Source organism: Rhizobium sp. UFLA01-1127, from assembly GCF_059803845.1.
Genome location: NZ_JAUQTZ010000014.1, coordinates 1 through 55483, shown reverse-complemented (window position 1 = coordinate 55483; position 55483 = coordinate 1). Strand labels below are relative to the sequence as shown.

General features: G+C 60.9%; 55 protein-coding genes and 1 tRNA gene (1 of these 56 cut by a window edge). 30 read left to right on the top strand and 26 right to left on the bottom strand.

From position 1 onward, the window contains the following. Positions 1 to 517, bottom strand: the 5' portion of a protein-coding gene (locus Q4Q11_RS05630) for a glycosyltransferase family 25 protein (RefSeq protein ID WP_498568883.1). Its footprint begins 359 nt before the window's first position; only the first 517 of its 876 coding nucleotides appear in the window; the start codon lies at positions 515 to 517; its stop codon lies off the left edge, out of view. Positions 518 to 774: 257 nt separating this feature from the next. Here Q4Q11_RS05630 and Q4Q11_RS05625 point away from each other — a divergent pair, with 257 nt between their 5' ends. The 6 genes from Q4Q11_RS05625 to Q4Q11_RS05600 all read left to right on the top strand — a co-directional run bounded on the left by Q4Q11_RS05625 (position 775) and on the right by Q4Q11_RS05600 (position 6798). Then, entirely contained in the window at positions 775 to 1107 is a 333-nt protein-coding gene (locus tag Q4Q11_RS05625; RefSeq protein ID WP_113215179.1) for a hypothetical protein, read from the top strand. A gap of 194 nt (positions 1108 to 1301) precedes the next feature. Next, complete coding sequence (locus Q4Q11_RS05620) at positions 1302 to 2459, top strand: Gfo/Idh/MocA family protein (RefSeq protein WP_113222217.1); 1158 nt, start codon at positions 1302 to 1304, stop codon at positions 2457 to 2459. A gap of 13 nt (positions 2460 to 2472) precedes the next feature. Continuing rightward, positions 2473 to 3360, top strand: a complete 888-nt coding sequence (locus tag Q4Q11_RS05615) for a carbohydrate ABC transporter permease (RefSeq protein ID WP_112508944.1) — start codon at positions 2473 to 2475, stop codon at positions 3358 to 3360. Beyond that, on the top strand, positions 3357 to 4214 hold the full coding sequence (locus Q4Q11_RS05610; protein WP_113215181.1) for a carbohydrate ABC transporter permease: 858 nt from the start codon (positions 3357 to 3359) through the stop codon (positions 4212 to 4214). Before Q4Q11_RS05615 ends, Q4Q11_RS05610 begins: the two co-directional genes overlap by 4 nt. Positions 4215 to 4250: 36 nt before the next feature. Then, complete coding sequence (locus Q4Q11_RS05605; RefSeq protein ID WP_113215182.1) at positions 4251 to 5480, top strand: extracellular solute-binding protein; 1230 nt, start codon at positions 4251 to 4253, stop codon at positions 5478 to 5480. 184 nt (positions 5481 to 5664) lie between these two features. Beyond that, positions 5665 to 6798, top strand: coding sequence for a sn-glycerol-3-phosphate ABC transporter ATP-binding protein UgpC (locus tag Q4Q11_RS05600; RefSeq protein ID WP_113215183.1), 1134 nt, complete (start codon positions 5665 to 5667; stop codon positions 6796 to 6798). A gap of 172 nt (positions 6799 to 6970) precedes the next feature. On the opposite strand, the gene Q4Q11_RS05595 is transcribed toward Q4Q11_RS05600, so the two are convergent. The 3 genes from Q4Q11_RS05595 to Q4Q11_RS05585 are packed head-to-tail and all read right to left on the bottom strand — an operon-like array spanning position 6971 to position 10060. Further along, positions 6971 to 8086, bottom strand: coding sequence for a D-TA family PLP-dependent enzyme (locus tag Q4Q11_RS05595; RefSeq protein ID WP_498568882.1), 1116 nt, complete (start codon positions 8084 to 8086; stop codon positions 6971 to 6973). Position 8087: 1 nt separating this feature from the next. Then, positions 8088 to 9563, bottom strand: coding sequence for a M81 family metallopeptidase (locus Q4Q11_RS05590; RefSeq protein ID WP_498568881.1), 1476 nt, complete (start codon positions 9561 to 9563; stop codon positions 8088 to 8090). A gap of 11 nt (positions 9564 to 9574) precedes the next feature. Then, entirely contained in the window at positions 9575 to 10060 is a 486-nt protein-coding gene (locus Q4Q11_RS05585) for a hypothetical protein (protein WP_113215185.1), read from the bottom strand. A gap of 274 nt (positions 10061 to 10334) precedes the next feature. Between Q4Q11_RS05585 and Q4Q11_RS05580 the strand changes: the two genes are divergently transcribed. The 4 genes from Q4Q11_RS05580 to Q4Q11_RS05565 all read left to right on the top strand — a co-directional run bounded on the left by Q4Q11_RS05580 (position 10335) and on the right by Q4Q11_RS05565 (position 14581). Beyond that, positions 10335 to 11198 (top strand): MurR/RpiR family transcriptional regulator, encoded by an 864-nt coding sequence (locus tag Q4Q11_RS05580; protein ID WP_112508954.1) that lies wholly within the window; start codon positions 10335 to 10337, stop codon positions 11196 to 11198. Between the two features lie 28 nt (positions 11199 to 11226). Beyond that, positions 11227 to 12003 (top strand): SDR family oxidoreductase, encoded by a 777-nt coding sequence (locus Q4Q11_RS05575; RefSeq protein ID WP_113222212.1) that lies wholly within the window; start codon positions 11227 to 11229, stop codon positions 12001 to 12003. Between the two features lie 24 nt (positions 12004 to 12027). Continuing rightward, positions 12028 to 13947: a beta-N-acetylhexosaminidase gene (locus tag Q4Q11_RS05570; RefSeq protein ID WP_498568880.1), complete on the top strand. Its 1920-nt coding sequence runs from the start codon at positions 12028 to 12030 to the stop codon at positions 13945 to 13947. A 370-nt stretch (positions 13948 to 14317) separates the two neighbouring features. After that, on the top strand, positions 14318 to 14581 hold the full coding sequence (locus tag Q4Q11_RS05565; RefSeq protein WP_113222210.1) for a DUF982 domain-containing protein: 264 nt from the start codon (positions 14318 to 14320) through the stop codon (positions 14579 to 14581). Between the two features lie 65 nt (positions 14582 to 14646). On the opposite strand, the gene Q4Q11_RS05560 is transcribed toward Q4Q11_RS05565, so the two are convergent. The 3 genes from Q4Q11_RS05560 to Q4Q11_RS05550 form a co-directional block, all read right to left on the bottom strand. Continuing rightward, entirely contained in the window at positions 14647 to 14775 is a 129-nt protein-coding gene (locus Q4Q11_RS05560; protein WP_498568879.1) for a hypothetical protein, read from the bottom strand. Between the two features lie 252 nt (positions 14776 to 15027). Then, positions 15028 to 15112, bottom strand: a tRNA-Leu gene (locus Q4Q11_RS05555). 92 nt (positions 15113 to 15204) lie between these two features. Continuing rightward, complete coding sequence (locus Q4Q11_RS05550) at positions 15205 to 16674, bottom strand: phosphomannomutase (protein WP_498568878.1); 1470 nt, start codon at positions 16672 to 16674, stop codon at positions 15205 to 15207. A 137-nt stretch (positions 16675 to 16811) separates the two neighbouring features. Here Q4Q11_RS05550 and Q4Q11_RS05545 point away from each other — a divergent pair, with 137 nt between their 5' ends. Further along, positions 16812 to 17240 carry a BA14K family protein gene (locus Q4Q11_RS05545; RefSeq protein ID WP_113215272.1) on the top strand — a complete coding sequence of 143 codons (429 nt, stop codon included), beginning with the start codon at positions 16812 to 16814 and terminating at the stop codon, positions 17238 to 17240. Positions 17241 to 17261: 21 nt separating this feature from the next. On the opposite strand, the gene Q4Q11_RS05540 is transcribed toward Q4Q11_RS05545, so the two are convergent. Then, on the bottom strand, positions 17262 to 17555 hold the full coding sequence (locus Q4Q11_RS05540; protein WP_112509076.1) for an Rdx family protein: 294 nt from the start codon (positions 17553 to 17555) through the stop codon (positions 17262 to 17264). Positions 17556 to 17772: 217 nt separating this feature from the next. Between Q4Q11_RS05540 and Q4Q11_RS05535 the strand changes: the two genes are divergently transcribed. Continuing rightward, complete coding sequence (locus Q4Q11_RS05535; protein WP_498568877.1) at positions 17773 to 18507, top strand: type 1 glutamine amidotransferase; 735 nt, start codon at positions 17773 to 17775, stop codon at positions 18505 to 18507. 95 nt (positions 18508 to 18602) lie between these two features. Next, the gene (locus Q4Q11_RS05530; RefSeq protein ID WP_112508966.1) at positions 18603 to 19058 is read left to right on the top strand and encodes a GFA family protein; all 456 of its coding nucleotides are present in this window, start codon (positions 18603 to 18605) and stop codon (positions 19056 to 19058) included. Between the two features lie 2 nt (positions 19059 to 19060). On the opposite strand, the gene Q4Q11_RS05525 is transcribed toward Q4Q11_RS05530, so the two are convergent. From Q4Q11_RS05525 to lepA, 3 genes are read right to left on the bottom strand one after another with little or no spacing between them, the layout of a single operon-like run. After that, a complete protein-coding gene (locus Q4Q11_RS05525; protein ID WP_498568876.1) occupies positions 19061 to 19360 on the bottom strand; it encodes a CcdB family protein in 300 nt (99 codons plus the stop codon). Next, positions 19360 to 19590, bottom strand: coding sequence for a type II toxin-antitoxin system CcdA family antitoxin (locus tag Q4Q11_RS05520; RefSeq protein WP_112508970.1), 231 nt, complete (start codon positions 19588 to 19590; stop codon positions 19360 to 19362). Before Q4Q11_RS05520 ends, Q4Q11_RS05525 begins: the two co-directional genes overlap by 1 nt. A 59-nt stretch (positions 19591 to 19649) precedes the next feature. Next, the gene (gene lepA / locus Q4Q11_RS05515) at positions 19650 to 21482 is read right to left on the bottom strand and encodes a translation elongation factor 4 (protein ID WP_112446975.1); all 1833 of its coding nucleotides are present in this window, start codon (positions 21480 to 21482) and stop codon (positions 19650 to 19652) included. Positions 21483 to 21652: 170 nt separating this feature from the next. On the opposite strand from lepA, the gene Q4Q11_RS05510 reads away from it, so the two are divergent. Continuing rightward, entirely contained in the window at positions 21653 to 22225 is a 573-nt protein-coding gene (locus Q4Q11_RS05510; RefSeq protein WP_113215192.1) for an XRE family transcriptional regulator, read from the top strand. Positions 22226 to 22242: 17 nt separating this feature from the next. Continuing rightward, on the top strand, positions 22243 to 22764 hold the full coding sequence (locus Q4Q11_RS05505; RefSeq protein ID WP_112508975.1) for a GNAT family N-acetyltransferase: 522 nt from the start codon (positions 22243 to 22245) through the stop codon (positions 22762 to 22764). 10 nt (positions 22765 to 22774) lie between these two features. Here Q4Q11_RS05505 and Q4Q11_RS05500 read toward each other — a convergent pair whose 3' ends face one another. Beyond that, a complete protein-coding gene (locus Q4Q11_RS05500) occupies positions 22775 to 23380 on the bottom strand; it encodes an HAD-IA family hydrolase (RefSeq protein ID WP_498568875.1) in 606 nt (201 codons plus the stop codon). Positions 23381 to 23529: 149 nt separating this feature from the next. Here Q4Q11_RS05500 and Q4Q11_RS05495 point away from each other — a divergent pair, with 149 nt between their 5' ends. Together Q4Q11_RS05495 and Q4Q11_RS05490 are read left to right on the top strand one after the other, a co-directional pair. Beyond that, the gene (locus Q4Q11_RS05495; protein ID WP_498568874.1) at positions 23530 to 24555 is read left to right on the top strand and encodes a histone deacetylase family protein; all 1026 of its coding nucleotides are present in this window, start codon (positions 23530 to 23532) and stop codon (positions 24553 to 24555) included. 98 nt (positions 24556 to 24653) lie between these two features. Beyond that, the gene (locus tag Q4Q11_RS05490; protein ID WP_113215193.1) at positions 24654 to 25568 is read left to right on the top strand and encodes an EamA family transporter; all 915 of its coding nucleotides are present in this window, start codon (positions 24654 to 24656) and stop codon (positions 25566 to 25568) included. 135 nt (positions 25569 to 25703) lie between these two features. Here the strand turns inward: Q4Q11_RS05490 and Q4Q11_RS05485 are convergent, their stop codons facing one another. After that, the gene (locus tag Q4Q11_RS05485; RefSeq protein ID WP_498568873.1) at positions 25704 to 26171 is read right to left on the bottom strand and encodes a group III truncated hemoglobin; all 468 of its coding nucleotides are present in this window, start codon (positions 26169 to 26171) and stop codon (positions 25704 to 25706) included. A gap of 258 nt (positions 26172 to 26429) precedes the next feature. On the opposite strand from Q4Q11_RS05485, the gene mbfA reads away from it, so the two are divergent. Together mbfA and Q4Q11_RS05475 are read left to right on the top strand one after the other, a co-directional pair. Then, a complete protein-coding gene (gene mbfA, locus Q4Q11_RS05480) occupies positions 26430 to 27413 on the top strand; it encodes an iron exporter MbfA (RefSeq protein ID WP_112508982.1) in 984 nt (327 codons plus the stop codon). A 206-nt stretch (positions 27414 to 27619) separates the two neighbouring features. Further along, entirely contained in the window at positions 27620 to 27808 is a 189-nt protein-coding gene (locus tag Q4Q11_RS05475) for a hypothetical protein (RefSeq protein WP_112508985.1), read from the top strand. 120 nt (positions 27809 to 27928) lie between these two features. Here the strand turns inward: Q4Q11_RS05475 and Q4Q11_RS05470 are convergent, their stop codons facing one another. Both Q4Q11_RS05470 and Q4Q11_RS05465 read right to left on the bottom strand, forming a co-directional pair. Beyond that, positions 27929 to 28528, bottom strand: a complete 600-nt coding sequence (locus Q4Q11_RS05470; protein WP_498568872.1) for a transglutaminase-like cysteine peptidase — start codon at positions 28526 to 28528, stop codon at positions 27929 to 27931. A 234-nt stretch (positions 28529 to 28762) separates the two neighbouring features. After that, positions 28763 to 29575 (bottom strand): alpha/beta hydrolase, encoded by an 813-nt coding sequence (locus tag Q4Q11_RS05465; protein WP_498568871.1) that lies wholly within the window; start codon positions 29573 to 29575, stop codon positions 28763 to 28765. A gap of 277 nt (positions 29576 to 29852) precedes the next feature. Between Q4Q11_RS05465 and infC the strand changes: the two genes are divergently transcribed. The 7 genes from infC (at position 29853) to pheT (ending at position 35698) form a co-directional block, all read left to right on the top strand. Beyond that, positions 29853 to 30389, top strand: coding sequence for a translation initiation factor IF-3 (gene infC / locus Q4Q11_RS05460; protein WP_498568887.1), 537 nt, complete (start codon positions 29853 to 29855; stop codon positions 30387 to 30389). 315 nt (positions 30390 to 30704) lie between these two features. Next, a complete protein-coding gene (gene rpmI, locus Q4Q11_RS05455; protein ID WP_003544621.1) occupies positions 30705 to 30908 on the top strand; it encodes a 50S ribosomal protein L35 in 204 nt (67 codons plus the stop codon). A gap of 37 nt (positions 30909 to 30945) precedes the next feature. Continuing rightward, complete coding sequence (gene rplT, locus Q4Q11_RS05450; protein ID WP_112508993.1) at positions 30946 to 31350, top strand: 50S ribosomal protein L20; 405 nt, start codon at positions 30946 to 30948, stop codon at positions 31348 to 31350. A gap of 327 nt (positions 31351 to 31677) precedes the next feature. Beyond that, entirely contained in the window at positions 31678 to 32760 is a 1083-nt protein-coding gene (gene pheS, locus Q4Q11_RS05445; RefSeq protein ID WP_113215195.1) for a phenylalanine--tRNA ligase subunit alpha, read from the top strand. A gap of 2 nt (positions 32761 to 32762) precedes the next feature. Next, on the top strand, positions 32763 to 32984 hold the full coding sequence (locus Q4Q11_RS05440) for a DUF4160 domain-containing protein (protein WP_498568870.1): 222 nt from the start codon (positions 32763 to 32765) through the stop codon (positions 32982 to 32984). Continuing rightward, positions 32981 to 33253 (top strand): DUF2442 domain-containing protein, encoded by a 273-nt coding sequence (locus Q4Q11_RS05435; RefSeq protein ID WP_498568869.1) that lies wholly within the window; start codon positions 32981 to 32983, stop codon positions 33251 to 33253. The genes Q4Q11_RS05440 and Q4Q11_RS05435 overlap by 4 nt, the downstream gene beginning before the upstream one ends. A gap of 21 nt (positions 33254 to 33274) precedes the next feature. Next, the gene (pheT, locus tag Q4Q11_RS05430) at positions 33275 to 35698 is read left to right on the top strand and encodes a phenylalanine--tRNA ligase subunit beta (RefSeq protein ID WP_498568868.1); all 2424 of its coding nucleotides are present in this window, start codon (positions 33275 to 33277) and stop codon (positions 35696 to 35698) included. 272 nt (positions 35699 to 35970) lie between these two features. Here the strand turns inward: pheT and Q4Q11_RS05425 are convergent, their stop codons facing one another. The 4 genes from Q4Q11_RS05425 to Q4Q11_RS05410 form a co-directional block, all read right to left on the bottom strand. After that, positions 35971 to 36330, bottom strand: a complete 360-nt coding sequence (locus tag Q4Q11_RS05425) for a nuclear transport factor 2 family protein (protein WP_112509006.1) — start codon at positions 36328 to 36330, stop codon at positions 35971 to 35973. Between the two features lie 91 nt (positions 36331 to 36421). Beyond that, complete coding sequence (gene pbpC, locus Q4Q11_RS05420) at positions 36422 to 38509, bottom strand: penicillin-binding protein 1C (RefSeq protein ID WP_498568867.1); 2088 nt, start codon at positions 38507 to 38509, stop codon at positions 36422 to 36424. Between the two features lie 9 nt (positions 38510 to 38518). After that, a complete protein-coding gene (locus Q4Q11_RS05415; RefSeq protein WP_498568866.1) occupies positions 38519 to 44035 on the bottom strand; it encodes an alpha-2-macroglobulin family protein in 5517 nt (1838 codons plus the stop codon). Positions 44036 to 44290: 255 nt separating this feature from the next. Then, entirely contained in the window at positions 44291 to 45286 is a 996-nt protein-coding gene (locus tag Q4Q11_RS05410; RefSeq protein ID WP_112509014.1) for an aldo/keto reductase, read from the bottom strand. Between the two features lie 129 nt (positions 45287 to 45415). On the opposite strand from Q4Q11_RS05410, the gene Q4Q11_RS05405 reads away from it, so the two are divergent. Continuing rightward, on the top strand, positions 45416 to 46309 hold the full coding sequence (locus Q4Q11_RS05405) for a LysR family transcriptional regulator (RefSeq protein ID WP_498568865.1): 894 nt from the start codon (positions 45416 to 45418) through the stop codon (positions 46307 to 46309). Between the two features lie 114 nt (positions 46310 to 46423). Beyond that, positions 46424 to 47041: a hypothetical protein gene (locus tag Q4Q11_RS05400; RefSeq protein WP_498568864.1), complete on the top strand. Its 618-nt coding sequence runs from the start codon at positions 46424 to 46426 to the stop codon at positions 47039 to 47041. Here the strand turns inward: Q4Q11_RS05400 and Q4Q11_RS05395 are convergent. The 4 genes from Q4Q11_RS05395 to Q4Q11_RS05380 all read right to left on the bottom strand — a co-directional run bounded on the left by Q4Q11_RS05395 (position 47031) and on the right by Q4Q11_RS05380 (position 50107). Further along, a complete protein-coding gene (locus Q4Q11_RS05395) occupies positions 47031 to 47474 on the bottom strand; it encodes a GNAT family N-acetyltransferase (RefSeq protein ID WP_498568863.1) in 444 nt (147 codons plus the stop codon). The two genes, Q4Q11_RS05400 and Q4Q11_RS05395, sit on opposite strands and share 11 nt — an antisense overlap. 12 nt (positions 47475 to 47486) lie before the next feature. Beyond that, entirely contained in the window at positions 47487 to 48437 is a 951-nt protein-coding gene (locus tag Q4Q11_RS05390) for an aldo/keto reductase (RefSeq protein WP_113222196.1), read from the bottom strand. Between the two features lie 105 nt (positions 48438 to 48542). Next, entirely contained in the window at positions 48543 to 49541 is a 999-nt protein-coding gene (locus Q4Q11_RS05385; protein ID WP_113222195.1) for a helix-turn-helix domain-containing protein, read from the bottom strand. Then, the gene (locus Q4Q11_RS05380; RefSeq protein ID WP_112509028.1) at positions 49538 to 50107 is read right to left on the bottom strand and encodes an isochorismatase family protein; all 570 of its coding nucleotides are present in this window, start codon (positions 50105 to 50107) and stop codon (positions 49538 to 49540) included. Before Q4Q11_RS05380 ends, Q4Q11_RS05385 begins: the two co-directional genes overlap by 4 nt. 318 nt (positions 50108 to 50425) lie before the next feature. On the opposite strand from Q4Q11_RS05380, the gene Q4Q11_RS05375 reads away from it, so the two are divergent. Then, the gene (locus tag Q4Q11_RS05375; RefSeq protein ID WP_498568862.1) at positions 50426 to 51412 is read left to right on the top strand and encodes a Gfo/Idh/MocA family protein; all 987 of its coding nucleotides are present in this window, start codon (positions 50426 to 50428) and stop codon (positions 51410 to 51412) included. Between the two features lie 63 nt (positions 51413 to 51475). Here Q4Q11_RS05375 and Q4Q11_RS05370 read toward each other — a convergent pair whose 3' ends face one another. Both Q4Q11_RS05370 and Q4Q11_RS05365 read right to left on the bottom strand, forming a co-directional pair. Next, positions 51476 to 51862 (bottom strand): GtrA family protein, encoded by a 387-nt coding sequence (locus Q4Q11_RS05370; RefSeq protein WP_112509033.1) that lies wholly within the window; start codon positions 51860 to 51862, stop codon positions 51476 to 51478. Then, positions 51859 to 52872, bottom strand: coding sequence for a glycosyltransferase (locus tag Q4Q11_RS05365; RefSeq protein ID WP_113215207.1), 1014 nt, complete (start codon positions 52870 to 52872; stop codon positions 51859 to 51861). Before Q4Q11_RS05365 ends, Q4Q11_RS05370 begins: the two co-directional genes overlap by 4 nt. A 238-nt stretch (positions 52873 to 53110) precedes the next feature. Between Q4Q11_RS05365 and Q4Q11_RS05360 the strand changes: the two genes are divergently transcribed. Further along, positions 53111 to 54949 (top strand): hypothetical protein, encoded by a 1839-nt coding sequence (locus tag Q4Q11_RS05360; protein WP_498568861.1) that lies wholly within the window; start codon positions 53111 to 53113, stop codon positions 54947 to 54949. Positions 54950 to 55002: 53 nt separating this feature from the next. Here the strand turns inward: Q4Q11_RS05360 and Q4Q11_RS05355 are convergent. After that, positions 55003 to 55483: integrase core domain-containing protein (locus Q4Q11_RS05355; protein WP_498568860.1), on the bottom strand; the 481-nt coding region annotated here is incomplete at its 5' end.

Here is a 55483-nt window from a genome sequence, read left to right as displayed (position 1 = left end):
CGTTTTCAGTCGTCTCGCAGATCGCCTTGAAGCCGACGAGGCGATGGTTGACGAGCTTGACGAGACGTGCGCCCTGGACGCATTCCATCGCGGCAACCGCTCGCGGAATCAGCCTCTCGTTGAGCTCGACGTCGTCTTCCATGATGATGGCCATCCTGTCGCCGCTGGCGACAAATTGCTCAAGCGCGAGCAGATGGCTGCGATAGCATCCGTATTCGCCGGGCAGAAGTTTGCGGCCGTTATGGTAGATGAACGAATGCGGGTGGAAATCGACGCGATCCGCGTCGGCGATGACGCGGCCGTCGATAGCGGGTATGCGCGTAACATTGAGGTCGTACTCCACGGCCTGACTGCACAGATGTTCCCAGCGATCACGCGAGCGGTCGAGATTGATGACATAGATCGAGATCTGCTGAGCGGCATCGTCAGCGACCTCGGGGTCAGTGAAAGGGGGGATACGACTAATCTGTTCGAGAATGACGACTACTCCTGCAAACAGAAATCGCGGCGACGGCAACTAAGATGATAATTTTCATACTATATAACATGCTTATGACTTGTCGCAAACAGGGAGTGCACGCAGATGTTGTGTTTGCAGATAAAAGCATTTTCTTTGGTGTAACGTAGCGTGAACGCCCTGTCTCCGACCTGGGAACCATCACTTGCGCGCGATTTTGGTAGGCGGCCCGTTGGCGCGGGGCGATAGCACTATTATACCTATAGCATGCGGCGCATGGTCGTTGCGCTCGCATCTGCGAAGGAGCGTAGCAATTTATGTGGACCAGGTCGAAAATCGCCATTGCTGCCCTATCCCTTGCGGTCTTCATGCCGGCGGCTGCGCTTGCCGACAACCCGCTTCTCCCTAAGCCATATGTCGCTCCCGTCTATCCTTACAAGGACCTCCCAGGCGTAACTGCGCCAAAAATGGCGGCTGACGAGAAATTTCAGTGCCGAACCGCCACGGTGTATGCAGACTATTTTCGCGAAGGCCTGTTCTATCGTGGTCTGCCGCGTCTCGGCTACGTGTGCGATCAGAATGGCGTCATTTCCAGCAGCACCAGAAAGCCGAACTACCAGTATTGGCAGTATAGCGGCCCGGACAGATGATGTCTTAGGCACCCTGCCGGATTAAGCGGCAGCGCAATCAAGGCGAGCGTGGATTCATGTTCGGCGTCGCGTAGGTTTGTCCCTGGTCTGAAAATAAATTTCATGTTTTCGGTTAAACGCGCGAACGTCGTTGACGAATGCGAAAATTTGCCCCAAGGTTACGAAAATAAATTACGTAATGGGAACTCAAAAGCATGCGCGTTGGAATCATTGGGCTGGGATTCCGCCTGGGCTATCTGGGCTATGTCTTCAAGGCGATAGACGAAAGCTTCGAGATTGCCGGATATGTCGATCCGGCGCCTGCAGGCCTGCCCGGTCTGGCCGAACGCGGCATACCGGCCGGAAAGGCCTATGCGACGCCTCAGGAGCTGATTGCCAGCGAAAAGATCGATCTCCTGATGATCGGCTCTCCGAACCACATGCATCTCGATCACATTCGCATCGGCCTCGAAGCCGGTCTCAAGATCTTCTGCGAAAAGCCGATCGTCACGACGATCAAGGACAGCATCGAGCTGGCCCGCCTGATGGCGAAGTTCGGTCACGAGCGCCTGAATGTCGGTCTGGTGCTGCGCTATTCGCCGATGTACCGCGATCTCTTGGCCGCCCAGGCTGAGGGGAAACTCGGCCATGTCGTTTCCATCGAGGCGGCCGAGCATATCGAGCCCTATCACGGCGCCTTCTTCATGCGCGACTGGCGCCGCTACGAACATTATTCCGGCAGCTTCATGCTGGAGAAATGCTGCCACGACCTCGATCTCTACAATGGCGTGGTCGGTGCGCGGCCGGAGAGGGTGGCAAGCTTCGGCGGCCGCAAGAGCTTCATTCCGGAAAACGATCCGGCAAGGGAAGGCATCAACGATCTCGAGCTCTTCCATCGCAAGCCGAGCGGCTGGATGGGGTCGGACAAGGTTTTCGACAGCGACGGCGATATCATCGATTACCAGGTGGCGATCGTCGAATATGCCAATGGTGTCGGCATGAACTTCCACACCAACCTAAACGTGCCGGATCAGTTCCGCCGCTTTGCCATCATGGGCTCGCGCGGGATGGCCGAGGGCGATTTCATTCGCGGCTATCTCAATGTCCACGAGATGCTGACCGGCAACAAGGTGATCGAAAACACTTACGCCGCCACCACGCTTTCTCAGCATTATGGCGCCGACGAGCAGATGGCCGCCGATATCATCGCGCACGTCAAATCCGGATTGCACCTGCCGGTCTCGACCCAGAATGCGCTGGAAGCCGGCATTCTGGCGCTCTCAATGGACGAGGCGCGCATGAAGAGGGCCGTCGTCGATCTCCGACCGATATGGGACGAGTTCGACGAAGCGCTTCATTCAAGAGCCGCCTAGGGAGGGGCGTAAGATGGGTGTTCAACGCAGCACGGTCATCTTCGCCTGGCTCCTGCTTTTTCCGGCTCTTCTCTACGTCACCGTCATCGTTGCCTATCCGCTGGTCGATACGATCATCCTCTCCTTCACCGATGCATCGCTGAAGAAGGTGACGAATTGGGTCGGTTTCGAGAATTACGCGAAGATCTTCAACGACACTTTTGCAGGCGTCATCGTCCGTACCTTCATCTGGACGTTCTTTTCCGTGTCGATCAAGATGATCATCGGCACGTTGGGGGCGGCACTCCTGAATTCGGCCGTTCCGGGCCGTGCGCTCTTTCGTGTCTTGACCATGCCGCCCTGGGTCGTGCCGATGGCGATCGGCATCTTCATGTGGGGCTGGATGTACAATGGCCAGTTCGGCATGATTTCCGGCCTGCTCCAGCGTTTCGGCATCGTTGACAGCCCGGTCGCATTCCTTGCCTACGGTAGCTCAGCCTTCTGGGCGACGATCGTCACCGACGTCTGGATCGGCGTGCCGATGGTCACTCTTTATATGCTGGCGGCGATGCAGGCGATCCCGCACGATCTCTACGAAGCCGCCTGGACGGACGGCGCCGGGCGTTTCTATCGCTTCCGCCGTATCACCCTGCCGCTTTTGGTGCCTTCGCTGGTCACCATGTCGATGCTCTCCTTGATCTCGACCTTCAATTCCTTCGACATCATCTGGATTTTGACTCGCGGCGGCCCGAATGGCGAAACCACGACGATGATCATCGACACCTATCGCACCGCGATCGGCTCCTACAAATATGGCGAGGGTGCAGCGCGAGCGGTGCTGATCTGCATCTTCCTGTCGCTCTTCTGCCTTGCCTATTTCCGCCTGACGAGCCGCTTTTCCACGGGAGCCAAGCAGCGATGAGCCACCCTTCGATGATCCATCGCTACAAATGGTACGAGCTCATCGGCATCTATGCCGGAATCCTGCTCTTCCTGACCTTTGTGCTGGCGCCCTTCATCGAAGGCTTCCTGGTGTCGCTGAAACCGCTCAGCCAGCTTTTCTCCTCGCCCTACCGGTTCATTCCCGAGAACGGCTCCTTTGCGGCCTATCGGACGATGTGGACCAGCGTACCCGGCTTCGGTTGGTACATCTTCAACTCGTTTCTGATCTCCGGCACGATCACCATCATCGTGCTGGTTCTCGTCGTGCCGGCGGCTTACGCCTTCGCGCGTTTCGAGTTCAAGGGATCCGGCCTGCTGCTCGGTGCTTTTCTCGCCGTCAAGATGTTTTCCGGCGCCGTGCTGCTCATCCCGCTCTTCCGGCTCATGCGCTCCTTTGGCGTGCTGAACACCTATTTCGCCATGATCGTGCCCGGGGTCGCCTTCATCATTCCCACGGGCATCTGGCTGCTGCACACCTATATCAGGCGCATCCCGCGCGAACTCGACGAAGCAGCCTATGTCGATGGCGCGAGCCAATTCTACACGCTGCGCCGGGTTATTCTGCCGATCGCCGTGCCAGGCATCGTCGTGGTGGCGATTTCCTCGTTCATTGAGGCCTACGCGCAGCAGTTCATCTATGCTCTTACCTTCAATTCGAAGACGGAATACATGCCGCTGCCGGTCGGGCTCTTTGCCTATTTCGGCCGGCAGGAGGTCGTCTGGAACGAACTCATGGCCGCAAGTTTCGTCGGCATCGCGCCGGCTCTGGTCGTGATCTTCTTCCTGCAACGGTATCTCGTCAGCGGTCTGACCGCCGGCGCGGTGAAGCAATAAAATCAATCAACCACCAGAGAGAACGGGAGCTTAAACGTGACATTCCATTTCAAGACGGGGCTTCTTGCCCTTGCTTTGCTCGGCTCCACCGTGCTTGGCGCCGTGAACGCCCAGGCGGCCGACAAGGAAATCAGCTGGATCTATTGCGGTGACAGCATCGATCCGATCCATGTGAAATACATCAAGCAGTGGGAAGACAAGAATCCGGGCTGGTCCGTCAAGCCTGAGGTCGTCGGCTGGGAACAGTGCCAGGACAAGGCGACCACGCTTGCCGCCGCCGGCACGCCGGTCGCCATGGCTTATGTCGGCTCGCGCACGCTGAAGCAGTTCGCCGACAACGATCTCATCGTTCCGATCCCGATGACGGACGAGGAGAAGAAGGCTTATTATCCCGGCATCGTTAATACCGTAACGTTCGATGGACAGCAGTGGGGCACGCCGATCGCCTTCTCGACCAAGGCGCTCTACTGGAACAAAGATCTCTTCAAGAAGGCCGGACTTGACCCTGAGAAGCCGCCGACCACCTGGGCCGAAGAAATCGCCGACGCCAAGGCGATCAAGGAAAAGACCGGCGTTCCCGGTTACGGTCTCTCGGCCAAGACCTTCGACAACACTATGCACCAGTTCCTGCATTGGGTTTATACCAACAACGGCAAGGTCATCGATGGCGACAAGATCGTCCTCGACAGCCCCGAAGTGCTGGCCGCCCTCCAGGCCTACAAGGACATCACGCCTTATTCCGTCGAAGGACCTACGGCCTACGAGCAGAACGAAATGCGCGCCATCTTCCTCGATGGCAAGGTTGGCATGCTCCAGGCCGGTTCGGGTGCCGCCGCCCGCCTGAAGGAAACGAAGATCAACTGGGGTGTCGCTCCGCTGCCGCTCGGCCCTTCGGCCAAGGGTCCTGGCACGCTCCTCATCACCGACAGCCTTGCCGTCTTCAAGGGCAGCGGCGTCGAGGAAAAGGCAATCGACCTTGCCAAGTTCATCACGTCTCCCGGCCCGCAGGGCGAATACGAGCTGCAGGGCGGCGCTGGCCTGACGCCGCTGCGCCCGTCTCCGATGGTTGACGAGTTCGTCAAGAAGGACGCTTCCTGGAAGCCGTTCATCGACGGCATCGCTTACGGCGGTCCCGAGCCGCTCTTCAAGGACTACAAGGGCTTCCAGAATGTCATGATTGCGATGGTCCAGTCGGTCGTGACAGGTCAGGCTCAGCCGGCGGACGCCCTGAAGAAGGCCGCTGCCGATCTCGAGCAGTACAAATAAGTCTGCAAGCCACCGGGCCGCGCGCAATGCGCGCGGCCTTTCTAGAGCAATTCCAGGAAAAGTGCGCAGCGGTTTTCCGTCCGGAATTGCGAGAAACAAAGGCTTGAGCGGTTCAGAGATTCCATGAAAAGCTGAAACGCTCTAGCCCTGCCCGCCCTATGGCGGCGCCGCGCGGAGACAGAGTTTGGGAAAGCTGCACCTTAATCAGGTCAAGAAATTCTATGGTCATTTCGAGGTCATCAAGGGCGTCGAGCTCGACGTAAATGACGGTGAATTCATCGTCTTCGTCGGTCCGTCCGGTTGTGGCAAGTCGACCTTGCTGCGCATGATTGCAGGCCTCGACGAGGTGACCAGCGGCGACATCATGATCGATGGCGGTCGCGTCAACGACCTGCCGCCCGTCAAGCGCGGCATCGCCATGGTGTTCCAGTCCTATGCGCTCTACCCGCATATGTCGGTGTTCGAGAACATCGCCTTCCCTCTGCGGGTGGAGAAGATGGCGGAGGACAAGCTCAAAGCCAAGGTCGAGAATGCCGCTCGCATTCTCCATCTCGATCAGCGCCTGCAACAAAAGCCGGGCCAGCTCTCGGGCGGCCAGCGCCAGCGTGTCGCCATCGGCCGCGCCATCGTGCGCGAGCCGAAGATCTTCCTGTTCGACGAGCCGTTGTCCAATCTCGATGCCGCTCTGCGTGCCGACATGCGCATCGAGCTCGCCAAGCTGCATCGCCAATTGCAGGCGACCATGATCTACGTGACGCACGATCAGGTCGAGGCCATGACCATGGCCGACCGCATTGTTGTGTTGAATGCCGGCGAAATATCGCAGGTCGGCGCGCCGCTGGAGCTTTACCACAAGCCGGCAAATACCTTCGTCGCACGCTTCATCGGCAATCCGAAAATGAATTTCCTGCCCGTGACCTGCACTGGCGTCAGCGATGCGGGCGTGGAGGTGGATTACAAGGGCCAGATGGCTCTGCTGCCTGTTACGCCACGCCCCGGCTTTGTCGGCAAACCGCTGACGCTCGGCATCCGCCCGGAACATGTCCAGCTCGGCGACGGCGATCTCACTTTGACCATCGTGCCGACGGTCGTGGAGCGCCTTGGCGCGCAAACGGTCGCCTATGCCACCGCTGACGGAATTGACGAGAATTTCTGCGCGACATTGCCCGGCAGTGCAGCCATCCGCATGGACACCCCGCTCAAGACCGGCATCCGCCTCGGCGATTGCCACCTCTTCGACGAGAACGGCCAGGCCTTCGAGCGTCGGGTGGAGCTGACGGAAATCGACATGGAATTGCTGAACCAGGCCGCTTCCTGACGGGAGGCGGCTGCCGGGGATCCTCGCCCTTCGACAAGCTCAGGGTGAGGATGGAGCGAATCCGGTCCTCGACACGGCTTGCTACTCTTTGGCTACAGCGCAGAGGATCGGCCCTCTTGGTGAGGAGGCCCATTGGGCCGTTTCGAACCACGAGAGCGGGTGAGGGATCGCCCTACCAGACCAAACCGCGAGCTGCCACGTCTTCGACGCGTGTCACGACGCCATCGCGGTGGAACACCATCTGGTCGAAGAGGTTGGACACGACGCAGGTGTGGTTCGGGATGATGCGGATCTTGTCGCCGATCTCAGGGCGAGGACCTGTGCAGTTCGACAGGTCGATGACGCCGTGCTCTTCCGAAAGCCCCTTGATCACCGCTTCCGGATAATCGACCACATGCCCGTAATCCGCAAAGCCGAGAAGATCGGAGGTCAAAGCCTTGGAGCCTGCATCGATGACGGCTCGATCTTCGGTCGGCCGAGAGACGACGGTGGCGAGGATATGCATGGCGCAATCCTCTTCCTTGCAATGGCCGGCACGTACCATCGAGCGGTCATTATAGATGTAGGTTCCGGCGCGATGCTCGGTGGCGGCCGTGACCAGATGCGCCTCGAAAAGGCTTGGCGTGCCGCCATTGCTGACGATCGGGCACTCGATGCCATCGTTCTTCAGCAGCGCTACGGCTTCAACGAGGAACGCCTGTGTCGCAGCCGCATTGTTCGGCTTCGGATAGCTCATCAGACCGCCGAAGACGAGACCCTTCATGCCGGCGATATATTTGCCCAGGGAGGCCGCCTGCTCTGGCGATTGCACGCCGCAGCGCGCGCCGCCCGTGTCGCATTCCACCAGCACGGTTATCGGCTTGCGGGCGGCGAACCAGTCGGAGAGGCCATCCACCGTCACCGAGCTGTCTGCCACGACCATGAGGCCGGCGATGCGGTCGTTCAAAGCCGAGAGCCGCGCAAGCTTTTCAGCCCCAAGGATATTGAAGGTGATCAGGATATCCTCGAAGCCTGCATCGGCGAAGACTTCCGCTTCGGTGATCTTCTGGCAATTGATGCCCTTGGCGCCGGCGGCGACCTGGGCGCGGGCGAGGGCGGGAATCTTGTGCGTCTTGATATGCGGGCGGAAATTCAGGTCGTTCGCATCCATGTAGGACTGCACGCGGGCAATGTTTGCAGCCAGCCGGTCTTCGTCGATGATAGGCCGCGGCGTGGAGAGGCTGTCGATCTTGTCGCCCGGCTTGGGGCCGATTTCCACGGCGATGTCATGCGCGATACTGGGAGCCATGTCAGGCGTCTTTCCGTTCTTCCGCAAAGGGGTCCGCCACCATCGGCCAGATATCCTTCCGCGCGCGGCGATAAGGCGTGCGCGCCGGATTGTTGGGATAAGGCGTTCCCGCGGAGCAGTAAAGGATCTCCGATGCGATCTTCGAGAAGGACGCGTAAAAATGATTGGTCGATTTGATGACCAGGATTTTCTTCGTTGTCGGATCGATGCCCATGACGGAAAACAGGCTCGGATCGAAGCTTTGGGCACGCGTCGAATTCAGAATGATGTCGATGCCATCGAGCTGAATATGCGCGGCATCGCCGAAAGGAGCGAAGCTCTCGCCGAAACGCATTTCGGCATTCGGGACGAGGCGGACGATCTTGACGAGGCCGTCGATTGGATTGCCGGTGCCCGGTGCCGATTTGGCACCGAAGCGCAGCGGAACTTCAGCGCCTTCGCCGGCCGCCATGCAGATCTGAACGGCCATCGGGTCCCAGATCGTACCGATCGCGGTATCGGTAGCGCCGCGGTCGAGCAATTCCTGCAGGATGACCGTTGCGTCGCCTGCCGTGCCGCCGCCGGGATTATCCCAGAGATCGGCGATGACGACCGGACCCGAGGCAGCAGCCAGAGCCTCGCTCACCGCCTGCTTCTCGTCGATCTGCGGCATGATGAAGGTGCCGCGCTTGGAGAAAAGCTCCAGCCCGAGATCACGAGCAATTGCAGAGCCTTTACCCGGCTTATTATCTGTAACGACGAGCAGCTTCGTGCCCATTTCCGGCACGTCACCCGCCATGAAACCATGAATGACTGAAATCGAGAGGATATCCGTATCGGCCTTTTCCATTCCCGTGATCTTGTCGACGAAGGAGCGCATGGGGTCGCGCGAGGTCGGAAAGACATCGATCATGCGGCAGTCGAAGACGGACATGACCGGCTTCACGTGGCCTTCCAGCGTATCGATGGCGATGCGCCAGAGGTCCTCAGCGCGATCGACGAAGTCCGTATGCGGGAATTCCTTGAAATAGACGAGGAAATTCGCGGCTGCGACGCGCTTCGCCGTTAGATGGCTGTGCGGATCGAGTTCGGCGCAGACCAGAATATCCGGCCCCACGATCTCGCGCACCCGTGACAGGAAGTCGCCTTCCGTATCCTCATAACCAGCCGCGACCATGGCGCCGTGCAGACCGAGGACGACGGCATCGACAGGCATCGCCGCCCGCAGTTGCGCAAGAATTTCGTCGCGCAGTTCCTCATAGGTCTGGCGATTCACCAATCCGGCCGGGTCGGCCCAGGTGGCAGTGCCCTCGATCACGTCCCAGCCCTTTTCCGCAGCAATGCGCCGGCCGACGGTAATCGGCGCGGAACATAGGGTCGGCGTCTCGGGGTGCTTGCCGGGCGGTGCATAGAGAGAGGCTTCGAAAGCGCGTCGGTCGATGCAGATGGGGGAGAAGGTATTCGTCTCGGTCGCAAGGGCCGCGGTGAAAATGCGCAATGCTGTCGCCTCTATTCCATGGGGTTCGGCAGATAACCGGTAAAGCCGCAGATCTTCCAGCGTCCCTCATGCAGACGGCAATAATAAAGTGTCTGCCACTTCAGAACGTCGATACCGCCATCCGACTTCTTGAGGCTGCCGTCGAACTTCTTGCGCACCAGCGCCATGTCGCCTTCGATCTCGATGTCTTCGAGCGTCGTGGTGGTGAAAATGGCTGTGCGCGCGTCTTCGGCGAAGGATTGCGTGGCGAAGTCGCGGGCCTGGCGGAGCCACTCGTCGCGATAGGCTGACAGCGTCGGGAAGGCGAGACGCCATTTATCCGGGCTGACCTCGCGCTTGCTGTCGATGCCGATGAAACCTTCCTCGACGAAATCGCCGGCGACCATCGACCAGTCGGCGGCCAGAAAGGCATCGATATCACGCGGAACGAGCATCTCCCAGATCGAATGCCTGGCGGTATCGCTGGCAGGGAAGGGATTCTTGAAAGGATCACGCATGGTAGCTGCCATGATTTAAATTCTTTTCATAATTTGCGATTTTCACTGGTCAAATTCCGCTTTCTGTGGTCATTTGTCAACGTATCAAGAAAATAATTTGCAGGAACCGCATGGTGGCCATCGCATGTCACGGTTCCGGCTGAATGGGAACAAATGACAAGCCGCATCTGCTCGCACGTCTGTCCACAGGCGCTGGCGGGATAGATGAGATTGAGATGGATCGCGTCGCTGACTAAGTGTCAAACGAACCTAAACCAGCGATAAGGGGGGGCTGATGGATATCTTCACGACCATGCAGGAGGAGAGGGGCCGGCTTTCGCAATCGGAAATCCGCATCGCCGATATCGTCCTCAATGATTTCGAATTCGCCGTCAACGCTTCCATTATCGAGCTTGCAGGTAAGGCGGATGTCTCGCCGCCGACGGTGACGCGCTTCTGCCGGCGTCTGGGCTGCGAAAGCTTTTCCGATTTCAAGGTACAGCTTGCGCGCACCGCCTATGTGGGCATGCGCTATCTGAAGCCCGAGCCAAAGAGCATTGCTCCGGCCGATGTCGCCCAGGACATTATTACCAAGGCGCAGAACGCGCTCTTCCTGTTGCATCGCGGTCTGGATGTCGCTGCCATCGAGCGGGCGGCAAACCGGCTTGCCGGCGCTGAGATGATCTATGCCTTCGGTTCCGGCGGCAATTCCTCGATGATCGCCACCGAGCTGCAGAACCGCCTGTTCCGGCTCGGCCTCCGCATTACCGCGAGCTCCGATCACAGCATGCAGCTGATGATGGCGGCCGCCGCCAAGCCGACCGACGTGCTGATCGGCTCGTCCTTCTCCGGCCGCAATGCCGAGCTGGTGCGCGCCTTCGCGCTGGCGCGCGAAGCCAAGGTGCCGACCATTGCGCTGACGCAGAGCGAAAGCCCGGTCGCCCATGCCGCCGAGATCACGCTGCCCGTCGATTTGCCGGAAGGAGACAATATCTATCGGCCGACATCGACCCGCATCGCCTATCTCGCAGTGGTGGATATTCTCGCCAGCCTGGTCGCCTATCGTATCCAGCCGCAGGCCACGGTGACGCTGCGCCGCATCAAGCAGCAGCTCGTCACCCATCGCGACGGCGACGATCGCCAGCTGCTGGGAGACTAGCTTTCAAGACCTGATCGGAGGGAAGCATATGAGCAAATCCGTTGCCATCGTCACAGGGGCCGCCGGCGATATCGGCCGCGCCATCGCAAAGCGCCTGGCCGATGACCACGACATCATCCTGCTGGTCGATATCGACGAGGCCGCCGCGCGGAAGGCGGCGGAGGCGCTGGGTCCGGCGGAGCGTTTCGTGCCGCTCGGGGCTGATATCACCAGCGACGCCGATGTTGCCGCTATGGCGAAGGCGGCATCGGATCTGGGCGGGGTGAAGACGCTCGTCAACAATGCGGGTGCTGCCCGTGCCGTCAGCCTCCACGATACGACGCCGGCAATCTGGCGCGCGGACAATGCCCTCAATCTCGAGGCCGCCTTCCTGTGCTTCCGCGCGGTCGAGGACATGCTGAAGAGTTCTAAGGGCTCCGTGATCAATATCGCTTCCGTCAACGGCATGGCCGTCTTCGGCCATCCCGCCTACAGCGCTGCCAAAGCCGGGCTCCTGCATTTCACCCGGCTGGTCGCGGTCGAATACGGCAAGTTCGGCATCCGCTCGAATGCGGTGGCACCAGGCACCGTGCGTACCCAGGCATGGGAAGCGCGCGCCGCCGCAAACCCGAATGTCTTCGAGGAAGCCAAGCGCTGGTATGCGCTGCGGCGCGTCGTCGATCCGGTCGATGTCGCCAACGCCGTATCCTTTCTCGCAAGCCCGCTTGCCTCGGCGATAACAGGCGTCTGCCTGCCTGTCGATTGCGGCCTGACGGCAGGGCAGGCCGAGCTTGCCCACACTTTCTCACAGTCCGAACACTACTGAAGCTCGCTGCCAAAGGGGAACATCATGCAGCCCTCCTCCTACCATCTCGAAAACACCTGGTCTCCCGAAGGCGGAAAGCACGGCCGGCTAACCCTGACGCTTTTCAATTTCTCGGATGCGCCTCTTACGAATTTCCGTCTCGCCTACACGACGCTGACGCGTCTCGTCGATCCCCAAGCCTGCCACAACGCCGTCTTCGTGCGCCGCAACGCCAATTTTCACGAGTTTGCGCCGCCGGCCGGCCTGTCCGTCGCGCCCGGAGGAAGCTGGACGTTCACGGTCTCCGCTCTTCATCGGATCGCGCGGCATTGCACCGACGGCGCCAAATCCGCCTATGTGACGCTGGAAGACGGCACGCACGTTACGGTCTTCACCTCGGATTTGTTGCTTGCCGATCGTGCCAGCGAGCCGCCGCCTGCGCTGCTGCCGGAAGGCAGGCTGGAGCTTCCCTACGCGATCCAGCCCTGGCCGGCCGAGATCGACGTCAAGCCGGGCGAAGATTTTCCGGTTGCGCTCTATCCGGCCGAAGGCTCCGATGCCGCAAGCGTCAAGGCACTGGCTGCGGCGCAGGCGTTATTCCGGCGGCTCTTTCCGTCCAATCACATTCCCTTCAGCCTCATTGCCGCGCCGCAGGGCAGGGCGCTGCGTTTCGTCGAACGAAAGGCACTTGCGCGCGAAGCCTATGAGCTTTCTTTTTCCGGCGATGAAGTCGTGCTTGCCTTCTCCGCCGAGGCGGGCCGCCTCTATGGCCTGACGACGCTGGCACAGCTTCTCGATGGCGCGCGCCGCGAGCCGGGCAAGTTCCGTTTCCCGGTATCGGGCGTGATCGCCGACCGGCCGCGTTACGGCTGGCGCGGCTGCCATCTCGACGTCTCCCGGCAGTTCACTCCGAAAGACGATGTCCTGCGCCTGCTCGACATTCTCGCCTGGCTGAAGCTCAATATCTTCCATTGGCACCTGACCGATGACGAGGCCTGGCGGCTGGAGATCCGCGCCTATCCGCAGCTGACTAGGACGGGCGTGCTGCGCGGGCCGGACGAGCCGCTGCTGCCGCAGCTCGGCAACGCCGCGGAGCCGGTAGGCGGCTTCTATTCGCAGGATGATGTGCGCGACATCGTCGCCCACGCCACCGCGCTCGGTATCGAGGTCATTCCCGAGATCGATATCCCCGGCCATAGTACGGCCGCCCTCGTTGCCCTGCCTGATCTCACAGATGGGCAGGAGGCGCCGGACAGCTATCATTCCGTGCAGGGCTTCCCGAACAATGCCCTGAACCCGGCGATCGAGCCGACCTACGAGTTCCTCGCCAAGGTCTTCGACGAAATGATCGAACTCTTTCCCTCCGAATATATCCATATCGGCGGAGACGAGGTTGCCGATGGTTCCTGGCTCGCTTCGCCGCTGGCGCGCAAGCTGATGGAGAAGGAGGGCATTTCGGGTACGTTTGCCCTGCAGTCCTATTTCCTGAAACGGATCAAAACCATGCTTACCGAGCGCGGGCGCAAGCTTGCCGGCTGGAACGAAGTCGCCCATGGCGGCGGCGTCGATCCAAAAGGCACGCTGCTGATGGCCTGGGAAAAGCCGGAGGTCGGCATCGATCTGGCGCGCGAGGGCTATGAAGTCGTCATGACCCCGGGCCAGGCCTATTATCTCGACATGGTGCAGGCGGACGCCTGGCAGGAGCCTGGCGCGAGCTGGGCGGGCACGGTGCCTCCGGCCCATACCTATGCCTACGAGGCCGAAGGCGATTTTCCGGATGAGCTGAAGCATCTGATGAAGGGCGTGCAGGCCTGCATCTGGCAGGAGAATTTCATCTCCCGCGACTATTTCAACCGCCTGGTCTTCCCGCGCCTGCCGGCCATTGCCGAAGCGGCCTGGACACCGAAGGCACAGAAGGATTGGCTGCGCTTTGCCGCCATCGTGCCGTTGAGCCCGAAGCTTTAAGGCCATTGCCGGAGGCAGGATCGCTCGCCGATATTCGACCCTCCTCGAGGCCGCCGAACGAGAGTTTCGGCGGCTTTCTTGTGGCGGATATATGAAGTTAACCGGCCCGCGGCGAGGTAGCCATGTCAGCCGGGAAAAGCCTGCCTGCAGCGTCGCGCGTTCCGCATCGCCGGGCGGGATGAAGCCTCAAGAAAAATGTAACGCATGCCCGCAAGCCAGGAACATCTCGTCGCCGCTGCCGTTATTGCCTGATCGTTTGAAGCGAGGAGTTGATATCATGGGCTGTCATAGGACGATGATCGCATGTGTCGGCACCGGATCGTTTCCAGTCGCGGCGTTGACAGCGCTCGATGGTTGAGGAGGTGCGGCTATGGAACACGGTGATTGGAGCGACCCAGTCATAGTCGACCTCGGCATTGGCCACTATGCGATCATAACCAATGCGCTCGACGCGGCGAACTGCATGAGCGGAGAGTGGCCGGTAAACGGCGGGCCTGCGGCGGACGAAGCTGTGCTTGTGTGCCTCGATGCCGTCCTCGGCAAGGCTTCGGCCGAGCAATCGCGCGAGGCTTTCCTGGAGGCGGCACGCGAAGCCGGCCTTTTCATCCAGCCGGACGCTGAAAACCTTCATTAGGGGATTTCCAGGAAAAATGCGTAGCAGTTTCCGTCCGGAATGCGTTGGGAAACAAGCGAATGTGCTCAGATCATCCAGAAGATCAGGGCGAGGATCACGATAACCGCCAGGATGAAAGCCATCATCCTCCCGAGTCCTTCATTGACGTTGCCGTTGCCGACGATCAGCTCGTACCAGTCGCTCTTTTGATTCATCGAAAATCCCTCAAGGTTTCCCCCATTAGGTCGATCTTCCATTCGTCAGTCAATGATTTAGAGAGGTCGGATACCCGGCTTCGAGCAGCCGTTCGAACGATGGTTGTTCCAGGAAGCCAAGGGTGAGTATTTTCATCCCTTCAGCCCGCTTCAAGACAAGCTCATCGAACTTCCGGCTAACCGAAAGCTATATTTCATGAACTCGTAAAGTCTTGAAAAATTTGAGAAATCAATGTTTCTCAAAAAAGGAAATGGTGCCCAGAAGAGGACTCGAACCTCCACGCCTCGCGGCACAGGTACCTGAAACCTGCGCGTCTACCAATTCCGCCATCTGGGCGACGGACACGCATGTAAGGGGGTGGCCGTCCGGTGTCAACAGGGTTTTTGAAGTTTTCGTGGCAATCGCGAAAAAAGCGGTTGAAGCCCGTGTCAAACCCGGCCCGCAGCCCATGCGCTGATCAGGCCAAGTCCCTGTTCCAACAGAGCCTTTGCCTCGCTTTCGCTCGATGCTTCCACATAGCAGCGCATTTCCGGCGCATTGCCGGAAGGGCGGAAATGGATGATTCGGTTATCCACAAGCGTAACCCGCAGCCCGTCGATATCGCTCTTGGAGGCGACGGCGGCGACCGGCTTGAGGAAATCCGAGAGATTGGCGTCGGAGGCGCGCAGATAAGCCATCAGTGCTGCGCTGGTTTCCACGGGGAAATTCTCCAGCCGGTCGGCGGCGGCAAAGGGCAGGCGGTAGCTGCCGGCGAGGGCCGAAAGCGGCTTCTTCGCCTGCGCTGCGGCGTAGAGCGTCGCCAGAATCGGCAGGAAGCTGTCGCGCGTCGGCAGAGGCTCGAAGGCTTTTCCGCCGACGATGAAGCGGCTTGCCGTCAGCGTGCCGCCATTGGCCTCGAAACCCATGACATTGGCCTTGCCGGCGGCAATGGCCTCGTCCATGCCGGCAATCACGTATGGGGAGCCGACGCGGGTACGGGTGACGGTATAGGAGCCGGCGGCTTCGATGCCGGAATTGGAGGTGACCGGCGTCACCACGACTTCGGCGCCGAGGAAGTTTGCGGCGATGAGGCCGAGCAGATCGCCGCGCAGCGGCTCTCCGGTCTCGTTCGCGACCAGCGGCCGGTCGCCATCGCCATCGGCCGAAACGATCGCGTCCAGCCCGTGTTCCGGCGCCCAGCCCTTCATAAGGCGGATGGTCTCGGTCGAGACCGCTTCGGTATCCACAGGAATGAAGCTTTCCGAACGGCCGAGCGGCACCACGCGCGCACCGTAATGGGAAAGCACCTGACCGAAGAGGTCGCGCGCCACCGTGCTGTGCTGATAGACGCCGATCGTCAGGCCAGCGAGGCTGCCGGCCGGCAGCAGACCCTTGTTGCGCTCCAGAAACAGCGCCTCTGTCTCGGCCGTGCGATCCTCGGCATTGCCAGGTGTCTCGTCGATAAGCGTATCGATGATCGCGGTTGCTTCCGCGCTGATCGCCAGTTCGTCCTGCTTGTCGATTTCGCCGTCCGGCCGATAGAATTTGATGCCGTTGCGATCGGCGGGAATATGCGAGCCGGTGATCATCAGCGAAGCGGCCTTCAGCTGCAGCCCGTAAAGCGCCAGCGCCGGCGTCGGCAGCGTGCCGCAATCGATCGGCGTCAGACCCGCCCGCTTCAGCGCGCCGATGCAGGTGGCGGAGATCGCCGGGCTCGACTCGCGAAAGTCGCGGCCGACGAGGACGGGATCGCCGGCTTTGGCATGACCGCTCTTCAGCAGATGATGGGCAAATGCCGTCGCATAGAGGGCGGAGGCTCGCCCGATGAGATCAACGGACAGGCCGCGAAGGCCGCTGGTGCCGAATTTCAAGCTGCTCACTGGCAATCTCCTAGGAACGATTGCGGTGTTATGAAGCATGCCGCCGCAAGGATCAACCGATCGAAAACAGCGGCCATTTCGCGCACTGTGCTGGTTTTGCCCCTTCGCGATCCCACATAAATATGAAACCGTTATGAAAAAGACATCGCCTCATGGTGGCAGGACTGGAGATCGTCATGGCTGTTTTTCATAGGATCGCGCTTGGTTTTGCTCTCGCATTCTCCTTGATGCCGCAGGCGGATTTCGCCGCCGCCGCTTCGAATCCTCCGAAGAATGCCATTCCGCCGAGCAGCACGAATTCCGTCATCTGCGATTCCCGTGGCTGCTTCGGCTTCGGAGAGCGGCAGTTCTACACCCGGCCCGGCCAGCCGCTTCCGATCACGCCGCCCTATACGGGAGGGGTGAATCGTTACGACAGCCCGCGCATTCAGATACCGCCGCGCGAAACCTCTACGCCGCCGACGCCTATCTACCCTTCGGCGGGCCAGCGGCGCATCCAGCACCAGACCTGGTGCGCCGAGCACTATCGGACCTATAATCCCGGCACCGATCGCTATACCACGATCAACCACGGCACTCAGCCGTGCCGTTCGCCTTTCGACTGATGCCTACGAGCAGCGGTGGGCTCAGCTTTCCAGCGAGGCGCGGTCGGTATGGCCGAGATCGCGTTCGGGATCGATGATATCCCGCACCCGCTGCTTGAGCTCCTTCGGTCCCGGGAAGCCGCCATCGCGCTTGCGCTCCCACAGGAGCTCGCCATCGATGCGGATTTCGAACACGCCGCCAGTGCCGGGGATCAGCGCCACTTCGCCGAGACTGTCGGCAAAGGTCTGCAGCAGCTCCTGCGCCATCCAGCCGGAGCGCAATAGCCAATTGCATTGAGTGCAATAGAGAATGGTGATGCGGGGCTTGTCGCTCATCGTCATGGTCCTTGTCGTTTGCTGACATCTATGCTCAGCTTTAACCGGCTGCAAGCTCCAGCAATTTCAGGAAAAGCGCGGTTTTTCGTCCGGAATTGCGCAAAAACAAAAGGATAGTGCGTTTTCGCGATTCGAAGAAAAGCGGAAGGCTCTGCACTCTTGCCTCTCCCGCCGCCGCATGCTCATCTCTCTGCAACATTGTTCGGGGATTATCGCAATGCGTGTCGCCATCATCGAGAATATGAAGAACACTCCGCTCGGCGCTCTCGGCATCGCGCTCGAAGAGGCTGGCGCCGATATCGAATGGTTCCGCCCCTGGGGCGGCGAAGCGCTGCCCAAGGGCACGGTCTCTTACGATGCGCTTGTCGTGCTTGGCGGTGAGCAGAGCGCGCGCGACGATGACACGCATCCCTATCTTCCGGAGCTGGCGCGGTTGATGCGCCGTTTCGAGGGCGAAGACAAGGCCGTGCTCGGCATTTGCCTCGGCAGCCAGATCCTGGCGCGCGCCTACGAGGCGGAAAATCTTCTCGGCGTTGCCCACGAATTCGGCTGGAAAACGATCGGTCTCACCGATGCGGGGAGGCAGGACCCGCTGCTGGCCGATGTCGGCGACGAATTCACCATTTTCCAATGGCATGGCGACACCTTTACCTTGCCGGCCGGTGCCACGCGTCTCGCAGCCAACGGCACAACACCGAACCAGGCCTTCCGCATCGGTCGTGCCACCTACGGCACGCAGTTCCACTTCGAGGCCAATGCCGCCGTGGTCGAGCGCTGGCGCGGCGAGTTCGAGGAAACGATCGGGTGCAGGGAGCCCGGCTGGCTGGAGAATTATCCGCAGCTGGTCGCCAAGCATGCGCCTGCGGCGGAAACGGCCGGTCTCGCTATCGCACGCGCCTGGGTGCGGACGATCGAGGCGCAGGTAGAGCCTTCGCAGGCAGTGGAAGCCTGAGAATTTCGGCGGCATGCCATCATGACTGGCAACCAGCAGATCGAGTCGCGATATGCTATGCCTGAACAGATTTCGAAGTGGGAGAAGACGATATCATGAGCACGATGGAACTACCCTGCGAGGGCGGCTGCCGCTGCGGCCAGGTGCGGTTGAAAATCAGTGCCAAGCCGCTATTGACCATGGCCTGCCACTGCACAGGCTGCCAGCGCATGACGGCCGGCCCCTATTCGCTGAGCGCCGCCATCCCCTCGCAAGGTTTCGAAGTGACGCAAGGCGAGCCTGTCATCGGCGGCCTGCACAACGATGCCATCCATCACTATTTCTGCCCGCACTGCATGAGCTGGCTGTTCACGAAGCTGGAGGGCGTCGACTGGTTCGTAAACGTCCGCGCCACCATGCTCGACGACACCAGCTGGTTCACGCCCTTCGTCGAGACCTGGACGAGCGAGAAGCTGCCCTGGGTAACGACACCGGCCAGGCACAGCTACGCCGCGCTGCCGGCGATGGAGGAGTATGAAGGGCTGACGAAGGAATATATGGCAGGAAACTGAGGTCAGAAGCCTTGGAAGAGAAAGTCGGTCGCGGCGGTAATCTGATCGCCGTGCGGACTGAGATCGGTAACCAATTCTCCGATTTCGATAAGCGATATAGCTGCCATCAGCTGGGTCGCCATAGTATACGGCTCGCCAGCGATAGTAAATTGCGGGTTGAGCCGTGTCATTGGCTTAGACACTTCTTCCGCGCGGAGTAGTGGCGCCATCATCCGCGTACTTAGTCTTTCCAGCAAGTCAGACTGAAGGTCCAACGCGAGAATTCGACTTTGTTTCAGGCGATAGACATTAAATCTCGCCATCAGAACTGCCGGTATTTTCCAAATGGCAGGCCGTGTTTTTCAACATAGGCATTGGCTTGGTCGATCGCTTCGGCATTTTCCAAAAGCCATAGGCGCTCGCGCTCGGCCTTGATGGCGCGGGCTATGCCGTCTTCGGCAGCACGTGAGATATTGATTTTCAGTTCACGGGCATCTGAAACGAGCCCCTCATCGAGAGACAAATTTGCAGCTTTTCGCGTCGCTTGGGTCACGAGGCATTCCTCAAATTATGCGCAAACTATATGCGCATAATTTGTTGTTGGGAAGAGCCTCACTCATCCCCCATCTTCAGTGCAGCAATAAACGCTTCCTGCGGGATTTCGACCTTGCCGAACTGCCGCATGCGCTTCTTGCCTTCCTTCTGCTTGTCGAGCAGCTTGCGCTTGCGGGTGGCGTCGCCGCCGTAGCACTTGGCGGTCACGTCCTTGCGCAGCGCCTTCACCGTCTCGCGGGCGATGATGCGCCCGCCGATGGCGGCCTGGATCGGGATCTGGAACATGTGCTGCGGGATCAGGTCTTTCAGCTTCTCGCACATGACGCGGCCGCGCTTTTCGGCGGCGGAGCGGTGCACCAGCATAGAAAGCGCATCCACCGGCTCGGCATTGACGAGGATCGACATTTTGACGAGATCGCTCTCGCGATAGTCGGTCAGGCTGTAGTCGAAGGAGGCATAACCCTTGGAGATCGACTTAAGGCGGTCGTAGAAGTCGAAGACGACTTCGTTGAGCGGCAGGTCATAGGTGATCATGGCGCGGTTGCCGACATAGGTCAGCTCGGTTTGGATGCCGCGGCGGTCCTGGCAGAGCTTCAGGATCGAGCCGAGATAATCGTCCGGCGTCAGGATCGTCGCCTTGATCCACGGTTCGCGGAACTCGGAAATCTTGACGACGTCGGGCATGTCGGCCGGGTTGTGCAGCTCGATCTCGGTGCCGTCTGTCATGGTGAGCTGATAGACGACGGAGGGCGCCGTCGCGATCAGGTCGAGATTGAATTCGCGCTCCAGGCGCTCCTGGATGATTTCGAGGTGCAGCAGGCCGAGGAAGCCGCAGCGGAAGCCGAAGCCGAGAGCGGCAGACGATTCCATTTCGAAAGAGAAGCTGGCGTCGTTGAGGCGCAGCTTGCCCATGGCCGAGCGCAGATCTTCGAAATCGGCGGCATCGACCGGGAAGAGGCCGCAGAACACGACCGGCTGCGCCGGCTTGAAGCCCGGCAGCGGCTCGGCGGTCGGGCGCTTGTCTTCGGTGATCGTATCGCCGACGCGCGTGTCGGCCACTTCCTTGATCGAAGCAGTGATGAAGCCGATCTCGCCGGGGCCGAGGCTGTCGACGGCGACCATCTTCGGCGTGAGAACGCCGACGCGCTCGATCTGGTACTTCGCGTCCGTGCCCATCATGCGGATGGTCTGGCCCTTGGTCAGCGTGCCGTCGATGATGCGCACGAGAACCATGACGCCAAGATAGGTGTCGTACCAGCTGTCGACCAGCAGCGCCTTCAAGGGCGCCTTTTCGCCACCTGCGCTCTTCGGCGCCGGCAGCTTGTGGACGATGGCTTCGAGAACGTCGGGAATGCCGAGGCCGGTCTTGGCCGAGATCAGCACGGCGTCGGAAGCGTCGATGCCGATGACTTCCTCAATCTGCTCCTTGATGCGGTCGGGCTCGGCCGCCGGCAGGTCGATCTTGTTAAGGACGGTGACGAGCTCGTGATTGTTGTCGATCGCCTGATAGACGTTGGCGAGCGTCTGCGCTTCGACGCCCTGCGATGCATCGACCACCAGCAGCGATCCCTCGCAGGCCGATAGCGAGCGCGAGACTTCATAGGCGAAGTCGACGTGTCCGGGCGTGTCGATCAGGTTGAGGATATAGGTCTCGCCATTGTTCGCCTTGTAGTGCAGGCGCACGGTCTGGGCCTTGATGGTGATGCCGCGCTCGCGCTCGATCTCCATATTGTCAAGCACCTGCTCCGACATCTCGCGTTCGGCAAGCCCGCCCGTCGTCTGGATCAGGCGGTCGGCCAGCGTCGATTTGCCGTGGTCGATGTGGGCCACGATCGAGAAGTTGCGGATGTGCGAAAGCGGAGTGGTGGAATTGGTGCTCATGCGCGCCATATAGCAGCGCCGCCCCGCGCCGCAAAGCGGAAAAGCAGGCTTTTGGCGGCTATCTTCACCTTACGTTAGCCGTTTCCGGTCCCCCGATGGGGAATGTTGAAGCATACTTGATTCCATCATGCGAACGTGTATTTCTTATATAATAGAATCATGGGCATGAGACCTAGGCAATGGCGGATGATAATCTGGAACTGGCGATCGGCGCGCGCATCAAGGAGCTGCGCATCGCCCGCGGCTTGACGCTGGATGAACTTGCCAACGCCTCGGCCGTCAGCCGCGCCATGATCTCGCGCATCGAACGGGCGGAGGCGAGCCCGACAGCCTCGCTGCTGTCACGGCTCTGCGCAGCGCTCGGCCTTTCGCTGTCGGCTTTCTTCGCCCAGGAGGACGAAGAGGTGTCGCCGCTTGCCCGCCGCGATCAGCAGGCGATCTGGCGCGACCCAGGCACCGGCTATGTCAGACGCGCCGTCTCGCCGCCGGGAACCGAATCGAAGGTCGATGTCGTCGAAGTCGTCTTCCCCGCCGGCGCGCGCGTCATCTTCCCGCCGAATTCGGCAAGCGCCGGCATGACCCAGCATGTCTGGCTTTTCGAGGGCGAGATGGAGGTGACGCATCGCGACATAACACATCGGCTGATGCCTGGCGATTGTCTCTTCATGGGCGTCGGCGATGGCCACGCCTTCCATAATCCCGGCGAGGTGCCGGCGCGCTACAGCGTCATCCTCGATCGCGGCCGCTCATAACACTCAAGGATCTTTTCATGCCGGACATTCGCCTTCTCTCCGCTGCCGACGCTCGCGGGATGCTCTCCGATCTCTGTGACGTGCTTGCCGATTGCGTCAATGGTGGCGCTTCCGTCGGCTTCATGCAGCCTTATGGGTCTGCCGACGCGTTGCCGTATTGGCAAGGCGTGGCCGATAGCGTCGAGAGCGGCGCGACATTGCTTCTCGTCGCCGTTATAGAGGGCAGGGCCGTCGGCACGGTGCAGGTAGGTGCCGCGCAGATGCCGAACCAGCCGCATCGCGGCGATCTCAAGAAGCTGCTGGTGCACCGCTCCGCGCGGGGCAAGGGACTTGCCCGCCACTTGATGGAGGCGGCGGAGCGTGAGGCAGCCCGTATCGGCAAGACCTTGCTGGTGCTCGATACCGCGACCGGCAGCGATGCCGAAGCAATCTATCCGCGCCTCGGCTGGCAGCGCGTCGGTGTGGTGCCAGATTATGCCATGTGGCCCGGAGGCGGGTTTTGCGACACGACCATTTTCTATAAGCGTATAGCCGGCTGAGCAGGGCAGTTCAGGCCGAAAAGACGGCAATGGCATCCTGCAACTTGGAGCCCGGCGCCCATTGCATCGCCTTCCAGCCGAATTGACGCGCCGCCTCGATATTGGCCTCCACATCGTCGATGAAGCCGATATCGCTTGCGGGAAGCCCGACACGTTCGGTTGCCAGCCGGAAGAACTCGGTGGCGGGCTTCTGATGACCGAGGGCGGCGGAATAGAAAATGCCGTCGAAACGCGCGGAGAGGCCGAGCGTCCCCATCAGATAGGCGGCACGCATATGCTCCTGGTTGGTCGCAAGGAACATCCGCGTTCCCTCGGAGCGCAGCGCGGCGAGATCTTCGAGCAGGCTGTGGTCTAGGCGGGAGTCGTTTTCGAACCAGTAGTCGATCAGCGTGCGGGCGCTGAGATGGGGAGCGATCCTGCTAAGAACCTCCGCAAGCCTCGGCTCCAGCGCATCGCGGCCGCTGACGATATCGACCCAACAGGTTTTGAAGAAAGCCTGCTGAAGCACATCCAGCGGCAAGCCGAGATCGCGCTCCAGATGAGTGAAAAGCGGCAACCCGTCGCTTGGCCGGCCGTGCACCAGAACGCCGTCGACATCGACCATCAGGAGTTTCATTCGGACGCCCTCGGTTCATCAAATGCAGGCGGAAGGTGCAGTTTTTTGCAGCGGCATTCAAGACCGCATGCCGCTCTTTTTTCTCCGGCGCGATGCATGTAAGCCTTCGTATCACCAGGATAATCAAGCCGGCGATGGAGGAGGCGAACATGCGGGTCATCTATTCGGAGGATCACAAGCTCAGGGATGCCAAGACCGAGCTGCATGATGGCCAGCTCGTCACGCCCTTCGAGGCGCCCTTCCGCGCCGAATGGATTCTCGCCGCGGTCAGGGAGGCCGGCTTCACCGATGTCGTTGCGCCCGAAGCCCACGGGCTGGAGACGGCACGCAAGGTCCATGATCCCGCCTATCTCGATTTTCTGGGAGTGGTTTGGCAGCGCTGGGTCGCCGCCGGCTATAAGGGTGAGGCGATCGCCAATTCCTTTCCGATCAGGCGCACCAGCCAGCGCGTGCCCGAAAACATCGTCGGCATGATCGGTCACTATGCGAATGCCGCCGATACCTCGATCACCAAAGGGTCTTACGAGGCGGCGCTCGCTTCGATGCGATGCGCGCTGACCGGCGCCGACTGGCTGAATGCCGGCAATCGTTTCGCCTTCGCGCTTTGCCGCCCACCCGGTCATCATGCCGGCATCGATCTCTTTGGCGGCTATTGCTTCATCAACAATGCCGCCGTTGCCGCACAGCGCCTGCATGATCATGGCGCGGCCAAGGTTGCCGTGCTCGATGTCGATTTTCATCATGGCAACGGCACGCAGGACATCTTCTACCGGCGGGGCGATGTCTTCACCGCCTCGCTGCACGGCGACCCCATCCATGCCTTTCCCTATTTCCTCGGCCATGCCGACGAAAAGGGCGAGGGCAATGGGCTGGGTGCCAACCGCAATTACCCCATGCCGCACGGTACGACGTGGGAGATCTGGTCGGCGGCGCTGGACGATGCGCTTTCCCGCATCAAGGCCTTCGGCGCAAAGGCGATCGTGCTTTCGCTCGGTGTCGATACGTTCGAGCGCGATCCGATTTCCTTCTTCAAGCTGACCTCGCAGGATTTCATCCGCACGGGCGAGCGCATCGCCGACGCGGATCTGCCTGTCCTCGTCTGCATGGAGGGCGGCTACGGCGTGCCGGAGATCGGCCTTAACGTCGCCAATGTGCTGAAGGGCCTCGAAGCCTGAGTGGCCCTGGCATCAAAGCACCTGATCGCAGGATGAAAAGTTTGAATTTGCCAGCACGAGTCTGAGCCTCTAAAAAACCTCGCCTGATGGGGGAGGTCATGGACCAGAAGATTATCGAGAGTGGTAAAGATGGCGGCGCGGCCTTGATCCCGCATACGGATGTTACGCCATCGACCGGCGGCATTGCCGCCGGCGTGCTGATGTGCGTCATGTCCATGTCCTCCATCCAGTTCGGCTCGGCCCTCTCGGCTCCAATCATCAACGCTTATGGGCCGGCCGGCGCGACATGGCTGCGGCTCGTCTTCGCCTCCGTCGCGCTGGCGATCGTCGTCCGTCCGAAGATCATGCGCTACAGCCGCGCGCAATGGCTCGGCGTGCTGGCGCTCGGCACCGTATCGGCGCTGATGACGACCTCCTTCTTTTCGGCGATCGCGCGCATCCCGTTGGGTCTTGCCGTCGCCATCGAATTTCTCGGGCCTCTGCTCGTCGCGACCCTCGGGTTTGGGCTCAGCCGTCAGCTGCTCTGGCCGATCTTCGCCGCGATCGGCGTTCTGCTGCTGGCCTATGATGGCGAGGCCTGGGTCGGCAATCTGCCGGGCATCCTTTTCGCCATCGGCGCCGGGGCAGGCTGGGCCTGCTACATTCTGCTGACGAAGAAGGTCGGCAACGCCTTTCAGGGTCTCGAAGGCCTTTCCATGTCGCTGCTGGTTGCGGCTGTTGTTTCGACCCCCTTCGGCTTTGCCTCAGCGGCCCCGCACATGACGGGCTTCGGCCTGCTTGAGATAGCCGGCCTCGCACTGCTCGTTCCACTGCTTCCCTATGTGCTGGAAATGGTGGCGCTGCGGCGCATGCCCACCTCGTCCTTCGGTATCCTCATGAGCCTCGAACCCGCCATCGGTGCCTTCGCCGGCTTCATCATACTGTCGCAACCGATGACGCCGTCACAGATGTTCGGAACGGCGCTTGTTGTTGCCGCCAGCATCGGCGCGACGATCTTCTCGGCGAAAGGCTAAGGCCAGACGCATCCCGTTTTGCCAGATAGGATGTTCCGGTGCCGGCCACGAGAGCACGACGCCGGTACGGCTTCCGTTGATCGAATGATGACCGCCGCTGCCCTCATCGAGTTCCGCACTTCATAGCGATAGGGCTTAGATCGTCTTCCTCGCCGGATCATCCAGCGCCGGATTGTAAAAGAGCGAGAGCGTCAGGCTCTTGGCAATGCGTTCTGCCGTCGCCATGAACCAGTCCTTCGCCTGCTCGGAGGGCGCGATATCGGCGAGCGTCTCAGAGAAAAGCGCCAGCCATTCCGGAAAGAGGTCAGCCGCCATGCCCCCCACGCCGAGATGCGCCTGCACCGGCTTGCCGCCATAGGCGCCGTTCTTGAAGGCGACCGACGACCAGAAGCGCTTCATCTTTTCCATGTGCTCGGGCCAGCGTCCGGCAAGGCGTCCATCGAAGACCGGTCCGAGCCGGGGATGGGCCTGCACGCGCTCATAAAATGTGTCGACCAGCCTGTCGATGAAGACGGCGTCGATGCCCATATCAGCCATTTCCGCCTCGGCCTTCTCGCGAATGCCGGCAAGATGGGCCGCGCGAGCCTGTAGTTCGTTTTCCATAATGTTCTCCGGGCGCTTCGACGAAATATCGCGGCTGCCGCTTTCGGTCCCGCTTATGTATGCAATTTGCCGGTTCAGCCAAGACGTCATTGAGATGTTGCGGCAATCTGTCAACGTCGCCTCGCGAGTTGTCGCCGTTTGCCCGTTGAGCGTAAGATTTTCTGGCACGATTTTTTGTTGCAATGGCACCACTGCGCTTGACCAGCGCCATCGCTCAATTTAGATTTAGAATAATTCTAAAGTTATGAGGCTTCTCCAATGTTGTTAGGCTTGTTCCGTCCGTCGAAACGCTCCTTTACCTCGCTGTCCGAGCAGGAGATTCTGGCTGTTGCCATCGCTGCCGAGGAGGACGATTCGAGGATCTATCTTGCCTATGCCGATATTCTGCGCCCCAATTTTCCCGAGTCGGCAAAGGTCTTCGAAGATATGGCCGAGGTGGAGGATAGCCATCGCAAGACGCTAATCGACATGCACCGCCGCCGCTTCGGCGAGCGTATTCCGCTGATCAGGCGTGAGCATGTGCGCGGCTTCTACGAGCGCAAGCCGGATTGGCTGCGCAAGAATCTCTCTCTCGATGCCATGCGCGACGAGGCCGAAGCGATGGAGCAGCAGGCCTATCATTTCTATGTCGAAGCGGCCAAACAGGTGTCCGACGCCTCGACGCGCCAGCTTCTCGGCGATCTTGCGCTGGCCGAGCAGGGCCATGAAGATGTCGCCCGCATGCTTGGCGAGAAGCATACGCCGGAAGAGGTCAAGCACGAGGAGGATGCACAGGCGCGCCGCCAGTTCGTGCTGACCTATGTGCAGCCGGGTCTTGCCGGCCTGATGGATGGTTCCGTCTCCACGCTCGCGCCGATCTTTGCCGCCGCCTTCGCCACGCAGCAGACATGGCAGACCTTCCTCGTCGGCCTTTCGGCTTCTGTCGGCGCCGGCATCTCAATGGGCTTTACCGAGGCGGCGCATGACGACGGCAAGATCTCCGGTCGCGGTTCGCCGATCAAGCGCGGCCTCGCCTGCGGTATCATGACCGCGATTGGCGGTCTCGGCCACGCGCTGCCCTACCTCATTCCGCATTTCTGGACCGCGACGATCACTGCGGCCGTCGTCGTCTTCTTCGAGCTCTGGGCCATCGCCTTCATCCAGAACAAATATATGGAAACGCCGTTCCTGCGGGCTGCCTTCCAGGTCGTCCTCGGTGGTTCACTGGTGCTCGGTGCCGGCATTCTGATCGGAAATGGGTGAGACGCGTTCGGCGTAGCCGACGAAACGATCCTGTGAATCGTTTCGAGAGCGTCGAACGCCCTGAACCCAAGCGAAGGGCCGGTATGCAAAGCAGGGCGAAGACGTCCATTATCACGAAATGTTAAAATTCGGAACGCCTTCCGGCGCCACCGGTTAGCAACACGAGGCCGCTCTTGGCCTCGTATGCAACCAAAGGAGATGATCCAATGGCAAACCAAGGTGGAACCCACGAGCAGCATGTGAAGGCTGGCCAACAGAGCCACAAGAACATGGATAACGACAATACGAGGAACGCTTCGTCCACCGGCTCCCGCGAGCAGCACTCTGGCGGCTCGCGCGGCGGCACCCACGAGCAACACGTCAAGGCAGGCCAGCAGAGCCATAAGAACCATTGACGTTCGTGGTGACGACCGATCCGTCCTTGCTGGAGAGTGAGGAGCGTTCTTACCCATGATAAAAAGCGAAGGGCCGGTCCGATGGGCCGGCCTTCCTGTATGGTGCGAATTGCCTGGCGTTTACTTGACGGCGCCGACCAGAACGTCGTTGCCGTTCTCGATGGTGACCCAGCGGCCGGCATTGAAGCTCGCCTGACGCTTCAGGAAAGAATAGGGGGTCTTGGACCAGACCTTGATCTCGTCCTCGAGGTTATCGAGAATATAATCGCCCTGTTTGGTGCGCAGCGTCAGCACCGCATGTCCTTCGCCATCTGGCTTGCGCACGACCGTCATCAGCAGGTTGGAGGCGGAGATGCCGCTCTGCATCAGCAGCTTGCGCTTCAGCAGAGCAAAATCCTCGCAGTCTCCGGCGGTCTTCGGATATTCCCAATATTCTTCCTGGCCGTAAACTTCCATGTCGGTGGCCGGGCGAATGGTTTTGTTGACGCGCAGATTGATCTGGTTGACCAGCGCCCAGGAGGCGGCGTTCATGTCCACGGGGCCAACATTGCGTGTCGGACCGCATTCGTCGGTATGCCTCTGGCAGAAATCATAATGGCCGATCGGCTGGGAAGTGACGTTGCCGACGGTCATCGAAATGCTCTGCTGAGGTGCCGGCACCGCCGCCGACGACATCGCAACTATAGCAGCGAAGGCAATCAACAAGCCCTTAATACGCACGCCCACTGTCCTTGTATCGTCCCTGCATTTGTTAACAAATTGTTAATGTACGGGGGTGCGCGAAGTCAATCGTTACTTAAACGTTAACGCGGGAACCGGGTCGTATGGTTAATTTCGGCACGATCAGGGAAGCAGCTGCCATGATTCTTTGCTGCCTGTGATTGCGCAACGCGCGCATGCGGCGTTCGGCAAAGAAGCCGTGCGAACAGTAATTTCGCAGATATCTATCTGTTTTTATGGAATATTATGCAGGGCCAACGCCTCAGCCGCCGAAAGCATGCGCTCAAGATCCTGCGGCCGCGACAGGCGGTGATCGCCATCGCGCACAAGCGTTAACACCACGTCGTCGGCCGGCAAGTGCTCGACCAGCTTTAACGAATGCGAGAAAGGCACGTCGGCGTCCTCCATGCCCTGCAGGATGTGCACGGGGCAGCCGGTCTCGATGATGCCGTTCAGCACGCGATTGGCCCGGCCGTCCTCGATGAGGGCGCGGGTGAAGAGGTTCGGCTCGGGGCTGTATTCCGAAGGTTCTTCGAAATAGCCGCGCTCGGCCAGCGAGCGCCGCTCGACGTCGGAAAGGTTGGGCTCGATGAGATCGACGGTAAAATCGGGCGCGGGGGCGATCAGCACGAGGCCTGCAATAGTGGGTGCCTTCTTGCGTTTGCGCAGTTCCTGAACGACCCTGAGCGCGATCCAGCCACCCATCGACGAGCCGACGAGAACGATCGTCTTCGGCTTGGTATGGTCGATGACGACAAGCGCCTCTTCCAGCCAGCGTGAAATCGTGCCGTTGGTGAAGTCGCCGCCGGACTGGCCATGTCCGGAATAGTCGAAGCGGATGCAGCCGATCCCGAGCCGCGCCGCCAGCGCATCCAGTTCCAGCGCCTTGGTGCCGCTCATGTCGGATCGATAGCCGGACAGCCAGACGAAGCTGACGTTCTTGGCGCCCCTGCCCGCGGCACGTTCACAAATGGCGATCTGACGCTGGCTTTCGCCCGTGCCGACGGGAAGAAAGGTCGGTTGGATGGCTTTGGCTGTTTCGGACATCAAGAAACTCCCGGATTTCATGCCCTATAAAACAGATTCGTGCTTGCATGACCCGAAAAATCCTCGATCTTTGCGGGGCCTTCTCTATATTGTGCGGGATAATACTGTGTCCTTAGCGCATCTTGCGCCACGAGACACTCCGTTGACACGCGGGAGGTGCTTTTTTCCTGCTGTCATGCTATTGACTTCAACACAGCTTTTACGACATTTCCGTCAGTTGCGCCGACGGGGAGCGAGAGGCTGCAGCTATCCGAAACAATTCGTGGAGAATACGACCATTCGCAGACCTTTTAAAGCCGACGCGCCTGTAAAGGACGGGCCGCGTTCCAACAGGGAAATTCGCATTCCCAAAGTTCAGCTCATCGCTGCTGACGGCCAGAATATGGGCATCGTCCCAACCGACCAGGCATTGAGAATGGCAGAGGAGGCCGGTCTCGATCTGGTGGAGATTTCCCCTAATGCTGAACCGCCTGTATGCAAGATCCTCGATCTGGGCAAGCTGAAATACGCCAACCAGAAGAAGGCCGCCGAGGCGCGCAAGAAGCAGAAGATCGTCGAAGTCAAAGAAATCAAGATGCGCCCGAACATCGACACCCATGACTATGAGGTGAAGATGAAGGCGATCGGCCGTTTCTTCGAAGAGGGCGACAAGGTGAAGGTGACCTTGAAGTTCCGTGGCCGCGAGATGGCTCACCAGGAACTCGGTATGAAGCTTCTTCAGCAGGTCAAGGAAGATACGCTCGAGATTGCCAAGGTGGAGGCCGAGCCCAAGCTCGAAGGCCGCCAGATGATGATGGTACTTGCGCCCAAGTGAGGCGCAAGTCGGGTAAAGAGGCTGGAGCCGCCCCTGGGCGGCTTTTCCTTTTCTGCCGCAAACCGTGCCTGTCATCGATCTGCAAAGATTCCCGGGCGGCACCGTTGCACTTCAAGGCAAGTGCGGTTATAAGCGCGCGTCCGAACTGACCGGCAGGGCATGCCGTGGCGGTTCAGAATGCTGGTGGAACGGTTCGTCACCGTATCCGCCGTTCAACAACAAACGCTCCGGCACCTTGCTGCAGCCCGGCCAGTCCGGATCTGTGGGAAGGGCTTTTTAGTAAAGCGCGCCAGGAAGCATCGAAGGAGTAGCAAAATGCCCAAGATGAAGACGAAGTCCTCTGCCAAGAAGCGGTTCAAGATCACCGCGACCGGCAAGGTCAAGGCAGCCGCTGCTGGCAAGCGCCACGGCATGATCAAGCGTAGCAACAAGTTCATTCGCGATGCCCGCGGCACCATGGTTCTCGCAGAACCGGATGGCCGTAAGGTTATCAAGAACTACTTGCCGAACGGTCTCTAAGACTATTCGTAACGCTATAGACTAAGGAGATCATGAAATGGCACGCGTAAAAAGAGGCGTTACCGCCCACGCCAAGCACAAGAAGGTTCTGAAGGCAGCCAAGGGCTTCTACGGCCGTCGCAAGAACACCATCCGTACCGCCAAGGCCGCCGTCGATCGTGCAAAGCAGTACGCTTATCGCGACCGCAAGGTCAACAAGCGCAACTTCCGCGCCCTCTGGATCCAGCGTATCAACGCTGCCGTCCGCGAGCATGGCCTGACCTACGGCCGCTTTATCGACGGCCTGAACAAGGCTGGCATCGAAGTCGACCGCAAGGTTCTCTCCGACATGGCAATCCATGAGTCGGAAGCTTTCGGCGCGCTCGTCGCTGCTTCGAAGAAGGCACTTGAGTACCTCAAGGAAGCCGGCACGAAGAACGAGTTCGAAGCAGCCGTTAACTAACGCTGCCTCGCACGTCTTTCGTAAATTCATTATGAAACCCGCGCTGGCGAAACCGGCGCGGGTTTTGTGTTTTGCAGCATATGCTTTTCCATCGTGTCAGGCTGTCTTGTCGGGCTAGACTCCAAAAACGGTCGCGCATCGGGCGACAATTGCCAAGCACCGCATTCTTGGCGTGTTTTTGTCATTTGCCCGGTTGATTGGCCGCTTGCACATGGATAGTGATCTGCAGCGCCTCATCGTTGCCACAAGCTGTCTGATGTGGGCGTTCATCCATTATTCCGCGGAATGAGCGGCGTTCCATGCCCGCCGCCCGCAAGGCAGGATCAGATGACGGAACTCGTAACACTCGAAACCCAACTCATGGCCGAAGTGGCCGCGGCGACCGACGAGCAGGCGATCGAGGCAGTCAGGGTCGCCGCGCTCGGCAAGAAGGGCTCGGTTTCGGAACTGCTGAAGACGCTGGGCTCGATGTCGCCGGAAGAGCGGCAGACACGCGGCGCGGCGATTAACGCGCTGAAGAACGCCGTCACCGACGCGATCAACTCCCGCAAGAGTGAGCTGCGCGATGCGGCGATCGAGGCGAAGCTGAAGGCCGAGACGGTCGATGTCAGCCTTCCCGTCCGCTCCTCGCCGGCCGAACGCGGCCGCATCCATCCGATCAGCCAGATCGTCGATGAAATCACCGCCATCTTCGGCGATATGGGCTTCTCGATCGCCGAAGGTCCCGACGTCGAGACCGACTATTATAACTTCACGGCGCTGAACTTCCCGGAAGGGCATCCGGCCCGCGAAATGCACGACACCTTCTTCTTCCAGCCCGACGAGAAAGGCGAGCGCAAGGTGCTGCGCACGCACACCTCGCCGGTGCAGGTGCGCACCATGGAAGCCTCGAGCCCGCCGATCCGCATCATCATCCCCGGCAAGACCTACCGCCAGGATTCGGACGCGACGCACTCGCCGATGTTCCATCAGGTCGAAGGCCTCGTCATCGACAAGACGGCGAATGTCGCCAACATTCGCTGGGTGCTGGAAGAGTTCTGCAAGACCTTCTTCGAGGTCGACAATGTGACGATGCGTTTCCGCCCATCCTTCTTCCCGTTCACGGAACCGTCCTTCGAGGTCGATATCCAGTGCGACCGCTCCGGCCCGATCGTCAAGTTCGGCGAAGGCACCGACTGGATGGAAATCCTCGGCTGCGGCATGGTGCATCCGAATGTGCTGCGCTATGGCGGCCTCGATCCGGACGAATATCAGGGCTTTGCCTGGGGCATGGGCCTCGATCGCATCGCCATGCTGAAATACGGCATGCCCGACCTGCGCGACTTCTTTAACGCCGATGTCCGCTGGATGAACCACTACGGCTTCCGCCCGCTCGACATGCCCACGCTGTTCGGCGGTCTGAGCGCGTAGTCATGCCGACAATTCTGCGCTGGAAGGGATATCGTTTCTTCTTTTATTCCGCAGACGGTTGGGAGCCGGCGCATGTTCATATTGCAAAAGACGGAAAGGAAGCCAAAATTTGGCTTCACGATATGCTGGTCGCCGCCAACCTTGGCTATTCGGCAAAGGGAACTGAACGAGATAATCCGGAAGACACGCGACGAACGCGACGCTTTCTTGGAGGTCTGGAATGACTATTTTGCAGATTGAGATCGAAGACAGCAGGCCTGTCGAAGCCCATTGCGACGATTCGTTTCTGCACGTTTCGCTGGCTGATGGGCGCAGCGTGAGTACGCCGCTCTGGTGGTATCCGCGCCTCCTCAAGGCATCCGAGAGCGAGCGTAATACGATCGAATTCATGCCGATGGGCGTTCACTGGCCGGAGATCGATGAGGACATCTCCATAGCCAGCATGCTGCGCGGCCAGCGTGCGCCTGGCGCCATCCCCCCTGCGGCCAACTAATTTCAAACGAGATCGCAAACGATGAAATTCACACTCTCCTGGCTGAAAGAGCATCTGGAAACCGACGCCTCGCTCGAAGAGATCTGCGCCCGCCTGACGATGATCGGGCTGGAAGTGGAAGAGGTCGATGACAAGGCCGCGTTCAAGCCTTTCGTCATCGCCAAGGTTCTCACGGCCGAAAAGCACCCGCAGGCCGATCGCCTGAAGGTGCTGATGGTCGATACCGGCAGCGGTGCGCCCGTTCAGGTCGTCTGCGGCGCACCCAATGCGCGCGCCGGCCTCGTCGGCGCCTTCGCGGCTCCAGGCACTTATGTTCCCGGCATCGACGTGACGCTTGCCATCGGCAACATTCGCGGCGTCGAGAGCCGCGGCATGATGTGCTCGGAAAAGGAGCTGGAAATCTCCGACAGCCACGACGGCATCATCGACCTTCCCGAAGATGCGCCTGTCGGCACGAGCTTTGCGACCTATGCCGGGCTGGATGATCCGGTCATCGAGATCAACCTCACGCCGAACCGCCCGGATTGCACCGGTGTCTACGGCATCGCTCGCGATCTGGCCGCCTCTGGCCTCGGCACGCTGAAGCAACGCGGCACGCCAACCTTCCCTGTCCAAGGCGAAACGCCGACCGAGCTCAAGATCGTGCTGGATGACACGCGCCTTTGCCCGGGCTTTGCGCTTCGCCTCGTGCGCGGCGTCAAGAACGGCCCTAGCCCGAAGTGGATGCAGCAGCGCCTGCTCGCCATTGGGCTGCGCCCGATCAGCGCGCTGGTCGATATCACCAACTACATGACCTTCGATCAGGGCCGGCCGATGCATGTCTTCGACGCCGCCAAGGTCAAGGGCAATCTGGTCGTTCGCCGCGCCAGGGACGGCGAAACCGTGCTGGCGCTCGACGAGCGCGAATACAAGCTCAACCCGAGCAACGTCGTCATTGCCGACGACAATGGTGTCGAATCCATCGGCGGCATCATGGGCGGCGAGCATTCCGGCTGCGACGAGAACACCACCGACGTGCTGATCGAATCGGCGCTCTGGGACCCTATGAACATCGCCAAGACCGGCCGCAGCCTCGGCATCATCACCGATGCGCGCTATCGTTTCGAGCGCGGCGTCGATCCGGAATATATGGTGCCTGGCCTTGAGCGCACGACCGAACTGGTGCTTGCCTGCTGCGGCGGCACGGCTGCCAAGGCCCGTGTCGAAGGCTACAAGGGCTATGAGGCGAAGGTGGTCGATTTCCCGCTGTCGGAAGTCAAGCGCCTGACGGGCCTCGAAGTCTCGGCCGATGAGAGCAAGTCCATCCTGACGAAGCTCGGCTTCTGGGTCTCCGGTTCGGGCGAGCGCATCTCCGTCGCCGTTCCCTCCTGGCGTCCGGATATCGACGGCAAGGCGGATCTCGTCGAAGAAATCATGCGCATCCATGGCGTCGATAATATCAAGCCGCAGCCGCTTAGCAGCCACGCCGCCGTCAATGGCAAGATCCTGACGACGCTGCAGATCCGCACGCGCACCGCCAAGCGCGCGCTCGCCTCGCGCGGCATGCTGGAAGCCGTCACCTGGTCCTTCATTTCCGAAGATCAGGCGAAGCTCTTCGGCGGCGGCTCCAACGCGCTGAAGCTTGCCAATCCGATCGCATCGGACATGTCCGACATGCGTCCCTCGCTGATGCCGGGCCTGCTGTCGGCCGCGCAGCGCAATGCCGACAAGGGCTATGGCGACGTCGCGATCTTCGAAGTCTCCGGTACCTATGAGAACGATACGCCCGAAGGCCAGCGCCGTGTTGCCGGCGGCATCCGCCGAGGCACGGCAACGCTTGCCGGCGCCGGCCGCATGTGGTCGAACGCCGCCAGGGGCGGCGGCAAGCCGGTCGACGTCTTCGACGCCAAGGCCGATGCTCTGGCTGTCATCGAAGCTTGCGGCCTGCCGATGGGCAATATCCAGATCGAGCAGGGCGGACCGGCCTGGTATCACCCCGGCCGTTCCGGCACCATCAAGATGGGTCCGAAGGTCGTGCTCGGCTATTTCGGCGAGTTTCATCCGAAGACGCTGGAAGCGCTTGATGTCTCGGGCGCTCTCGCCGGCTTCGAAGTCTATGTCGATGCCATGCCCGAACCGAAGAAGAAGGCGACCCGCACCAAGCCGGCACTGGAGCTTTCTCCCTTCCAGGCCGTCAAGCGCGACTTCGCCTTCGTGGTCGACAAGTCGGTGGAAGCCGGCGCCGTCGTCCGCGCTGCCGTCGGCGCCGACCGCAAGCTGGTCACCGGCGTCAACGTCTTCGACATCTTCGAGGGCGCATCGCTCGGTGAAGGCAAGAAGTCGATTGCCATCGAAGTGCAGATCCAGCCGGCCGAGCGCACGCTGACCGACGAGGATTTCGAGGCACTGACCCAGAAGATCGTGGCGAATGTCACGAAATCGACGGGTGGGGTGCTGCGGGGGTGAGGTAGCATCTTGGCGGCCCTTCAGGTCGCCGGGAGTGCGATACCCCCTCTGTCCCTGTCGGGACATCTCCCCCACAAGGGGGGAGATTGGTAACTTGCGGCGCTCTTTCGCCTCAAGCCGATATTGCATCTGCTGAAATCGAGGCTTCTGCTTTAACTAAGATGAGCGGCATATTCCAAACGATCTCCCCCCTTGTGGGGGAGATGTCGCGAAAGCGACAGAGGGGGGTATCAGAGCCGCAGCGTAGAAGGCATGCGCTTTAAGGCCGCCAATCATCGATGCAGATGATAAACCTTGTTCACCACGCTCCACCGCCCATCGATCTTCACCAGTGACAGGTAGTCCGAAAACCGCATACCGGCGAATTCGTCGACGACCTTGACGCTCGCGGCATCGCCTTCGATGTCGATCAGCTCGATCTCCATCAGCGGTATGGTGCCGGGCGGGGCGCCGCCTTCCTCGACGATCGCGGCGATGAATTCATCCCGCGTCATCCATTCCACTGCGCCCTGATAATTGCCGATGATCGCGGCTCGCGGATGGAAGGCCTTGCGCAGCGCCGGCTCGTTCGCGAATGCCATGCCATCGACATAGAGGTGAACAACCGCCCGGATTGCCTGCTCTTCCGACATCTCGCCATTCCTCATTTGAGTCATGCGTAAGATATCATAGATGCCGCTGGCTGACAAAATTCGGCAGCCGGTCGCAATGATGCGATGGATATTATTCGACGAAGACGCGCACGCTCGCCGCCCGCCCGGCCGCATCGATGACAGTCAGCGTCGAATAACCGGCACCATCGGGTGTCCACTGGTTGGTGCGGCGGCGCGACATGTCGGGCAGCGGCTTGCCGTTGGCGAGCCAGCGGAACGGCGCCCGTCCACCCTGAAGTTTCAGCGCCAGCGGCATGATCTGGTCGTTGCCGCTGCTGGCGCCGAGATCGACGCGTGCCCCTTCCGGAGGATAGACGATCTGCGGCGCCGGTTCGCGGCTGGAGGCGGCCAGCAGCCCGGCGGCGGTGACGGAAAAGCGCCTCTGGCTGATCGGCAGCTCGGTCGGCGCGATGCGCACAGCGCCCATCGGGGCAGGCGGGAAGGGGGTTATGGCAACGCCCGATTTGGCGAAGGCCTCGAACAGGATCGGCGCGGCCGAAACATAGCCCGCCAGTCCCGGCACGGCGCCATTGTCCGGGCGGCCGACCCAGACGCCGAGCACATGCGCGCCGTCATAGCCGACCGACCATGCATCGCGATTGCCGTAGCTGGTGCCGGTCTTGTAGGCGATGCCGAGCTGCTTGCTGCCACGCGGCGCAATGATGTCGGAGAGAATATCGGTGATGTTCCATACCGCGATCGGCTCCATCAGAGGCTCGCCGTCGATCGGTCCCGGCTCGTCCTGAACGCCATCGCCGATCCGCATCGCCTTGCCGCGATTGGCAAGCCCGGCATAGAGCTGCACGAGATCCTTCAGCGTCACGCCGACACCACCAAGGCCGATGGCAAGGCCGGGTGCCTCGTTCGGCGGCAGCTTCGGCTTCACCTCGGCGCGGCGGAAGCGCACCAGCAGCCGCGTCGGGCCGACGGCATCGAGCAGGCGCACGGCCGGCACGTTGAGCGATAGCTGCAGCGCCTGGCGCACGCTGACATCGCCCTGATAGCTCATGTCGAAATTGCGCGGGCGATAGCCGTAGAAATCGGCGGGCCGATCCTCGATGATCGTTTCCTGCGCCACATAACCCTGCTCGAAGGCAAGGCCGTAGATGAACGGCTTCAGCGTCGAGCCGGGCGAGCGCAGCACGCGGGTCATGTCGACCCAGCCGGCACGCGAGGAATCGAAGTAATTGGCCGAGCCGACTTCGCCGATGATCTCGCCGGTCTTGGCGTCGGCCATGATCATCGCGACAGACACCTTCGGCCCCAGCCGCTTTGCCGCGGCATCTGCAACGGCTTCCAGGCCCTGCTGCACATCGCGCCGCAGCGTCGTCTTGTGCTTGATGATGCCGGGCTGCTTGCGGAGCGCCAGTTCGGCCAGATGCGCGGCATAGGCCGGCAGCTGCCGGCGCTGCGCCGGAATGGGAGAAAGCGAGGCGCGCTCCGCTTCGCCTTCGCCGATCACCGTGGCAACGGCGGCGCGCTCGAGCACACGATGGCGGGCCGCCTGCGCGGCGGCAAGATTGCGGTCCGGCCGGCGCTTTTCGGGCAGCTGCGGCAGCGCCACGAGCAGGCCCGCCTGCGCAACGGTCAAATGCTTCGGCTCCTTGCCGAAGTAGGCAAGGCTCGCCGCGCGCACGCCCTCCAGATTGCCGCCATAAGGCGCATGGGTCAGGTAAAGGTCGAGGATCTGTTCCTTGGTCAGCCGCCGCTCGATCTGGATGGCACGGACGATCTGCAGGAGCTTCGCCGTCATCGAGCGCTCGCTGCGTGGCTCGATCAGGCGCGCCACCTGCATCGAAAGCGTCGAACCGCCTGAGACGATGCGGCCATGCGTGAGGAGCTGCAAAAAGGCGCGGCCGATCGCCACCGGATCGACGCCGTGGTGATCGTAGAAGCGCCGGTCCTCATAGGCGACCAGCATGCGCAGAAATTGCGGATCGACATCGGCAACGCCGGTCTTCAGCCGCCAGCGCCCCTCGGGCGTGGCGAAGGCGCGCAGGAGATCGCCATTGGCGTCGAGCACTTCAGCCGAGACTACACGGGCATTGTCCAGCGGCGGCGGATAGGCTCGATCCGCGGCTTCCAGGCCGAAGACCAGAGCCACCGCCGTCAAGACGGTGGCTCCAAAGCCGATCGCAATTTTCCACCGCGCCTTCATTGCTGTTTCTTACTGCTGGGCGCCCAGCACCTCCATGCGGCCCATCGCCGTGCGGGCCGAGAACTGCGGACGATACATGTCCTCGACGCTTGCGGCCGGATGATCGTAGACGCCGGGGGTCACAGCGCGCACGACATAGGCGAAGGTCATGTCACGATCTGCGCCGGAATTCTGATCGAAGGCAGCGACGAAGCGGTCATTGCGGAATTCGACATGGGCAGGCTGAATTTCGCTGAGCCAGTCGAAGTTCGAAAGCTGAGCACTGTTGACGATGCTCGGATTGTCGATCTCGAAGCCTGCCGGCAGGAGATCGGTCACGAGGATGCGCTGCGGCCAGTCATTGTCCTCAGTGACATGCAGCACGACGACATAGCGCTCGTTCTGCTGTGCCTGGCTGACATTCGCCTCTTCGCCGTCGAGCGTGTAGTACTTGCGCTCGATCTTGAAGCCATTGCCGCCGGCAGGCAGCTGCGCAACCGGAGCCGCGACCGTGGTCACGGCAGCCGACAGCGGCTGGCGCGTCGTATTGGTCACGGTCAGCGGATGTCCCATCAGGGCGTCGCCGGACATTTGCGCCATGTAGGTGCCGTTATGGGCAGCACCATTGACATCGAGTGTCAGGCCGTCGTCGCCATTCTGCAGGGCGCGGGCGGCGAGCAGCATCCAGATCTGTTCCTGCGTGCTGGTATATTTCTTGGTCTGCCAATCCTTGGCCACGACGCTCGCGAGTTCCGGAATGATCGGCGGCACCGGGCGGCTTTCGGCGGCCAGCGCCAGCACGGCGGCGCCATCGCGCAGCGACGAGCCGTAGTCCGAACGGACGAAGCTGACCTTGGTCACCGCGGCCTTTTGCGACATCTGCAGCGAGTCGATGAAGATGTTGCGCGAGCGCTGGGCATCCCCATAGAGCGCGAGAGCCGAGGCCAGGTGCGCCTTGGCGAGCGGCGTCGGGAAGTCATTCAGCATGGTGTCCGCATAGTAGCGCAGATCGCTGATCGAGGCCTTCTTGTTGCGTGCCAGCACGTAGAGTGCATAGGCGATATCGTTGCCGTTATCCTTGACGTTGGTATTGGCGCTGAGCGCGTTCTGAAGGTTTTCGAGCCCTTGTACCATGGCCTGATCCGGCACGTTGTACTTCTGCTCGCGGGCGCGGGTCAGGAAGTCCATCACATAGGCGTCGAGCCAGAGATCGCCGGAGCCTGGCCCCCAGAGGCCGAAGCTGCCGGTCGAGGACTGGTAGGACATTTCGCGATAGATGGCGTCCTGCACGCGCTTGCGGATCTCCGCGTCATCGGCAAGGCCGTTCTTGATCGCCATGTCGCTGAAATAGAGCAGCGGCATGGCACTGCTCGCGGTCTGTTCCGCGCAGCCATAGGGATAGCGGCTGAGGCTCATCAGGAGCGCCGGCACGTCGAACGCGCTGGAGCGGCTGACATTGACGCTGACCGAGGCGCCGGGCAGCACGCTGTCGGCGAGAAGGTCGGCATTGACGGTCAGGCTCTTGCCGGGGGCAAGCGCGATGACACGCCGTTCGGTCAGCGGCAGCTGCGACGGGCGGACCGGAATATCGACCGATTGATCGAGCGACATGCCGGAAGCGTTCGAGAGCTTGATCGAAACCGTGCCATCGCCCGGCTGTCCACCGGTCAACGGCAGGGTGATGGCGTACTTGCCGCCGGCCTGCAGATTGATCTTCTGCTGGGTAGCGCTGGCGTCCACTGTCACGGCGCTGTTGCCGGTCACAGCAAGCGTATACTCGCCGGCGGGCGCATCTGTATTGGCAACATCGAGACGCAGGTTCGCCTTGTCTCCAGGCGCCAGGAACTTCGGCAGGCTCGCGGTGACGACGACGGGATCGCGGATGATGACATCCTGCGTCGCATGGCCGACGCCGGCCTTCGACCAGGCAACGGCCATCAGTCGCGCCGTGCCGTTGAACTGCGGAATGTCGAAGCTGACATTGGCCTTGCCATTGGCATCCAGCTTGATCGGGCCGGAGAAGAAGGCAACCAGTTTTTCCTTCGGGGGGCTCGCCTGCAAGGCCACCTGTCCGCCGTCGCCGCCGGTGCGCAGCTTGCCGGTCGCGCCGAGCGAACCGTCGATGAGGCGGCCATAGATGTCGCGGATTTCGAGGCCGAGCTGGCGCTGGCCGTAGTACCATTCATCCGGTGCCGGCGGCTGATAGCGCGTGAGATTGAGGATGCCGACATCGACGGCGGCAACCGTGACATAGGCATCTTCATTGGCGCCTGCGCCGGAGACCTGCAGGCTGATGTTCAGCGGCTGGCGCGGCAGCGTCTTCTCAGGCGCGTCGATCTTGATCTGCAGCTTGCGCTCGCCCGGGTCGACCGGCGCCCATTTGATGCCGATGGCGCGCATCGGCATGCGGCTTTCCTGCGCGTCGCCGGGGCGGAAGAGGGTGGCGGTCAGATAGGTGCCGGCGCCCCAATCGGCCGTGACCGGGATGTCGACTTCGCCGCCCGTCGCACCAATATCGGCATTGGTGACGGAGATCAGCGTTTCCGAACCCGCCGTCACCATCAGCTGGCCGGCATAGCGCGAAGTGACCTTCAGCTTGGCTGTATCGCCCACACGGTAGCTTTCCTTGTCGAGCGCGATCTCGAGCGCGTCGGGCGTTTCTGTCGAGGTGGAGGCGACATACCAGCCGGCATTGAACTCGACGCTGGATTGCGGGCCGTTCGCATCGGAGGTGGAGACCTCGAGACGGTAACGGCCCCAGGTGACGGGCATGGAAATCGCCGCGCCATCGGTCGTCGCGTTCACCGTGCCCACCGCCACCTGCTTGGTGGACATGATCGGCTCGAACTTCCAGCTGCTGCCGTCGCGATACCATTGATAATTGCGCTCGACGCTCAGCAGCTTCCACGTCAGGCCCTGCATGGCCTGCTTCTGGCCGTTGGCATCGACCGCAATGATGTGGAAGTTGCCGACGGAGTTTTCACCGAGATCGCCGTCGAATTCCGGCTTGATGCCGATGCGCGGGCCATCCGCCTTGACCGGCAGCACCAGCGAGCGCTCGACGGCGCGGCCGCCCGCTTCCTGCATGCGCACCGTGATATTGGCGTTCAGCAGCTGCGTGGTCGAAGGCGTGTCGTTGATCGTGACGTTGAAGGTGGTCTTGCCGTTCTCGTCCAGCGCTTGCAGGTCCTCGAGCGGGACCTGCGTGCTCTCGGCCTTGCTGTCGCCGCTGCTGGCGTCGCTGTCGTCGTTTTCGGCCTTGCCCGCGCCTTCATCGGCGAGGCCGAACTGGTAACCCTTGTAGGCGTCACTCTGGCGCGTCGGCTTCAGCGTCACCTCGCCTTCGAGGTTGAGGCCGGCGGCCGGCGCGCCATAGAGGTAGCGTCCATCGACATTGACCGGCGTCGGCTGGCCGACTTCGATCTCCTTGGCGTCGCTCTTCATGTCGAATTCGATGCGATCGGGTACGAAGTCATCGACAATGAAGGTCTGCGAGCCGATGGAAGAACCCTTCGGGTCGGTATAGATGCTCATCGTCCAGGTGCCACGCATCGAGGTCTGCTGCAGCGGCAGGTCGATATTGTAGCCGCCGAGCTTGCCGCCATCGGTGACGATGCGACGGTCTTCGACGCCGTCCGGGCGCCGGAAGACGAAAGTAAGCGGCAGGTTTTCGACTGCAGTCGAGCTGACGTCGCGGCCAAGTGCGGACGCATGCACCGTCTCGCCGGCACGGTAGATGCCGCGCTCCGTCCACGTCAGCAGGTCGATGGCGCCGGGCGCGGTTCGACCGGCGACGCCGCGGTCGGAAAGGTCGAAGCCGGCGCGCGTCATGTCGAGGAAGACATAATCCTGATCGCCATTCTCAGCGGTAATGACGGCCGGGGTCATACCCGCCGTGCCGCGCATCAGGCCGGCGCTGAAGACGGCGCGGCCATTGTCGTCGGTCTTCGCGGTGCCTAGAATTTCATTGTTCTTGGCAAGCAATTGCAGCTGGACGCCGGCGAGCGGCTTGGCGCTGCCGAGCGAGCGGGCAAAGACGTTCAGTCCGTCGGTGCCGGCATAGGTGGTGACGCCGATATCGGATACGACGAACCACTGCGTCGCCTGCGGGTCCCATTCATGACCGCCGCTGTCGGGCGCAACCGCTGTCAGCACATAGACGCCCGGCTTGCGTTTCGGCAGCACCTCGTCGACTGGGAAGCTGGTCGCGACCTCCTTGTTGAGTTCCTGCTTGATCTCGATGGAGCCCTGCCAGACCAGCTCGCCATTGGTATCCCGAATGGTCTGGGCGCTGTAGCTGTCCACCTGTGTCAGGAACTGCGAGTTGTTCAGAAGCTGGGCGATATTGCGGTCGCCGATGCGGTAGAGCTTGAGATTGGCCGTATTGGCATTGACCGAAACGATCGGAATGCCGCGGCGTGCCGTCGAAGGCAGGACGAAGTTGTCGCCCGTGAAGCGCAGCGAGGCAGCGCGATCCTTGACGTAGACATCGACATTGACCTGCGAGGCGAGGTTTTCATCCACTGAGGAGGGCAGGCCGGCGCGCAGCGAAATGCGGTAGTGCTGGCCGAATTCCAGACCTTCGACGCAGATCTGGTTATTCTTGGCGTCGACGCCCTTCGGCGCGGCTCCGTTGAGTGTGACGAAGGGGGTGTAGTCGACGCCGCTCTTCACCAGCTTTTCGGAGAACTGCACGCAGGCGCGTGGCGAGGCATTGTCGTTGTCGAGCGTGTTGCCGGTAACACGGAAGCCCTGGCGGGCCAGAAGGTCGTTGTAGGCAGCCTGGACGGCGGCCGAGCTGACGAGATTGAGGCTCGCCTTGTAGGCGTTGAGGGCGGGACGGTAGTTCTGCGCGTTCTTCAGCGCCTCGGCGAGTACAGCGAGCGCATCGGCGCGGCTGCTAGTCGTGCGGGTCAGCTGATAGCCGTTGAGTGCGGCATAGGCGGCTCGTGTGGCGACAGACGTGTCGTTCGTGATCGTGTTGGCGGCGCGCGCCATTTCGATCCACAGATCACCGTTGTCAGGATTGAGCGAGAGCGCGCCCTGGAAGGCGTTCAGGGCATCGTTGACATTGCCCGAGGTCAGTTCGATGCGGCCGAGCGCAATCAGGCTTTCGACGCCCTGGCCCTTCAGCTCGTTGCCGAGCGTCAGCGTGTTTTTTGCATCGCGCGCGCTCTGAACGAAATTGTCGGAGAGGAAGGAAAGGGCAGGTGCTGCGCCGATATCCGGCTCGCTGGTGGCAGCCGTTTCGACGATCTTGCCGGCGATCGCCCCGGGGAAGCTGTTGAGCTGGTTGAAGTCCGACTTCATGAAGCACCACTTCACCTTGGGATTGTAGGTGAAGGCCTTGCAGGACTTGTCGCCGATGCAGGAGGCGGAGCACTGGTCCAGCGTCACATTCTGCTCTGTGCGCAGATCGAAGCCGAAGTAATCGCCATCCTTCGTGGTGACCACCTGGCGCTTGACGTCAGCTGCGACCGAGGGGTTCAGAGAGGTAAAAGTGGCAAGAAGAAAAGCAGAGAAGCCGATAAACGCGCGCTTAGACATAAGTCCTCCCCACGCTGCCCGTTTTTGATGGCGGCAATCTTCAAATTTCGAACCCGTTTGTCAACCGAGCGTGGAGCTTCTGAATGAGCTTCGCGCCCATGACGATCAATCTAGGAGTTTGAAAAAGCCTGCAATTCAGGCAATTCGCATGTTCGGCGACCCTGTCTCCGATGCTTCATTTTTCTTTTCGGTCCCAAAATGACACCGGCCTTTGCGGCCGATGTCTTCGCGTCGGCCGAGGGGGCGGCCCAAGTGTCATATATTCGTCATCGCCAGAGAGGCATCGGTATACCGTTTACCGGCGACCCTTTCGGGTGAGACGATGTCGCCGAGCTCCTTCACCTCTCGCGGCGAAAGAGCGATGTCGGCAGCCGCCGCATTCTGCTCCAGATGATGCAGCTTGCGTGCGCCGGGAATCGGCACGATATCGTCGCCCTGATACAGCACCCATGCGAGCGCCAATTGTGCCGCCGTGACGCCCTTTTCTTCGGCAAGCGCCTGAAGTTTCGCGACAAGGGCCGTGTTGGCATCGAAATTCTCGCCCTGGAAGCGCGGCAGCGAACGACGGAAATCGTCGTCGGCGAGATCGTCCGTCTTCTGGATCGCGCCGGTCAGGAAGCCGCGGCCGAGCGGGCTATAGGGCACGAAGCCGATGCCGAGTTCGCGGCAGGTGGCAAGCACATCCTCTTCCGGGTCGCGGCTCCATAGAGAATATTCGCTCTGCACGGCAGCGATCGGATGCACCGCGTGGGCGCGGCGGATGGTGGCGGAGCCGGCTTCCGAAAGGCCGAGTGCCCGCACCTTGCCCTCTCTCACCAGCTCCGCCATAGCGCCGACCGTGTCTTCGATCGGCACGTTGGGATCGACTCGATGCTGATAGAAGAGGTCGATGACATCGGTGCCGAGCCGTTTCAGCGAAGCCTCGGCAACGTCCTTCACATGTTCGGGCCGGCTGTCGACACCGACCATCGCCGCCGGACCGCTTTTCGTATGATCGAGCTTGAAGCCGAACTTGGTGGCGATGACCACGCGGTTACGCATGGATTTCAGCGTGCGGCCGAGCAGCTCCTCGTTGGTGAAGGGGCCATAGGTTTCGGCGGTGTCGAAAAAGGTGATGCCGAGATCGACTGCACGATGAAGCGTCTTGACGGATTCGGCTTCGTCGGTCGCGCCATAGGCAAAGCTCATGCCCATGCAGCCGAGCCCAACGGCGGAAACGGTGAGATCCTTACCAAGCCTGCGGGTTTTCATGGTGTGTTCCTCTTCAGATGTATGGGAGCGACAGGGCTCGTATCCGCTGTCTACGAGTTCAAGGTAGGATTCTGGATAATGAATGAAAATCCATGCAAATCCTTACAGGCTGTTCTATAATTTAGATCAATGAACCGAACTCAGCTCTCCCAACTCGCGGTATTTGCCGCCGTCGCCGCCCATCGCAGCTTCCGTGCCGCCGGCAAGGAACTGTCGATTGCGCCATCTGCCGTCAGCCACGCCGTTTCCAGCCTCGAAGAAAGCCTCGGCGTGCGGCTGCTCGCCCGCACCACGCGCAGCGTACTGCCGACGGAGGAGGGCCAGGCCTTGCTTCAAAGGCTGGCGCCGGCTCTGGAGGAAATCGATATCGCGCTGGAGGACACGCTTGCGACCCGCGGCCGCCCGGCGGGAACGCTGCGAATCACCGCCCCGCGCTTCGCTTCCGATCTTCTCATGGCGCCTCGGCTTGGCGATTTTCTCAATACCTATCCCGACATCACGCTGGAGATCGCCAACGAGGACGGCTTCAGCAACATCGTCAAGGAGGGTTATGATGCCGGCATCCGGCTGGCGGAAAGCATCGAAGGCGACATGATCGCGGTGAAGATCTCGCCCGACATCCGTACCGTGATTGCGGGCTCGCCTGCTTATTTCGAGAAACATCCGAAGCCTCTGCATCCGCGCGATCTCGCCCATCACCGCTGCATCAAGCGGCGGTTCACCGATGGCTCGCTCTATCGCTGGGAGTTCGAGAAGGATGGCCGCGAGCTGGTCGTTGCCGTCGATGGCCCTTTGATCGTCATCGAGGATCGGCTCGGCGTCCTGGCGGCCGTCAATGGCGCCGGGCTTGCCTATCTCTTCGACATTCGTGTGCAGCAGGAACTGGCCGAGGGCAAACTCATCCGCGTTCTCGAGGATTGGTGCCCGCCCTATCCGGGCTTCTGCATCTATTATCCAAGCCGCCGCCAGATGCGTCCGGCGCTTAGAGCCTTCATCGATTTCTTCAAATATACGGGGCCTTGAGGGCATTCGGATTTGCGTCGAAACAAGCGATGAGCGACTGCTGACAGAAATCGGGTGGCGGCGATGCGATAACTCGTCTCGACTGATTGAATGGTTTCAGGAAGGGTGGCAGCGATGAGAAAACCGGGGTCGATGAAGGGGCTCGAGGATCTCGGCCGCGTCAGGTTGTCGAAGAACTTCTTCTTCCGCGATTTCCTGCATTCGGAAATTGCTGATTTCTATCGCATCCCCAATATTCCCGAGGATCCGGATCTGGCGATCGAGACGGGCCGGCGGCTCTGCGAGGAATTGCTGGAGCCGCTGGAAGCGACCTTTGGCCGGCTACATATCCGCTCCGGCTATCGCTCGCCAGAGGTGAACGCCTTCGGCAACAGAAACGGGCTGAATTGCTCGACCAATCCCCACACCGCTGCGCACCATATCTGGGACATGCGCGATCTCGACGGCTGCATCGGGGCCGCCGTCTGCATCGTCGTGCCATGGCTCATCGATCACCATAGCCACGAAGGCGACTGGCAGAAGCTCGCCTGGTGGATACACGACCACCTGCCCTATGCCTCGCTCTGCTTCTTCCCGAAACTATGGGCCTTCAACATCCAATGGCACGAGCGGCCGAAACGGACGATTCAGAGCTTTGTCGGCCCGCGCGGCATGCTGACCAAACCGGGCATGGCGAATTGGGAAGGCGATCATTCCGCGCACTATGAGGGTTTTCCGAAGCTTAGAAGCTGATGCGATAACGAATGTGCCCGTCGCTTTTGACATAGGTGTCGTATAGCTTGCGGGCGGTCGCATTGCCTTCTTCCGTATGCCAATAGAGCCGCGCCCAGCCGTTTTTCTTGCAGAGCGTAACGAGATCGTCGAGTAGCGCCCGGCCGACGCCGTGGCCCCGGGCGCTTTCATCGACGAACAAGTCCTCCAGATAGCAGTCGGGAGCGCGCGTCCATGTGCCCTCGTGCGTTAGGCAAAGCGTGAAACCCTTTACCTCGCCGTCGACTTCGGCCACACGCATGAAGATCGCCGACGCCGGATCGAAGACCCGGCGCCAGGTCGCATCGGTAATATCCGGCGCGATCGTGACGCCGTAGAAGGCCAGATAGCCGTTCCATAGCGCGCGCCAGCGCGCTTCGTCTTCAGGTCTGGCATCTCGGATCGTCACGGTCATTGGTTGCCTCTTTTATTCGCCGGCTGCGTCGAGCAGGCGCATGGCGTTATCGGAAAGCGGAAGCTTTGCCGAATTGATGAGCGCTTCGAGCTGGCTGAGGCTAGTCGCGCTTGCGATCGGAGCAGTGACGCCGCGCTTGCGCAGAAGCCAGGCAAGCGCGATCTCGGCCGGCTTCGCGCCGGTTTCGGCGGCGACCTTGTCGAGGGCTGCAAGGATGCGCAGGCCCTTGGCGTCGAGATAGGCGGCGACCCGGTTCTCGCGCGCCCGTCCTTCCGTATCCGCCTTGCGGCGGTATTTGCCGGTCAGGAAGCCCGCCGCCAGACTGAAATAGGTGATGACGCCGATCTCTTCCCTGACGCAGAGATCCGCAAGCGGTCCCTCGAAGCTGTCGCGGGCATAGAGGTTATATTCGGGTTGCAGCACGTCGTAGCGCGGCAGTCCTGCCTTGGCGGCGGCATCGAGCGAAGCCTGCAGCTGCGTCGCATTGAGGTTCGAGCAGCCGACATGGCGGATCTTGCCCTGTTCCTTCAGCTTGGCATAGGCAGCAAGCGATTCCTCGTGCGGCGTTTCCGGGTCCGGCCAGTGCGACAGATAAAGGTCGATGTGGTCGGTCTGCAGCCGCTTCAGCGATGCCTCGGCCGCCTCGATGATATAGTCGGCCTTGAGGCCCTTCTTGCCCGGCCCCATTTCCGATCCGACTTTGGTGACGATAATCGCCTTGTCGCGCGAAACGCGGCCCTGCTTCAGCCACTTGCCGATGATCTCTTCGGAATCGCCGCCCTTGTTGCCGGGAACCCAGCGGGAATAGACATCGGCCGTGTCGATCGTGTTGAAGCCGGCATCGAAGAAGGCGTCGAGCAGTGCATAGGAGGTTTTCTCATCGGCCGTCCAGCCGAAGACGTTGCCGCCGAAAACGATGGGGGCGACAAACAGATCGGTTCGTCCAAGCTTGCGCATGTCCATGATATGTCTCCAAATCACTTGAGTGTCGGACCGGCGAACAGGCGCCGGAGGGGAGGGACAAGGCAGGCTAACGCCGCGAGCAGTGAAATTCCACTGACGATTTCTTTATTCCGCTGCCGAACGCCGATAGTGACTGGGCGGCAGCGCATTGTATTTCGACCAGACGCGCCGCATATGCCGCGGCGAGGCGAAGCCGGACTTTTCCGCCACGCGCTCCATGTCCAGCCGCGAATTGGCAAGCACGTCGCGCGCCAATGTGACGCGCATCAGATTGACATAGGCTGTCACCGACAGGCCGGCATGTTCCTGAAACAGCCGCGAAATATGCCGTGCGCTCATCGCGCCGATACTGGCAAGCTCGGAAAGCGACCAGCCATGGGCCGGATCGGCCATGATCGCATCCTGAACGCGATGGATGGCGGGGTGCACATGGTTGCGGCCGCTGAGCCAGGGCGAAAGCTGCGGCTCGGCGCCGGTCCTTCGCATGTAGACCACCATGTGCCGGGCAATGGTCAGCGCTGTCACCGGCGAGGTCAGCTTGGAGGCGAGGTGCAGCATCAGGTCGGTGCCAGTCGTAATGCCGGCGCTCGAATAGCGGTCCCGGTCCTCGACATATAGCCGGTTGTCGAGAACCTTCGCCGTCGGCGCATATTCCCGAACTTCGTCGAGGCAAGCGGCATGCGTGGTGCAGGCATAGCCGTCCATCAGGCCGGCGCGGGCGGCAAGCACGGCTCCTGAGCAGATGGTGACGAGCGTGATACCGGGACGTACCGTGCTTTTCAACCAGGTCGCGAGCCCGCCAAGCTCCTGCTCGATATCCTCCGCGCCGTCGGGCGGCGTGACGCTGCCGGACAGGATGATATAGGCGCCGTCGGGAATATGCTCCGGCAGCGGCTTGAGATCGGCAAGCGTCAGCCCGACCGAGGTCGTCTGCGATGCTTGGGCGGCGACGAATTGATAGTCGAACAGGACGTCGTCCTGTTCGATATTGGCGCGGCGCAATACCTCTACCGGCCCGGCCACGTCCATCAGCAGCGTATAGGGCGGCAGAAGGACGTAGACTGGAATGATCTGCCGATGACGGTGCTGGCCGTTTTGGGTCATGCGGCACTCCGTATCGATGCGCCGGCCAGCGCCTCTTCGACGGTTGCGATGCGGGCGAAGCGGCCCGAAAGCACCAACTCGCTGCGCTTCTTGATATCGTCGGCGCTGAACACCGTACCCGAGGCGTGCGTCATCGGAAAAGTCAGCGTCGCCTCGGTGACGTAATCGACATCATAACCGAGATCGGAAGCGTGCCGGGTGGTCGTCTCGCAGCATTGCTCCGTGCGGATGCCCGAGACGATCACCTTGCGGATGCCATTCGCCACCAGCCAGACATCGAGGCCGGAGCCGACGAGCGCCGAATGGCGGCGCTTGTGGAAGACCGCATCGGCCTCCAGCGAAATTTCGTCGAGCTTGCGCACGTAGCCGCTCTTCAGGCTGAAATGCGCGTCGCCATCCTCGACATGGAAAATCTGCACGACGGGAATGCCTTTTGCCTTGGCTCCGTCGATCAGCGCCTGCAGGCGGTTGGTAAAGGCCGGCAGGTCGTCCGTTCGCCAATAGGGACGCTGGCGAAAGGATTCCTGGACATCGATGACGAGCAGTGCGGTATCGGCATGGGACATTTTCGTATCTCCTGTGCTTGAAGGATAGCCGAGACTAGGCGTCGACTGAAAGCTTCGAAAGCCATTTGGCAGACAGAAAGGGGACAAATACGGACATGATGCGATGATTGTCGTGCTCCCCGTTCGTGACCGCGAGCTCATCTCGAGCGTTGCGCCTTCGCCAGGGGCCGAATAAGGTGGCCTTCGATTTCATCGAGAGTGTAACGGCCTTCGTTTCGCTTCACCCACCGTGTCTACACGACATCCCGCCGGAAGAGCCGAGTGGCGGTCATCGCCATGCAGCCGTCCGCTTCGGGACGATGTTTTAGGAGAGAGAGCATGCTGCGCTTCGGAATTCTGTCGACTGCGAAGATCGGCCGCGATCTGGTGGTGCCGGCCATTCAGGATGCGGAAAATTGCGTAGTGACCGCCATCGCCAGCCGCGATCTCGACCGTGCCCGCCAGATGGCCGATCGTTTCTCGGTGCCGCATGCCTTCGGCTCCTACGAGGAGATGCTCGCCTCCGACACCATCGATGCCGTCTATATTCCCCTGCCGACCTCGCAGCATGTCGAATGGACGATCAAGGCCGCCGATGCCGGCAAGCATGTGCTTTGCGAAAAGCCGATTGCGCTCAAGGCGGATGAAATCGACAGCCTGATCGCTGCCCGCGATCGCAACAGGGTTCTGGTGACGGAAGCCTATATGGTCACCTATGCGCCGGTCTGGCGCAAGGTTCGCTCGCTGCTCGCCGATGGCGCCATCGGCCGCCTGCGCCATATCCAGGGCGCATTCACCTATTTCAACCGCGATGCCGGCAACATGCGCAACATCCCGGCGCTCGGCGGCGGCGGCCTGCCCGATATCGGCGTCTACCCGACCATCAGCACCCGTTTCGTCACCGGCCGTGAGCCCCGGCGCATTCAGGCGGTGACGGAGCGCGATCCCGAATTCGGCACCGACATCTATTCCAGCGTCAAGGCCGATTTCGGCGACTTCGAACTAACCTTCTATATCTCCACGCAGATGGCCAATCGCCAGGTCATGGTTTTTCACGGTACGGAAGGCTTCATCGAGGTGAAGTCGCCCTTCAACGCCGACCGTTATGGTGCCGAAGAACTGGAACTGACCAATCGCAACCATTCCGAATCGCAGATCTTCCGTTTCCCCGACAGCCGGCAGTACAGACGCGAGGCGGAAGCCTTTTCAGCCGCGGCGCTTGGTCAAGGTGCGGAGGTCGTGTCCCTGGAAAGCTCGAAGCTCAACCAGAAGGTCATCGATGCGATTTACCGGGCCAGCGAAAAGGATGGCTGGGAGCCGGTCTGACCGGCTTCCTTATTCTCCAGGCAATTCCGGCCGGAAAATTGCCCGCGCTTTTCCGGAATTGCTTCAGGAATTTTGCCGGTGGCGGAAGACGAAGCGCGAATAGCCGAAAAAGCTGAATGCCGTCGCCGCCGCCGAAGCAAGCGTCAGGGCGATGATCGGCCGCAGCCCCGGCTCGGCCATCAGCAACGAGCTGAAAACGGCATAGTTCAAGAGCGCCGAGGTCAAGCCGACAGAACCGTAGCGGAAGCCCTCCGACGCCAGCGACCGGTTGGATCGACCGAAAGTGAAGTTGCGGTTCAAAAACCAGGTCGTAAGCAGCGCGGTCGGTATCGATACGGCGCGGCTGACGAACGGGCCGAATGGCGTGAACCACAGCAATAGATGCAATATGCTCGCATCGACAATGAAGCCGATAGTACCGGCAATCAGGAAGCGAAGCAGCTTATTCATGCAGCCTTGGACCTTTTCTTCCGGCTTCCCGGCTTTTCGAGTTCTGCCATGTAAACAGTCCGTTCGTCACCATTGTGACGCGAAGATGGCTTGGCCAGGCTCATATAGTGGATTCGCAATTGTTCTGCACGCGCACGTGCAACGGAATCCAGAATCAGCCCCGCCGTGAACAGCATGAAGGCGATCATCGTCAGTGCCATGGAGAGCACCCAGCTCGGCATGCGCGTTACCAGGCCGCTTTCGAAATACTCGACAAGGACGGGGATGCCGAAGCCGATGCCGAGCTCCATGGCGACGGCGCTCAAAATGCCGAAAAAGGCGAAAGGCCGCGTTTCCTTCATCAGCATGGCGAACATCCAGAGGATCTTGCCACCGTCGCGGAAAGTGGAAAGCTTCGAATGCGAGCCTTCCGGCCGCCGCCCATAGTCGAGTTCCAGTTCGCTGACCGGCAGCTTGAGCCGCGAGGCATGCACCGACATTTCGGTCTCGATTTCGAAACCACCCGATACGGCTGGGAAACTCTTGACGAAACGGCGCGAAAAGGCGCGATAGCCGGAGAAGATGTCGGTGAAATCGGCACCGAATATGCTGCGATAGAGCCAATTGAAGATGCGGTTGCCGAAGGCGTGGCCCTGCCGGCCGGCGTCGTTATGGACATTGCGGCGTGTGCCGACAACCATGTCGGAGCCTTCGGTCAGCAGCGTGCGGATCAGCTCTTCAGCGTCCTCCGGCGCATAGGTGCCGTCGCCATCAGCCATCAGATAGATATCCGCCTCGATGTCGGCGAACATGCGCCGCACCACATGGCCCTTGCCCTGCCGACGCTCGCGCACCACGGTTGCACCCGCCAGTACGGCGTAAAGCGCGGTGCCGTCGGTGGAATTGTTGTCGTAGACATAGACCGTAGCCTGCGGCAGCGCCTTGCGGTAGCCGCGCACGACGTCTCCGATCGTCGCGGCTTCGTTGTAACAGGGCAGAAGAACGGCGATGTTCAGTTTCTCATTCCACATGGTCTTGGCCGGTTCCTACGCGTAAAGTCAGTGTTGAGGCCCGATGGACGATCCGGACGAGAGCTTATCCTGCTGGCTGTTAATAAGACGCTATGGCTGCGAACGAAAAATGGCGGGGAATAGCCCGTACGAAAAACATTATCGTGATGAATGTCTCCGGACATCCGCTTTACTTTTTTTTGATGGGCATGAGCTAGCGTAAAGCCCCGAATATCCTTCCAACACAGGGCTTAACCACATGGCGCAGACGCTGGCAATGCCGCCCGAGGCAGCCCGAACGGCAGAAAAGAAGGCGCCTTTGCCTTGGTCGCATCCGGCCTTGGTCGCACTTGCCTATGCTGTGGTCGTTATCGTCGCGCAACTCGTCATTCATCGTCACCTCGCGGACTATGTCGGTCCGGATAATGACGACGCCATGCGCCTTGTCGAAGTGCGGGATTTCCTCGCCGGCCAAGGCTGGTTCGATATGATGCAATACCGTCTCGGCCTCGACGGCGGGACGCTGATGCATTGGTCGCGCTTCATCGACCTGCCGATCGCAAGCCTCATCCTCTTCTTCCGGATGTTTTTTTCGCCCGAAGGGGCGGAGGCGGCGGCGCTGACCGTGTGGCCGCTCATGCTCGTTCTGCCGCTGATGGTCTTTATGGGGCTTGCCGGCCGGCGCGTCGCCGGTGTCGAAGGTATGCATTTTTCGCTGATCTTGACGGCGATGTTCGTATTGCTCTCGCCGCGTTTCGTGCCGGGGTCCATCGATCATGACAATGTTCAGCTTGGCCTTGTCGCCCTCACCGTTGCCATGCTGGTCGATGAAAACCATCGGCCGCGCAATTTCGCGGTCGCCGCCGTCGCTCTTGCCATCCAGCTCGGCATCGGTGCGGAAACGACGCCCTTCGTTGCCGTCGCCTGCATGTCGGTTGCTTGTCTTTGGGCCTGGAAAGGCGAAGCCTTCGCGCCGGCTGCGAAAGCCTTTGCGCTGACACTGACCATCGCCGTCAGCGCCGCCTTCTTTTCGCTGGTTCCGCCGCGCTTTTATTCCATGGTCACCTGCGACAATCTTTCGCTCGGCTTTTACGGCATCACCAGCGCCGGCTGCGTCGGGCTTCTGTTGTCGGCGCTTTTTGCCAGCCGCCTGTCCCGGCAGTGGCGCATCGCGGTTCTGCTGGCCGATGGCGCGTTCGTATTTGCGACGACCGTCGCGCTTGCACCGCAATGCCTGCACAATCCGCTTGCCGATCTCGATCCGATGCTGGTGGATCTCTGGCTGAACCAGATAACGGAGGCGCAGTCGATCTTTTCGATCGCCCGGACCCAGCCCGATACGCTCGGCGTCTTCTATGCGACCGGTCTTCTGGCCATGGTCTTTTGCGCAATTCGCATTCTGCGCGGTGATCGCGCCGGCCTGTTTGCAATTCTCACGGCCATGGTTGCGATCAACTGGGTGATTACGCTGGTGCAGGTGCGCGGCGCGGAATTTGCCAACCTCCTTGCCATCCCGCCCCTGGCCCTGATGATCGCCGATCTCAGGCGCGGCTACATGGCCGATACCCGTAACATGCGCTCGGCCTTGCTCTATGCGGTGACGGTGCTGGTTTCCGCCCCCGCGGTATGGGCGATCGGCGGCTTGCTTGTCACGAAGGGCTTCAGCAACGGCTTTGCGATCGCGACTCCCGCCAAGGCCGAGGAAACCGCCGATTGTGCCTCGAAGACAGCGCTGGCGCCGATCGCGGGCCTTCAGCCAGGGGTCGTCGCGGCAGCCTCGAACATGGGAGCGCCGCTTTTGCGCTTCACGCCGCATCGCACCTTATCCGGCCCTTATCACCGAGATCCCGACGGCATGCTGGCCGAACTGCATATCGGCCTTGCGGAACCGCAAAGGGCGGAGGCGCTCTTGCGTGAGGCAAAGGTGACATTAGTCGCCTTCTGCAAAGAGGATCCGCAGGTGCTGCTCTTAAGCGAGCGGGCTCCCAAGGGACTTTATGCCTATCTGAGTGCTGGGCGTGTTCCCGTTTATCTGGAACCCATTGCGACCCAGGGCGAATCGGATGTGCAGTTCTTCCGCGTCAAATCGCAGGATTGAGCCGGAGGCGTAATTTCGGACCGAAAACCGCCTACACTTTTCCGCATCACGCTCTAGGTGTGGAGCCTCAAGAGGTTGTCGCTGGATAGATTGAGGCGACTGATGGGTGTCTTTGAATTTAGGCTGCCATGCGGGCGATGCCAATTGTAGAGATGTGTCCAGTTGGGCAAGTGCGCTTTTCGATGCTCTGAGGAGGGGTAGGCGCGGGCATAAGCCCATTCGCGCAGGGCGGTCTGGATGAAGCGTTCGGCCTTGCCATTGGTCTTCGGCGTATAGGGCTTGGTGCGGATGTGCTTGAGGCTGAGCGCCTTGCAGGCTTTTGCGAAGTCCTTGGCCTTGTAGCAGGAGCCATTGTCGGTCATCACCCGGGTGACGGTGATGCCCAAGCCCTTGTAATAGGCGATCGCCGCTGTGAGGAAGGCAATGGCGCTGACGGCCTTTTCGTCGGGAAGGATCTGGGTAAAGGCGATGCGGGAGGCATCGTCGATGCAGACATGGACGTATTCCCAGCCGACGCCACGGGAATTGCTCTGG

Excerpts from the sequence above, each read along its gene's own strand:
- Q4Q11_RS05375 (WP_498568862.1), top strand. The coding sequence starts at position 50,426 with ATGCTGCGCTTCGGAATTCTGTCGACTGCGAAGATCGGCCGCGATCTG.
- Q4Q11_RS05535 (WP_498568877.1), top strand. The coding sequence starts at position 17,773 with ATGCGTGTCGCCATCATCGAGAATATGAAGAACACTCCGCTCGGCGCT.
- Q4Q11_RS05560 (WP_498568879.1), bottom strand. The coding sequence starts at position 14,775 with ATGAATCAAAAGAGCGACTGGTACGAGCTGATCGTCGGCAACGGCAAC.
- Q4Q11_RS05500 (WP_498568875.1), bottom strand. The coding sequence starts at position 23,380 with ATGAAACTCCTGATGGTCGATGTCGACGGCGTTCTGGTGCACGGCCGG.
- Q4Q11_RS05620 (WP_113222217.1), top strand. The coding sequence starts at position 1,302 with ATGCGCGTTGGAATCATTGGGCTGGGATTCCGCCTGGGCTATCTGGGC.
- Q4Q11_RS05570 (WP_498568880.1), top strand. The coding sequence starts at position 12,028 with ATGCAGCCCTCCTCCTACCATCTCGAAAACACCTGGTCTCCCGAAGGC.
- Q4Q11_RS05585 (WP_113215185.1), bottom strand. The coding sequence starts at position 10,060 with ATGCGTGATCCTTTCAAGAATCCCTTCCCTGCCAGCGATACCGCCAGG.
- rpmI (WP_003544621.1), top strand. The coding sequence starts at position 30,705 with ATGCCCAAGATGAAGACGAAGTCCTCTGCCAAGAAGCGGTTCAAGATC.
- Q4Q11_RS05550 (WP_498568878.1), bottom strand. The coding sequence starts at position 16,674 with ATGCTTCATAACACCGCAATCGTTCCTAGGAGATTGCCAGTGAGCAGC.
- Q4Q11_RS05405 (WP_498568865.1), top strand. The coding sequence starts at position 45,416 with ATGAACCGAACTCAGCTCTCCCAACTCGCGGTATTTGCCGCCGTCGCC.
- Q4Q11_RS05360 (WP_498568861.1), top strand. The coding sequence starts at position 53,111 with ATGGCGCAGACGCTGGCAATGCCGCCCGAGGCAGCCCGAACGGCAGAA.
- lepA (WP_112446975.1), bottom strand. The coding sequence starts at position 21,482 with ATGGCGCGCATGAGCACCAATTCCACCACTCCGCTTTCGCACATCCGC.
- Q4Q11_RS05510 (WP_113215192.1), top strand. The coding sequence starts at position 21,653 with ATGGCGGATGATAATCTGGAACTGGCGATCGGCGCGCGCATCAAGGAG.
- Q4Q11_RS05530 (WP_112508966.1), top strand. The coding sequence starts at position 18,603 with ATGAGCACGATGGAACTACCCTGCGAGGGCGGCTGCCGCTGCGGCCAG.
- Q4Q11_RS05380 (WP_112509028.1), bottom strand. The coding sequence starts at position 50,107 with ATGTCCCATGCCGATACCGCACTGCTCGTCATCGATGTCCAGGAATCC.
- Q4Q11_RS05615 (WP_112508944.1), top strand. The coding sequence starts at position 2,473 with ATGGGTGTTCAACGCAGCACGGTCATCTTCGCCTGGCTCCTGCTTTTT.
- Q4Q11_RS05440 (WP_498568870.1), top strand. The coding sequence starts at position 32,763 with ATGCCGACAATTCTGCGCTGGAAGGGATATCGTTTCTTCTTTTATTCC.
- Q4Q11_RS05495 (WP_498568874.1), top strand. The coding sequence starts at position 23,530 with ATGCGGGTCATCTATTCGGAGGATCACAAGCTCAGGGATGCCAAGACC.
- Q4Q11_RS05490 (WP_113215193.1), top strand. The coding sequence starts at position 24,654 with ATGGACCAGAAGATTATCGAGAGTGGTAAAGATGGCGGCGCGGCCTTG.
- Q4Q11_RS05485 (WP_498568873.1), bottom strand. The coding sequence starts at position 26,171 with ATGGAAAACGAACTACAGGCTCGCGCGGCCCATCTTGCCGGCATTCGC.
- Q4Q11_RS05465 (WP_498568871.1), bottom strand. The coding sequence starts at position 29,575 with ATGTCCGAAACAGCCAAAGCCATCCAACCGACCTTTCTTCCCGTCGGC.
- Q4Q11_RS05595 (WP_498568882.1), bottom strand. The coding sequence starts at position 8,086 with ATGGCTCCCAGTATCGCGCATGACATCGCCGTGGAAATCGGCCCCAAG.
- Q4Q11_RS05625 (WP_113215179.1), top strand. The coding sequence starts at position 775 with ATGTGGACCAGGTCGAAAATCGCCATTGCTGCCCTATCCCTTGCGGTC.
- pheS (WP_113215195.1), top strand. The coding sequence starts at position 31,678 with ATGACGGAACTCGTAACACTCGAAACCCAACTCATGGCCGAAGTGGCC.
- Q4Q11_RS05425 (WP_112509006.1), bottom strand. The coding sequence starts at position 36,330 with ATGTCGGAAGAGCAGGCAATCCGGGCGGTTGTTCACCTCTATGTCGAT.
- Q4Q11_RS05395 (WP_498568863.1), bottom strand. The coding sequence starts at position 47,474 with ATGACCGTGACGATCCGAGATGCCAGACCTGAAGACGAAGCGCGCTGG.
- Q4Q11_RS05525 (WP_498568876.1), bottom strand. The coding sequence starts at position 19,360 with ATGGCGAGATTTAATGTCTATCGCCTGAAACAAAGTCGAATTCTCGCG.
- Q4Q11_RS05580 (WP_112508954.1), top strand. The coding sequence starts at position 10,335 with ATGGATATCTTCACGACCATGCAGGAGGAGAGGGGCCGGCTTTCGCAA.
- Q4Q11_RS05545 (WP_113215272.1), top strand. The coding sequence starts at position 16,812 with ATGGCTGTTTTTCATAGGATCGCGCTTGGTTTTGCTCTCGCATTCTCC.
- Q4Q11_RS05475 (WP_112508985.1), top strand. The coding sequence starts at position 27,620 with ATGGCAAACCAAGGTGGAACCCACGAGCAGCATGTGAAGGCTGGCCAA.
- Q4Q11_RS05400 (WP_498568864.1), top strand. The coding sequence starts at position 46,424 with ATGAGAAAACCGGGGTCGATGAAGGGGCTCGAGGATCTCGGCCGCGTC.
- Q4Q11_RS05410 (WP_112509014.1), bottom strand. The coding sequence starts at position 45,286 with ATGAAAACCCGCAGGCTTGGTAAGGATCTCACCGTTTCCGCCGTTGGG.
- Q4Q11_RS05435 (WP_498568869.1), top strand. The coding sequence starts at position 32,981 with ATGACTATTTTGCAGATTGAGATCGAAGACAGCAGGCCTGTCGAAGCC.
- Q4Q11_RS05575 (WP_113222212.1), top strand. The coding sequence starts at position 11,227 with ATGAGCAAATCCGTTGCCATCGTCACAGGGGCCGCCGGCGATATCGGC.
- Q4Q11_RS05365 (WP_113215207.1), bottom strand. The coding sequence starts at position 52,872 with ATGTGGAATGAGAAACTGAACATCGCCGTTCTTCTGCCCTGTTACAAC.
- pheT (WP_498568868.1), top strand. The coding sequence starts at position 33,275 with ATGAAATTCACACTCTCCTGGCTGAAAGAGCATCTGGAAACCGACGCC.
- Q4Q11_RS05610 (WP_113215181.1), top strand. The coding sequence starts at position 3,357 with ATGAGCCACCCTTCGATGATCCATCGCTACAAATGGTACGAGCTCATC.
- Q4Q11_RS05370 (WP_112509033.1), bottom strand. The coding sequence starts at position 51,862 with ATGAATAAGCTGCTTCGCTTCCTGATTGCCGGTACTATCGGCTTCATT.
- Q4Q11_RS05385 (WP_113222195.1), bottom strand. The coding sequence starts at position 49,541 with ATGACCCAAAACGGCCAGCACCGTCATCGGCAGATCATTCCAGTCTAC.
- Q4Q11_RS05505 (WP_112508975.1), top strand. The coding sequence starts at position 22,243 with ATGCCGGACATTCGCCTTCTCTCCGCTGCCGACGCTCGCGGGATGCTC.
- Q4Q11_RS05415 (WP_498568866.1), bottom strand. The coding sequence starts at position 44,035 with ATGTCTAAGCGCGCGTTTATCGGCTTCTCTGCTTTTCTTCTTGCCACT.
- rplT (WP_112508993.1), top strand. The coding sequence starts at position 30,946 with ATGGCACGCGTAAAAAGAGGCGTTACCGCCCACGCCAAGCACAAGAAG.
- Q4Q11_RS05540 (WP_112509076.1), bottom strand. The coding sequence starts at position 17,555 with ATGAGCGACAAGCCCCGCATCACCATTCTCTATTGCACTCAATGCAAT.
- pbpC (WP_498568867.1), bottom strand. The coding sequence starts at position 38,509 with ATGAAGGCGCGGTGGAAAATTGCGATCGGCTTTGGAGCCACCGTCTTG.
- Q4Q11_RS05390 (WP_113222196.1), bottom strand. The coding sequence starts at position 48,437 with ATGGACATGCGCAAGCTTGGACGAACCGATCTGTTTGTCGCCCCCATC.
- mbfA (WP_112508982.1), top strand. The coding sequence starts at position 26,430 with ATGTTGTTAGGCTTGTTCCGTCCGTCGAAACGCTCCTTTACCTCGCTG.
- Q4Q11_RS05565 (WP_113222210.1), top strand. The coding sequence starts at position 14,318 with ATGGAACACGGTGATTGGAGCGACCCAGTCATAGTCGACCTCGGCATT.